General features: G+C 44.6%; 66 protein-coding genes, 1 tRNA gene and 1 pseudogene (2 of these 68 running past the window's edge). 53 read left to right on the forward strand and 15 right to left on the reverse strand.

Going from position 1 to position 55,191, the window contains the following annotated elements; all coding sequences use genetic code 11:
* Positions 1-901 carry the 3' portion of a cyclase family protein gene (locus A9236_RS10090; protein ID WP_071465183.1) on the forward strand. The gene continues 65 nt to the left of window position 1, outside the view, so only the last 901 of its 966 coding nucleotides appear in the window; the start codon falls outside the window, past its left edge; it ends in the stop codon at positions 899-901.
* A 44-nt stretch (positions 902-945) separates the two neighbouring features.
* Positions 946-1,941 (forward strand): tripartite tricarboxylate transporter substrate binding protein, encoded by a 996-nt coding sequence (locus A9236_RS10095; protein ID WP_071465332.1) that lies wholly within the window; start codon positions 946-948, stop codon positions 1,939-1,941.
* Here the strand turns inward: A9236_RS10095 and A9236_RS10100 are convergent.
* On the reverse strand, positions 1,928-2,587 hold the full coding sequence (locus A9236_RS10100) for a TetR/AcrR family transcriptional regulator (RefSeq protein WP_071465184.1): 660 nt from the start codon (positions 2,585-2,587) through the stop codon (positions 1,928-1,930). The two genes, A9236_RS10095 and A9236_RS10100, sit on opposite strands and share 14 nt — an antisense overlap.
* 45 nt (positions 2,588-2,632) lie before the next feature.
* Here A9236_RS10100 and A9236_RS10105 point away from each other — a divergent pair, with 45 nt between their 5' ends.
* The 7 genes from A9236_RS10105 (at position 2,633) to A9236_RS10135 (ending at position 8,731) form a co-directional block, all read left to right on the forward strand.
* The gene (locus tag A9236_RS10105; RefSeq protein WP_071465185.1) at positions 2,633-3,517 is read left to right on the forward strand and encodes a 3-keto-5-aminohexanoate cleavage protein; all 885 of its coding nucleotides are present in this window, start codon (positions 2,633-2,635) and stop codon (positions 3,515-3,517) included.
* Between the two features lie 8 nt (positions 3,518-3,525).
* Positions 3,526-4,098 carry a cupin domain-containing protein gene (locus tag A9236_RS10110; protein WP_071465186.1) on the forward strand — a complete coding sequence of 191 codons (573 nt, stop codon included), beginning with the start codon at positions 3,526-3,528 and terminating at the stop codon, positions 4,096-4,098.
* Positions 4,099-4,106: 8 nt separating this feature from the next.
* Positions 4,107-5,081 carry a tripartite tricarboxylate transporter substrate binding protein gene (locus tag A9236_RS10115; protein WP_071465187.1) on the forward strand — a complete coding sequence of 325 codons (975 nt, stop codon included), beginning with the start codon at positions 4,107-4,109 and terminating at the stop codon, positions 5,079-5,081.
* Between the two features lie 17 nt (positions 5,082-5,098).
* Complete coding sequence (locus A9236_RS10120) at positions 5,099-6,262, forward strand: enolase C-terminal domain-like protein (RefSeq protein ID WP_071465188.1); 1,164 nt, start codon at positions 5,099-5,101, stop codon at positions 6,260-6,262.
* 24 nt (positions 6,263-6,286) lie between these two features.
* A complete protein-coding gene (locus tag A9236_RS10125) occupies positions 6,287-7,048 on the forward strand; it encodes an SDR family NAD(P)-dependent oxidoreductase (protein WP_071465189.1) in 762 nt (253 codons plus the stop codon).
* Between the two features lie 44 nt (positions 7,049-7,092).
* A complete protein-coding gene (locus tag A9236_RS10130) occupies positions 7,093-7,962 on the forward strand; it encodes a fumarylacetoacetate hydrolase family protein (RefSeq protein ID WP_071465190.1) in 870 nt (289 codons plus the stop codon).
* Positions 7,963-8,077: 115 nt separating this feature from the next.
* Entirely contained in the window at positions 8,078-8,731 is a 654-nt protein-coding gene (locus A9236_RS10135; RefSeq protein ID WP_071465191.1) for a cupin domain-containing protein, read from the forward strand.
* Between the two features lie 13 nt (positions 8,732-8,744).
* Here the strand turns inward: A9236_RS10135 and A9236_RS10140 are convergent.
* A tRNA-Cys gene (locus A9236_RS10140) sits at positions 8,745-8,819 on the reverse strand.
* Positions 8,820-8,997: 178 nt separating this feature from the next.
* Between A9236_RS10140 and A9236_RS10145 the strand changes: the two genes are divergently transcribed.
* Positions 8,998-9,345, forward strand: a complete 348-nt coding sequence (locus A9236_RS10145; protein ID WP_143070634.1) for a hypothetical protein — start codon at positions 8,998-9,000, stop codon at positions 9,343-9,345.
* 26 nt (positions 9,346-9,371) lie between these two features.
* Here A9236_RS10145 and A9236_RS10150 read toward each other — a convergent pair whose 3' ends face one another.
* Positions 9,372-9,551 (reverse strand): hypothetical protein, encoded by a 180-nt coding sequence (locus tag A9236_RS10150; protein WP_071465193.1) that lies wholly within the window; start codon positions 9,549-9,551, stop codon positions 9,372-9,374.
* Between the two features lie 304 nt (positions 9,552-9,855).
* On the opposite strand from A9236_RS10150, the gene A9236_RS10155 reads away from it, so the two are divergent.
* The 3 genes from A9236_RS10155 (at position 9,856) to A9236_RS10165 (ending at position 12,211) form a co-directional block, all read left to right on the forward strand.
* On the forward strand, positions 9,856-10,098 hold the full coding sequence (locus A9236_RS10155; RefSeq protein ID WP_071465194.1) for a hypothetical protein: 243 nt from the start codon (positions 9,856-9,858) through the stop codon (positions 10,096-10,098).
* Positions 10,095-10,790 (forward strand): CDP-diacylglycerol diphosphatase, encoded by a 696-nt coding sequence (locus A9236_RS10160; protein WP_071465195.1) that lies wholly within the window; start codon positions 10,095-10,097, stop codon positions 10,788-10,790. The genes A9236_RS10155 and A9236_RS10160 overlap by 4 nt, the downstream gene beginning before the upstream one ends.
* Positions 10,791-10,897: 107 nt before the next feature.
* A complete protein-coding gene (locus A9236_RS10165; RefSeq protein ID WP_071465196.1) occupies positions 10,898-12,211 on the forward strand; it encodes an alpha/beta fold hydrolase in 1,314 nt (437 codons plus the stop codon).
* Between the two features lie 11 nt (positions 12,212-12,222).
* Here A9236_RS10165 and A9236_RS10170 read toward each other — a convergent pair whose 3' ends face one another.
* A complete protein-coding gene (locus tag A9236_RS10170) occupies positions 12,223-13,830 on the reverse strand; it encodes an MFS transporter (protein ID WP_071465197.1) in 1,608 nt (535 codons plus the stop codon).
* A gap of 186 nt (positions 13,831-14,016) precedes the next feature.
* Here A9236_RS10170 and A9236_RS10175 point away from each other — a divergent pair, with 186 nt between their 5' ends.
* The 5 genes from A9236_RS10175 to A9236_RS10195 all read left to right on the forward strand — a co-directional run bounded on the left by A9236_RS10175 (position 14,017) and on the right by A9236_RS10195 (position 19,503).
* On the forward strand, positions 14,017-15,120 hold the full coding sequence (locus tag A9236_RS10175; RefSeq protein WP_071465198.1) for a patatin-like phospholipase family protein: 1,104 nt from the start codon (positions 14,017-14,019) through the stop codon (positions 15,118-15,120).
* An 83-nt stretch (positions 15,121-15,203) separates the two neighbouring features.
* Positions 15,204-16,748, forward strand: a complete 1,545-nt coding sequence (locus tag A9236_RS10180; RefSeq protein ID WP_071465199.1) for a M20/M25/M40 family metallo-hydrolase — start codon at positions 15,204-15,206, stop codon at positions 16,746-16,748.
* 43 nt (positions 16,749-16,791) lie between these two features.
* On the forward strand, positions 16,792-17,862 hold the full coding sequence (locus A9236_RS10185) for an isocitrate/isopropylmalate dehydrogenase family protein (protein WP_071465200.1): 1,071 nt from the start codon (positions 16,792-16,794) through the stop codon (positions 17,860-17,862).
* A gap of 53 nt (positions 17,863-17,915) precedes the next feature.
* Positions 17,916-19,193 (forward strand): alpha-hydroxy acid oxidase, encoded by a 1,278-nt coding sequence (locus tag A9236_RS10190; RefSeq protein ID WP_071465201.1) that lies wholly within the window; start codon positions 17,916-17,918, stop codon positions 19,191-19,193.
* Between the two features lie 10 nt (positions 19,194-19,203).
* Positions 19,204-19,503: a hypothetical protein gene (locus A9236_RS10195; RefSeq protein ID WP_143070636.1), complete on the forward strand. Its 300-nt coding sequence runs from the start codon at positions 19,204-19,206 to the stop codon at positions 19,501-19,503.
* Here the strand turns inward: A9236_RS10195 and A9236_RS10200 are convergent.
* Positions 19,500-20,258, reverse strand: a complete 759-nt coding sequence (locus tag A9236_RS10200; protein WP_071465203.1) for an SDR family oxidoreductase — start codon at positions 20,256-20,258, stop codon at positions 19,500-19,502. The genes A9236_RS10195 and A9236_RS10200 overlap by 4 nt on opposite strands.
* 150 nt (positions 20,259-20,408) lie before the next feature.
* On the opposite strand from A9236_RS10200, the gene A9236_RS10205 reads away from it, so the two are divergent.
* The 3 genes from A9236_RS10205 to A9236_RS10925 are packed head-to-tail and all read left to right on the forward strand — an operon-like array spanning position 20,409 to position 22,374.
* Complete coding sequence (locus tag A9236_RS10205) at positions 20,409-20,678, forward strand: TIGR03643 family protein (protein WP_083393466.1); 270 nt, start codon at positions 20,409-20,411, stop codon at positions 20,676-20,678.
* Positions 20,675-22,210: a cryptochrome/photolyase family protein gene (locus A9236_RS10210; RefSeq protein WP_071465205.1), complete on the forward strand. Its 1,536-nt coding sequence runs from the start codon at positions 20,675-20,677 to the stop codon at positions 22,208-22,210. Before A9236_RS10205 ends, A9236_RS10210 begins: the two co-directional genes overlap by 4 nt.
* Positions 22,211-22,212: 2 nt before the next feature.
* Positions 22,213-22,374 carry a DUF2256 domain-containing protein gene (locus A9236_RS10925; protein WP_083393467.1) on the forward strand — a complete coding sequence of 54 codons (162 nt, stop codon included), beginning with the start codon at positions 22,213-22,215 and terminating at the stop codon, positions 22,372-22,374.
* 13 nt (positions 22,375-22,387) lie between these two features.
* On the opposite strand, the gene A9236_RS10215 is transcribed toward A9236_RS10925, so the two are convergent.
* Positions 22,388-23,083 carry an SDR family NAD(P)-dependent oxidoreductase gene (locus tag A9236_RS10215; protein ID WP_143070637.1) on the reverse strand — a complete coding sequence of 232 codons (696 nt, stop codon included), beginning with the start codon at positions 23,081-23,083 and terminating at the stop codon, positions 22,388-22,390.
* Positions 23,084-23,144: 61 nt separating this feature from the next.
* On the opposite strand from A9236_RS10215, the gene A9236_RS10220 reads away from it, so the two are divergent.
* The 6 genes from A9236_RS10220 to A9236_RS10245 all read left to right on the forward strand — a co-directional run bounded on the left by A9236_RS10220 (position 23,145) and on the right by A9236_RS10245 (position 28,549).
* On the forward strand, positions 23,145-23,558 hold the full coding sequence (locus A9236_RS10220) for a thiol-disulfide oxidoreductase DCC family protein (RefSeq protein ID WP_071465207.1): 414 nt from the start codon (positions 23,145-23,147) through the stop codon (positions 23,556-23,558).
* The gene (locus A9236_RS10225; protein WP_071465208.1) at positions 23,555-24,109 is read left to right on the forward strand and encodes a chalcone isomerase family protein; all 555 of its coding nucleotides are present in this window, start codon (positions 23,555-23,557) and stop codon (positions 24,107-24,109) included. The genes A9236_RS10220 and A9236_RS10225 overlap by 4 nt, the downstream gene beginning before the upstream one ends.
* Complete coding sequence (locus tag A9236_RS10230) at positions 24,109-24,657, forward strand: DUF3833 domain-containing protein (RefSeq protein WP_071465209.1); 549 nt, start codon at positions 24,109-24,111, stop codon at positions 24,655-24,657. The genes A9236_RS10225 and A9236_RS10230 overlap by 1 nt, the downstream gene beginning before the upstream one ends.
* Before the next feature lie 78 nt (positions 24,658-24,735).
* Positions 24,736-25,542 carry an SDR family NAD(P)-dependent oxidoreductase gene (locus A9236_RS10235; protein WP_071465210.1) on the forward strand — a complete coding sequence of 269 codons (807 nt, stop codon included), beginning with the start codon at positions 24,736-24,738 and terminating at the stop codon, positions 25,540-25,542.
* 125 nt (positions 25,543-25,667) lie between these two features.
* A complete protein-coding gene (locus tag A9236_RS10240) occupies positions 25,668-26,681 on the forward strand; it encodes a TRAP transporter substrate-binding protein (RefSeq protein ID WP_071465211.1) in 1,014 nt (337 codons plus the stop codon).
* A gap of 14 nt (positions 26,682-26,695) precedes the next feature.
* Complete coding sequence (locus A9236_RS10245; RefSeq protein ID WP_071465212.1) at positions 26,696-28,549, forward strand: TRAP transporter large permease subunit; 1,854 nt, start codon at positions 26,696-26,698, stop codon at positions 28,547-28,549.
* 87 nt (positions 28,550-28,636) lie between these two features.
* Here the strand turns inward: A9236_RS10245 and A9236_RS10250 are convergent.
* The 4 genes and pseudogenes from A9236_RS10250 to A9236_RS10265 all read right to left on the reverse strand — a co-directional run.
* Positions 28,637-29,242, reverse strand: a pseudogene (locus tag A9236_RS10250) (hypothetical protein); the annotation flags it as partial.
* Positions 29,243-29,386: 144 nt separating this feature from the next.
* Entirely contained in the window at positions 29,387-30,169 is a 783-nt protein-coding gene (locus A9236_RS10255) for a hybrid sensor histidine kinase/response regulator (RefSeq protein ID WP_071465214.1), read from the reverse strand.
* A gap of 57 nt (positions 30,170-30,226) precedes the next feature.
* On the reverse strand, positions 30,227-31,141 hold the full coding sequence (locus tag A9236_RS10260) for a HAMP domain-containing sensor histidine kinase (RefSeq protein ID WP_071465215.1): 915 nt from the start codon (positions 31,139-31,141) through the stop codon (positions 30,227-30,229).
* A gap of 3 nt (positions 31,142-31,144) precedes the next feature.
* Positions 31,145-31,738 carry a response regulator transcription factor gene (locus tag A9236_RS10265; RefSeq protein WP_161485625.1) on the reverse strand — a complete coding sequence of 198 codons (594 nt, stop codon included), beginning with the start codon at positions 31,736-31,738 and terminating at the stop codon, positions 31,145-31,147.
* Between the two features lie 404 nt (positions 31,739-32,142).
* Between A9236_RS10265 and A9236_RS11115 the strand changes: the two genes are divergently transcribed.
* Entirely contained in the window at positions 32,143-32,361 is a 219-nt protein-coding gene (locus tag A9236_RS11115; RefSeq protein ID WP_071465217.1) for a hypothetical protein, read from the forward strand.
* Positions 32,362-32,816: 455 nt separating this feature from the next.
* The gene (locus A9236_RS10275; RefSeq protein ID WP_143070639.1) at positions 32,817-33,305 is read left to right on the forward strand and encodes a cupin domain-containing protein; all 489 of its coding nucleotides are present in this window, start codon (positions 32,817-32,819) and stop codon (positions 33,303-33,305) included.
* A gap of 91 nt (positions 33,306-33,396) precedes the next feature.
* On the opposite strand, the gene ahpF is transcribed toward A9236_RS10275, so the two are convergent.
* Positions 33,397-34,977, reverse strand: a complete 1,581-nt coding sequence (gene ahpF, locus A9236_RS10280) for an alkyl hydroperoxide reductase subunit F (RefSeq protein ID WP_071465219.1) — start codon at positions 34,975-34,977, stop codon at positions 33,397-33,399.
* Positions 34,978-35,063: 86 nt separating this feature from the next.
* On the reverse strand, positions 35,064-35,627 hold the full coding sequence (ahpC, locus tag A9236_RS10285; RefSeq protein ID WP_071465220.1) for an alkyl hydroperoxide reductase subunit C: 564 nt from the start codon (positions 35,625-35,627) through the stop codon (positions 35,064-35,066).
* Positions 35,628-35,844: 217 nt separating this feature from the next.
* On the opposite strand from ahpC, the gene A9236_RS11370 reads away from it, so the two are divergent.
* The 3 genes from A9236_RS11370 to A9236_RS10295 all read left to right on the forward strand — a co-directional run bounded on the left by A9236_RS11370 (position 35,845) and on the right by A9236_RS10295 (position 37,170).
* Positions 35,845-36,267, forward strand: a complete 423-nt coding sequence (locus A9236_RS11370) for a hypothetical protein (protein ID WP_236638883.1) — start codon at positions 35,845-35,847, stop codon at positions 36,265-36,267.
* Entirely contained in the window at positions 36,264-36,494 is a 231-nt protein-coding gene (locus tag A9236_RS11375) for a hypothetical protein (RefSeq protein ID WP_236638886.1), read from the forward strand. Before A9236_RS11370 ends, A9236_RS11375 begins: the two co-directional genes overlap by 4 nt.
* Before the next feature lie 127 nt (positions 36,495-36,621).
* Complete coding sequence (locus A9236_RS10295; RefSeq protein ID WP_071465221.1) at positions 36,622-37,170, forward strand: phasin family protein; 549 nt, start codon at positions 36,622-36,624, stop codon at positions 37,168-37,170.
* A gap of 18 nt (positions 37,171-37,188) precedes the next feature.
* On the opposite strand, the gene A9236_RS10300 is transcribed toward A9236_RS10295, so the two are convergent.
* Both A9236_RS10300 and A9236_RS10305 read right to left on the reverse strand, forming a co-directional pair.
* Positions 37,189-38,088, reverse strand: a complete 900-nt coding sequence (locus A9236_RS10300; protein ID WP_071465222.1) for a histone deacetylase — start codon at positions 38,086-38,088, stop codon at positions 37,189-37,191.
* Positions 38,085-38,471, reverse strand: coding sequence for a DUF2237 family protein (locus A9236_RS10305; RefSeq protein WP_071465223.1), 387 nt, complete (start codon positions 38,469-38,471; stop codon positions 38,085-38,087). Before A9236_RS10305 ends, A9236_RS10300 begins: the two co-directional genes overlap by 4 nt.
* A gap of 147 nt (positions 38,472-38,618) precedes the next feature.
* Here A9236_RS10305 and A9236_RS10310 point away from each other — a divergent pair, with 147 nt between their 5' ends.
* The 21 genes from A9236_RS10310 to A9236_RS10410 all read left to right on the forward strand — a co-directional run bounded on the left by A9236_RS10310 (position 38,619) and on the right by A9236_RS10410 (position 54,521).
* Entirely contained in the window at positions 38,619-39,053 is a 435-nt protein-coding gene (locus A9236_RS10310) for a DUF2452 domain-containing protein (RefSeq protein WP_071465224.1), read from the forward strand.
* Between the two features lie 35 nt (positions 39,054-39,088).
* The gene (locus tag A9236_RS10315; protein WP_071465225.1) at positions 39,089-40,069 is read left to right on the forward strand and encodes a quinone oxidoreductase; all 981 of its coding nucleotides are present in this window, start codon (positions 39,089-39,091) and stop codon (positions 40,067-40,069) included.
* A gap of 79 nt (positions 40,070-40,148) precedes the next feature.
* Positions 40,149-40,559, forward strand: a complete 411-nt coding sequence (locus A9236_RS10320) for a carboxypeptidase-like regulatory domain-containing protein (RefSeq protein WP_071465226.1) — start codon at positions 40,149-40,151, stop codon at positions 40,557-40,559.
* Between the two features lie 129 nt (positions 40,560-40,688).
* Positions 40,689-41,546 (forward strand): metal-dependent hydrolase, encoded by an 858-nt coding sequence (locus A9236_RS10325; RefSeq protein ID WP_071465227.1) that lies wholly within the window; start codon positions 40,689-40,691, stop codon positions 41,544-41,546.
* 117 nt (positions 41,547-41,663) lie between these two features.
* On the forward strand, positions 41,664-42,077 hold the full coding sequence (locus tag A9236_RS10330) for a MarR family winged helix-turn-helix transcriptional regulator (protein ID WP_071465228.1): 414 nt from the start codon (positions 41,664-41,666) through the stop codon (positions 42,075-42,077).
* A 33-nt stretch (positions 42,078-42,110) separates the two neighbouring features.
* A complete protein-coding gene (locus A9236_RS10335) occupies positions 42,111-42,665 on the forward strand; it encodes a flavodoxin family protein (protein WP_071465229.1) in 555 nt (184 codons plus the stop codon).
* A complete protein-coding gene (locus A9236_RS10340) occupies positions 42,665-43,213 on the forward strand; it encodes a cytochrome b (protein WP_071465230.1) in 549 nt (182 codons plus the stop codon). Before A9236_RS10335 ends, A9236_RS10340 begins: the two co-directional genes overlap by 1 nt.
* Positions 43,203-43,778, forward strand: coding sequence for a YceI family protein (locus A9236_RS10345; protein ID WP_071465231.1), 576 nt, complete (start codon positions 43,203-43,205; stop codon positions 43,776-43,778). Before A9236_RS10340 ends, A9236_RS10345 begins: the two co-directional genes overlap by 11 nt.
* A 45-nt stretch (positions 43,779-43,823) precedes the next feature.
* Positions 43,824-44,399 carry a YceI family protein gene (locus tag A9236_RS10350; RefSeq protein ID WP_071465232.1) on the forward strand — a complete coding sequence of 192 codons (576 nt, stop codon included), beginning with the start codon at positions 43,824-43,826 and terminating at the stop codon, positions 44,397-44,399.
* Positions 44,400-44,595: 196 nt separating this feature from the next.
* A complete protein-coding gene (gene ccmA / locus A9236_RS10355; RefSeq protein WP_071465233.1) occupies positions 44,596-45,243 on the forward strand; it encodes a cytochrome c biogenesis heme-transporting ATPase CcmA in 648 nt (215 codons plus the stop codon).
* The gene (ccmB, locus tag A9236_RS10360) at positions 45,240-45,905 is read left to right on the forward strand and encodes a heme exporter protein CcmB (protein ID WP_071465234.1); all 666 of its coding nucleotides are present in this window, start codon (positions 45,240-45,242) and stop codon (positions 45,903-45,905) included. The genes ccmA and ccmB overlap by 4 nt, the downstream gene beginning before the upstream one ends.
* Positions 45,902-46,672: a heme ABC transporter permease CcmC gene (gene ccmC / locus A9236_RS10365; RefSeq protein ID WP_201721759.1), complete on the forward strand. Its 771-nt coding sequence runs from the start codon at positions 45,902-45,904 to the stop codon at positions 46,670-46,672. Before ccmB ends, ccmC begins: the two co-directional genes overlap by 4 nt.
* Complete coding sequence (ccmD, locus tag A9236_RS10370) at positions 46,672-46,860, forward strand: heme exporter protein CcmD (RefSeq protein WP_071465235.1); 189 nt, start codon at positions 46,672-46,674, stop codon at positions 46,858-46,860. Before ccmC ends, ccmD begins: the two co-directional genes overlap by 1 nt.
* Complete coding sequence (ccmE, locus tag A9236_RS10375; RefSeq protein ID WP_071465236.1) at positions 46,857-47,291, forward strand: cytochrome c maturation protein CcmE; 435 nt, start codon at positions 46,857-46,859, stop codon at positions 47,289-47,291. Before ccmD ends, ccmE begins: the two co-directional genes overlap by 4 nt.
* Entirely contained in the window at positions 47,288-49,207 is a 1,920-nt protein-coding gene (locus tag A9236_RS10380; protein ID WP_071465237.1) for a heme lyase CcmF/NrfE family subunit, read from the forward strand. The genes ccmE and A9236_RS10380 overlap by 4 nt, the downstream gene beginning before the upstream one ends.
* On the forward strand, positions 49,204-49,734 hold the full coding sequence (locus A9236_RS10385; protein ID WP_071465238.1) for a DsbE family thiol:disulfide interchange protein: 531 nt from the start codon (positions 49,204-49,206) through the stop codon (positions 49,732-49,734). The genes A9236_RS10380 and A9236_RS10385 overlap by 4 nt, the downstream gene beginning before the upstream one ends.
* Positions 49,731-50,210: a cytochrome c-type biogenesis protein gene (locus A9236_RS10390; RefSeq protein WP_083393468.1), complete on the forward strand. Its 480-nt coding sequence runs from the start codon at positions 49,731-49,733 to the stop codon at positions 50,208-50,210. The genes A9236_RS10385 and A9236_RS10390 overlap by 4 nt, the downstream gene beginning before the upstream one ends.
* A complete protein-coding gene (ccmI, locus tag A9236_RS10395; RefSeq protein ID WP_236638891.1) occupies positions 50,207-51,400 on the forward strand; it encodes a c-type cytochrome biogenesis protein CcmI in 1,194 nt (397 codons plus the stop codon). The genes A9236_RS10390 and ccmI overlap by 4 nt, the downstream gene beginning before the upstream one ends.
* A 48-nt stretch (positions 51,401-51,448) precedes the next feature.
* Entirely contained in the window at positions 51,449-52,753 is a 1,305-nt protein-coding gene (locus tag A9236_RS10400) for a TAXI family TRAP transporter solute-binding subunit (RefSeq protein ID WP_071465239.1), read from the forward strand.
* An 11-nt stretch (positions 52,754-52,764) separates the two neighbouring features.
* On the forward strand, positions 52,765-53,733 hold the full coding sequence (locus tag A9236_RS10405; protein ID WP_071465240.1) for a tripartite tricarboxylate transporter substrate binding protein: 969 nt from the start codon (positions 52,765-52,767) through the stop codon (positions 53,731-53,733).
* A gap of 32 nt (positions 53,734-53,765) precedes the next feature.
* Complete coding sequence (locus A9236_RS10410; RefSeq protein WP_071465241.1) at positions 53,766-54,521, forward strand: 2OG-Fe dioxygenase family protein; 756 nt, start codon at positions 53,766-53,768, stop codon at positions 54,519-54,521.
* Positions 54,522-54,529: 8 nt separating this feature from the next.
* On the opposite strand, the gene A9236_RS10415 is transcribed toward A9236_RS10410, so the two are convergent.
* Positions 54,530-55,191, reverse strand: the 3' portion of a protein-coding gene (locus tag A9236_RS10415; RefSeq protein WP_071465242.1) for a tripartite tricarboxylate transporter substrate binding protein. The gene runs 322 nt beyond the window's last position; the window shows 662 of its 984 coding nt (coding positions 323-984); the start codon falls outside the window, past its right edge — the gene reads right to left on this strand; it ends in the stop codon at positions 54,530-54,532.

The raw sequence follows: 55,191 nt of genomic DNA on the forward strand, positions 1-55,191 counted from the left end.
GGGTCCGGATGATGAGATCGGAACCCTCAACTTCACTAGTCCAGAAGACATTGTCTCGGCAGCACAACTTGTTCGTAAAGGCAAAGTGATTTCACTAGCTCTCAATTTTGATAGCAATGGTCCTCAGGGGGCTAAGACAAAATATCCTTCTATGGGTCGCATAAACCCTGTGCACACGATGCTTCGTACGGGTACAGATGCTTACGCAGGGGTATTGGATAAGCGTGGCATTCGCGCTGCTGACGACATGGTTGTGATGCCCCTTCAATGTGGTACACAGTGGGATGGCTTGGGGCATGTTTTCTATGAAAACTACATGTATAACGGCTACGATTGCCGTGAAGTGTCATCAGCTGGCGCAGCAAAATGCGGCATTGAAAAAACGAAAGCAAAGATGGTTGGCCGAGGCATCTTGCTTGATGTAGCAAGGGCTAAAGGCATGGATTGCTTGCCTGATGGTTATGGCATTACTTGCCAGGATCTAGATGACACTGCTAAAAAACAGGGAATCGAAATCAAGCGGGGCGATTACATTATTGTTCGCACTGGGCAAATGGAAGAAAAAATTAAATCTGGAAGCTGGGATGGATATCCTGGTGGCGATGCCCCAGGATTTGCTTTTGAAACTCTTGAGTGGATTCAGCGCACCGAGTTAGCAGCATTGGCCAGTGATACCTGGGGATGCGAAGTTCGTCCAAATGAATCTGAAGCCGGGATCAATCAACCTTGGCACTGGATCACTATTCCAATCATGGGTATGACAATGGGCGAAATTTTTTATTTGAAAGACATCGCTGATGACTGCTTAGCAGATGGCATTTATGAATTTATGTTTGTCGCTCCTGCCATTCCAATTACTGGGGCTGTTGGTTCGCCGACTAACCCGTTAGCAATTAAATAAGAGCCTTAGGCCAAAAAATTCCATACATGTGGATTGGAGACAAAATGCGTATTTCTGTTTGCGACGTATGCAGTGATTTCTATAAGGTACTGCGGCTCGGGCTGATTGGTGGTCTTAGCCTGTTGGCAATCAATGCTATGGGGGCTTATCCTGACAAACCTATCAAATTGGTTGTCGGATTTCCTCCTGGCGGGCCAACAGATATGACCGCTCGTATCATTGCGCCGAAGCTAGGTGAACTCCTGAAGCAGTCTGTTTTTATTGAAAATAAGGCAGGTGCAGGGGGCAACGTTGCCGCGCAGGTGGTAGCGAATTCTCCTCCCGACGGCTACACCTTTTTGGTGAACTCTGCAGCTTTTGCGGTAAATCCAGCGCTGTATGGCGCGGCAGCAGGTTATAGTCCGGAAAAGAATTTTGTGCCAGTAGTGTTCGTTTCCACTCAGGCCAATGTTATTAGTGTGAATGAATCTGTTCCAGTAAAAACATTGGCTGAACTTAAAGAGTATTCGGCTAAGAATAAATTATCGTATTCAAGCCCAGGTTATGGAACAACGCCACATTTAACTTGTGAAAATGTATTTCGCTTGCAATGGAAGCAAGATATTAATCACATTCCGTACAAAGGCGCTGGCCCTGCTTCAATGGCTGTAGTCGGTGGTGAGACTCCTATTGCTTGTACAGCAGTAGCTGGCGTGTACCAGTTTTCTAAACAAGGAAAAGTGCGCATCTTAGCAATCTCCAGTGAGAAGCGCTCTCCTAACTTGCCAGATGTCCCTACCTTAATTGAATTAGGGTATCCGCAAATTAAGGATTACACCTGGTCTGCAATGATGGCTCCAATCAAAACACCCAATGACATTGTTCTGAAGATGAATCAAGCGGTCAATACAGTTCTACAGATGCCTGATGTCAGGGAGCAGATGGATAGGGCTGGTTTAGTTGTGATGGGCGGAAATCTTCAGCAGACCAATGAATACATGGGTGAGGAAGTTACCCGCTGGTCGGCTATTGTTAAAGCGCTGGGGGCTAAGGTTGAGTAGGAGGAGCTAAGAAACCTTGTTCGCAAAAATCCAAAATTTCAGGGATGGCTTGCGTGAGGTTTCCTCCTTTACATCGACCTTTTGAGATCACTTCTATGCGACCAGTATTGGACGCTACATACAAATATAGACCCATGACAAAAATTAAGCGCCAGGAAATGGATTCTGCACTTAATTTAGGAAGAGTTGTTTTCAACTCCTCCATAAAGCGTAGGCTAGTTTTGTCATATAGCTTTGATCGCAAAGCGTTTTCAATACTTTTTGGTTCGTTATGAAGTCGCGCTTGCAGCTTTACAAAGCTTTTTCCGCCCTTATCTTCATTTGCCATCCGCAATGGGGGGTAGATAAATGCGTATATCAATTCGCGCAAAGGTATCGGTTTATTTTTGGCTCTTGTTTTAGCTTCGCTCAAGAGCGTATTGCGTTCTTCCAGAATAATGCTGGCGCGTCGCTCAAATACGGCGTTAAACAACCCCTTTTTATTTTGAAAATGGTAATTAATCAATGCCTGATTTACTTTTGCGCGGGTTGCAATATCGCGCACCGTAGTCATGGCATAGCCATGTTCAGAAAACAGGGCTTCTGCAATGTCGAGCAAACGCACGGCAGTGGTATTGCTTGAATGAGGACGTACTTTTTTAACCATTATTTTTTTAATTAATTTCAAATCACTTTAACAAAAGGAAATGCGATGAGCAAAACAATTTTGACATGTGCAGTAACAGGGAATTTAACAATACCGGAGATGACCCCTTATCTCCCTATAACACCGCAGCAAATTGCTGATTCTTGCTTGGGCGCGGCTGATGCAGGGGCTGCAGTAGTCCATATCCATGTACGCCACCCAGATACCGGCAAGCCATCCATGGAAGTGGATCATTATGCCGAGGTTATTCAGCTTATTCAAAAACACAATAAAGAGCTCATTATTAATTTAACAACAGGCCCTGGCGGTAGATATGTGCCAACCGAAGGTGATCCTAAGTTATTTGCGCCTGGCACTACCTTATGTGACCCGCTAAAGCGCGTAGAGCATATTGCAAAACTAAGGCCTGATATTTGCTCTTTAGACTTGAACACAATGAATTCTGGTCCAGACGTAGTGATGAATACGCCCTCTAACGTCCGTAAGATGGCAAAAGTAATCAGAGATGCAGGCGTAATGCCTGAGTTGGAGATTTTTGATACCGGGGATTTGAATTTAGCAAAAGATTTATTTAAAGATGGCACGCTTGAGGGTCCGGGTTTGTATACCTTTGTCATGGGTGTGAAATACGGTCTCAATACCGATCCCGCAACTCTGCTTTATATGCGAGATCAATTGCCTGTAGGTGCTCAATGGGCGGCATTTGGTATTAGTCGTGCTGAATTTCCGATCGTTGCACAAGCATGGCTCTATGGCGGACATGTTCGAGTTGGCATGGAAGACAATATTTACCTTGAAAAAGGTGTGCTCTGCGAAAGTAATGCTCAGTTAGTTGAGCGTGCTCATCGTATTCTGAGGGATATGGGCGGTGAATTAGCTTCATCCAACGAGGCGCGCGCGATGCTGGGTCTCAAGAAAACCAATTCATAGAGGCAACAATGGAGCACCCAAAAGGCTACGTTCGTCGCATTGTTACAGGTCATGATGCTGAGGGGAATGCCATCGTTACACACGATGGTGCGGCCCCCTCAGTCCATTCCAATCCCCTAAGAGTTGGATTTTATTTAACGAATTTGTGGCATACCGACGCAATGCCAGCTCCAATTGATAATTCACCGGATACTACTTCACGCCCATTGCAATTAGAGCCCCCAAAAAATGGCACTGTTGTAAGAATTATCGAATTCGGTCCTGAGGGCGAGTGGCTTCATAAATTGGCTCAAAATGAAGCGAAAAGTGTCTTTGGCTCCATGGGTACCAATAAGGCCTCTACCTATGAAGCTGGCGCCCATCCTCTCATGCATCGCACTGAAACGGTAGATTATGCGGTGGTGCTTGAGGGTGAAATTTATCTTGTATTAGATAAAGAGGAGCGTCTCATGAAGCAAGGTGACTTCTTGGTAGAAAGAGGGACAAATCATGCTTGGAGTAATCGCTCCGGTAAGCCTTGCAAAATGCTTTTTGTGTTGATTGATGGCAAGTTTGATCCTGAGATTCAGAAACGCTTTTAAGGTAAATCATGAAGGCTTTATTGCGCTCATTAGCTTGTATTTGTGCTCTGTTTTTTCTGGGATCTACGCACTTTGTGAGCGCCCAAAGCTATCCAGATAAATCAATCCGCTTGATGGTGGGTTATGCACCCGGTGGCCTGACTGATGGAGTTGCGCGTACTTTGTCCCCGCAATTATCTGAAATACTGAGCAAGCAAGTAGTTGTTGAAAATCGTGGCGGCGGCGGGAGTTCAATTGCAACTGATGTAGTCGCTAAAGCACAGCCTGATGGCTATACGCTGCTCATGGCAGATCAGGCATTAATTAGTAATCCCAGCTTATTTCCAGCATTGCCCTACGATACCTTCAAAGACCTTCAGCCAGTAGCTCTTGTTGGAACAGCGGCTTCGGTGATTGTCGTAAATTCATCGGTGCCGGTTCGAGATTTAAAAGCCCTGATTGCTTTGGCTAAGAGTAAGCCAGGTACTTTGAACTATGCATCGGGCGGAAATGGAACGATGACGCATTTGGCTGGTGAGTTATTTAAACAAGTCGCTCGTGTTGATATTGTGCATATTCCTTATAAAGGTACTGGCCCTGCAGTTGTTGATTTACTGGGGGGTCAGGTGCCAATGATGTTCAGTAGTATTGGGCCAGTAGCGCAATACATCAAGTCAGGGCAACTAATTGCCTTGGCAGTTACAGGAGAAAACCGCTCACCTGCGTTGCCTAATGTGCCAACCCTCTCTGAATTGGGTCTTGCGCAAGCAACGGTAATTGGTTATTGGGGAGTAATGGCACCCGCGGGGATGTCTAATGAAATTACCGAAAAACTTGCAAAGGCTATAAATGAAGCGGTTAAGCGTCCCGATATGAATCAGCGACTTGTCAATCTAGGGATTGATCCGTCTTTTGCATCAGGACCCCGTTATGAAAAGATCTTAAGCACCGAGATTCCTAAATGGAGTCAGGTAATTAAGAATGCCAATATCCGAATTGACTAAGCTTTAGAAAGGCGCCAGTGAGAATCGTAGACATTAGAGAAGTTGCGATACCCTTGAATTCAAGTATCCGCAATGCGGTATTTGATTTTAGTGAGATGACTACATCTGTAGTAGCGGTGATAACGGATGTGATTCGCGATGGTAAGCCCGTAGTTGGATTTGCCTTTAACTCCACAGGGCGCTATGCCTGTGGTGCGCAAATGCGGGACCGTTTGATTCCACGCATTATGAAAGCTAATCCCGAATCCCTATTAAATGATGCAGGCAATAATTTAGATCCTGAAAAAATACTAAGCTGCATGATGCAGCGAGAAAAACCAGGTGGACATACGGAGAGATCTGTAGCTGTTGGAACTATTGAGGTTGCCATTTGGGATGCGGTTGCAAAGATTGAAGGCCTGCCATTGCATGTCACCTTGGCAAACCAGTTTTCTGGCGGAAAAGTGCGCAAAGAAATTCCTTGCTATGTAGGCGGTGGGTGGTACGCACCCAATAAAGGAATTCCTCAGCTATTGGAGGAGATTCAGAGTCGACTTGATCAGGGCTACACCACCATGAAAATCAAGGTTGGTGGTGCCCCTATAGCGGAGGATATTGCCCGAGTAGAGGCTTCCTTGAAGATTGTTGGGGGAGGGCAAAATTTGGCAGTAGATGCTAATGCGGGGCTGAGTCCAGAGCGTGCACTTGCTTACGCTAAAGCACTACAACCTTACCAACTGCGTTGGTTTGAGGAGCCTACCGATCCGCTAGATTTTGCCTTACTTGCAGAAATTGTTGACATCTATTCAGCGCCGATAGGAACTGGAGAAAATCTATTTTCAACGCAAGACATCCGTAATCTCGTTCAGTTCGGTGGCTTACGTAAGGAGACTGACATTATTCAAATTGACATTCCACAGTCCTATGGAATCGTTCAATTTAGTAGAACATTGAAAATGCTGGAGGATCGTGGCTGGGGAAGGCATTCCATTTTCCCTCATGGAGGTAATCAAATGACATTGGCAATTGTTGCTGGCTTTGGTTTGGGTGGATGTGAAGCATATCCAGGAACATTCGGAGTCTTTGCGGGATTTGCAGACGATTCTCAGGTTGCTAATGGAAAAATCAATTTATCCGAGCGGCCTGGCATTGGTTTTGAAGGACAAAATGCCCTTTATGAAATCATGCGCAATATTGTTTAGTGTTAGCTATCACCCGGGAGAGCAATGAGTTCCTTTCAATCAGTAGATGAATTAAATGGCAAGGTTGCGGTAATTATTGGCGGCAATGGCGCCGTCGGATTTGCTACGGCCAAACGATTGGCTAAATTAGGTGCAACTTGTGTATTGATTGGGCGACATTCTCTTGAAAAAGAGGTCGAGCAGATCAAGCAATTGCCTCCTGGCAAACATTTTTGCTTGAATGCTTCAATTACAGATTCGGCCACTTTAATTGCCGCAGCAAAAGAAGTCGAAAGACGTGTGGGTAGATGCGATATCTTGGTGAACTCAGCAGGCTTTACAAAACCAGTCCCAGCTGCAGATTTGGATGCATTAACAGATGACTTAATTGATGAGGTATTGAAGGCCAATTTTCGAGGGGTTTTTGCTTCGATTAGGGCATTTCAGCAGTTGCTTAAGGCAAATGGCGATGGATTAGTTGTGAATGTCTCTTCAATTGCTGGCTTCACTGGTGTTGGCAGTAATCTTGCTTATGTCGCTGCTAAGGCGAGTCTTGATATTGTGAGTGAGTCTTTAGCAAAAGTTTTAGCGCCGGAGATACGCGTCTTATGCGTGTCTCCAGGTGTAGTGGATTCTGGTTTTGTACCGGGACGCGGAGCCGACTTCAATGATAAAACTGCAGCAACAACCCCATTAAAGCGTATTGGTACCCCTGATGATGTTGCGGCTGCGATTGAAGCTTGCGCAACACGGTTAAGATTTTCAACAGGAACCCGAATAGTGGTTGATGGTGGTCGACACCTCTAATTCGAAGGAGGAGACCGGACTCAAAAATAATATAGAAAGAGACTATGAGATTATTTAGCTTTATTCAAAACGGTAAAAAAAGTATCGGCGTTCTTTGCAAGAAAGATTCGAATGAATTTGTAGATTTATGTGCTACGAACTCAAGTATTCCAGCAGATTTGTACGGTCTGATTGCGATAGACCCTCAGTTTACAAAAGCAAAAGAAGCACTTTCTAATCCGAATGCTGTCATCAAAAATATTGCTGATATTCAGTTTGATATTTTGATTGATCGCCCTGGAAAGATAGTCTGCATGGGTCTGAACTATGCTGACCATGCTAAAGAGGGCGGCAATGCTCGGCCAGACTACCCAAGCTTTTTTCTACGGGGCCCTAGTTCGCTTACCTCACATCAGGCTAGCATCATTAGGCCTAAGGTATCCGATAAGTTGGATTATGAAGCGGAGTTGGCCTTTGTTGTTGGTAAAAAGGCACGTAATTTAACCAGAGAAAACGCGCTGGATTGTATAGCCGGCTACAGTATCTTTAATGATGCTAGCTTAAGAGATTACCAGCGCAAAACAACCCAATGGACTATAGGTAAAAACTTTGATCAGACCGGAGGATTTGGTCCATGGCTGGTAACGCCAGATGAATTGCCGCTGGGCGCACATGGCCTACAAATTCAGTCAAGATTAAATGGCGCAGTAATGCAGAATGCAAATACCAAGGATTTCTTATGGGATGTCGTAGAAACCATTATCTTGATAACAGAATGCATGACCTTGGAGCCTGGTGATGTAGTGATTACAGGAACGCCTGCAGGAGTAGGCTATGCTAGAACTCCACCAGTATTCATGAAGCCTGGCGACATCTGCGAAATTGAAATCGAAAATATTGGTGTATTGCGTAATTCGATAGAGGATCAGACGTAATAATCTTCAGAACAATAGGGACTCTCACTGGAAATAGTGGGGGCTTTGACTTCAAGCGCATATTCAATAGGCTTGCTATCCTTAGCCTTGTTTTCCTATATTTGAATTGCAATCAATGAATATCCATGCCGATTACAGTAAGCGAGTTGTCATTAATCACCATGACTTACCTTGGGTGCCTAGTCCTGAATTCGGGATTGAAAGACGCATGCTCGATCGGATGGGTGATGAGGTAGCAAAAGCAACCTCAATTGTTCGCTACCAGCCCGGCTCCAAATTTCAAACACATACCCACGAGTTTGGTGAAGAGATTCTTGTTTTAGAGGGTGTCTTCAGTGACGAAACTGGTGACTATCAAGCTGGTACCTACATCATGAATCCGCCGGGTTCATCGCATGCACCCTATAGCCAATCTGGCTGTACGCTGTTTGTTAAGCTCAGACACCTTGGCCCAGAACAGGTCGAGCGAGAAATTATTGACACCACAAAAGCACCTTGGTATCAGGGCATGGTTCCTGGCCTTACAGTCATGCCGCTGATGCAGCAGGGAAACGGATCGACTTTAGTGCGCTGGGCTCCTCAAACCTATTTCAATCCACACAAACATTATGGCGGCGAAGAAATCTTTGTTGTTGATGGCGTATTTGAAGATGAGCATGGCCGCTACCCTGCAGGTTCATGGATTAGAAGCCCTCATATGAGTCTGCATCAGCCTTTCAGTAAAGAAGGCTGCACTATCTTTGTAAAGACGGGGCATTTGCTGTCATAAGCCCAGATGAGATTGGAGGCGGAAGCCTAGAATCGAACCAGGGTAATGAGATTTGCAATCTCATGCATAACCACTCTGCCATTCCGCCACAGTTGCCTTTATAACTGAAAAATATTTTTTCCGCTGGATGGATGATCTGGTGCTGAACTCTATTCAGTAACAGTATGTACTAACTTGTCATGAAATCTTCATCAAATTGACTTATCTCCCTCTTACATTGATTGAACAGAAATTTATTTCTAAATTATATGAAGGGTAAAGAAAAGATGAAAACGCTTATTAAAAATTTCATAGGGCGTAGACCTCATTTCTGTTTCATCATGATTGCTGCAAGTTGCTTGGGAATTGGCTTGGCCGTAACTCAGGTTCAAACAAATATTCCGGATGCTTCAACAGAATCGAATAATCCGCACCATCTCCCAAATGAATTCAATCCAAAGTTACAAACCTTGGATGAAAAGATTCAAATAGCTACCCTTGAGGCAAAGAAGGTTCTTGGCATGACACAAGAAGGGGTTTCACAGGAGCTTGAGACTATCCACAGTATTGCCTTCAAAGGAGTGACTGTCAGCTCTAAGCCAGTTTTTGATTACACCACTGGTACATCAAACTAATTCTGTAGGGGGCTAGGTATTAAAGCCTAGTCCTCTAAATCCTCGCTGCTGTCATCGATTCGATATTCCACTTTGATTTTCTTCAGTATCGGATGCAGCAGTGCATCCCTGCTTTTTGAAGTGGGTTCAGTTAAATAGCAATAGCCATAAAAAGGAATCGGTTCTTTTTCAGCCAGCTCGCGATCTTCAGTAGTAAAGGTAGTCATGGTGCTCTCCCTAAATCAATCAGATGGTTACCTATGGGCTGTTGGAACAAACGAATCGCAACCAGTAGCAATCCGAATTGATCCACATCTCCCATAAGTAGATTGCATTCTTAGCGTTTTAGTGTGACTTGTCTATCGCTTCCAAAATTATTTTTTGATAAATTTTAAGAGGTGAAATTGTCATATTTGAGCCCTTTATCTCAAGCTTAAATATGACAAAAAGTGATGAAAAAATTCATAAAGATGTCACATGAAAGGTAGAGCATTTCAGTCGAGTTCAATACAAAATTGGAGGAGCATCAACATGACAGATCAACACTTAAATGACAAGGTCATTAACTTTAGAAGAATGGCCGCGGAGTATTTTCAAAAAGCGGCCTGGAATCAGTTATTAGCCTTAGATAATTACAGGGAAAACAACTTTGAAGTGGCGGAGCGATTTGCCCAACTTTCTTTCGAGGATCAAATGAATGCGGTAGAGTATGCAGAGTTGGCAGATGCCGAATCAGAGCTCTTGCTTGATTTGGAGTTATTGGAGGAAAGTTGATCGTTAAGAGTGGCCGAGTGGCTATCAAGGTTTTAGTTGCCTTATTCCTGGCAATTGGAATTTCATATCAAGCTGCTTCAGCTACTGTTGCTAGAAGCGATATTCTTTTGCACATTGCCACTCAGTGTGTTGATCCATCCAAAACTAATTATTGCTCTAACTGTATGCTGCCAAGAGCGGATGCAGGCTGTGGAATTACTTCAGAGTGTAAGAAAACCAACGAAGTTTGGGCGCTCAATAAAAAATATACCGCAATCAGAGATATTAAGATGTGCGGTTGTCCGGCTAGCTTTGTTCATGGGCTGGCGATACCTAGAGATGTCGTCACTGGTATTGAGGATCCAAATCGAGAAGAGGATATATGGCAATTTGCTTGGGTCATCGGCCTGGAGCGTATCGAGCCAGAATCACTGGCATTGGTAGTCAATCCCAAATCAGAACGATCACAGAATCAACTGCATGTGCATATTCTCAGGTTAGATAAAAATGCACGCGCAACATTTTCTGGCTATTCCCATGCGTATATTCAAAATCTCGATCAGGTTTGGGGTATCGCTCAAAAGATTGCTAATTCTCAAGGCTTAAGTGATTATGGGGTCTTGGTTGCCCAAGAGTCTTCTGGTCGATATATCGTGCTTGTTAGTCCCCAGAGCCCTGAGGCTGCTTTTACGGTATGGAATTGCAATCATTAGCTACCCAACCAGCATCAATTCAATAGCAAGCTTTATTGAATGTGCATTTTCGGTTTGGGTATAGTAGAACTCATCAGCAGACTATCTCAATAACTTACTTGCAAGCCATGAAAAAACTACTTTCCATTTTGATTCTGGGCATCTTTGTAGGAGCAAATTCTTCTACTGTTTTTGCTAATCCTCCGGTTGCTCCGTTTTATGCATCCCTCCAGAACATGACCCCAAGCGGTCAATTGGGTCAGGTAATCAAGAAAGAGCCTGTTCAAACCTCGGTAAAGGGTGCTCAGGCATGGAGGATTGCGTACATTTCTTCGGATTTTGGTGGCAAGAAAACAATTGTGACTGGCCTAGTAGTTGCCCCAAAAGGAGTACCGCCTAAAGAGGGTAGGCCCATCATGACTTGGGCGCATGGCACGACGGGTGCTGCTCAAAATTGCGGCCCATCACAGGTTCTGGACCCTGTAGTCCCGCTCAATGAATATTTTTTAATTGGCGGAAACTCTTGGACGGATTATGGAATCCCTGCTGTTGAAGAATTTATTCAAGAAGGCTATGTAGTCGTTGCAACTGACTATCAAGGTCAGGGTGGTGGGGGAAGGCATCAATACGCTCTCGCTTCCACAAACTCTATGGATACGATTGATGCTGCTAGAGCGGCCAGCTCCATGAAAGAAACTGGCGCCGGTAAGAAAACCATTGTCTATGGTTGGTCTCAAGGCGGTGGCGTAGCAGTGGCAGCAGCGAGCATGCCAGAGTATTTCTCGAAAAAGGGTACAGCTGCTGACAATCTTGAATTAGTTGGTTCGGTGGCTCTGGCTCCTGACGATATTGCCATCATGTTGCCTGGAGCTACGGTCGATCAGGCTAGTGCGCAAAAGTCTCTGAGTGGATTGATTCAGATGTTTACTAGTAATGTCTTTGATTTTTCTCACATGGCAATGAGCATGTGGGGAGTGCAGGCCGCTAATTCGAAATTAAAGTTAACGGACATCTTTACCGATGACGGCGCTAAAGTTCTGGATGAGGTTATTAGCAATAAGTGTATGCATGCTTTTGCAGACACGCTAAATTTCAACTTTGGTACCCAGTACAAAACACTCTTGAAACCGCAAATCAATAATCCCCTAGAGTGGACCAAGACCATGGTTAATGGTAGCGTCAATCCTATCAAGCCTATTGCACCAGTAGTCATTTATTGGGGAAATAAAGATACGACTAATCCTCCAATAATGGGCAAGCTCTACCAAGAGCAGATGTGCAAAATGGGCGGTAATGTGAATCGGGTTGAATTGCCAGGCAATCAATCGCATTTCACTACACCTGGGGCCTCAAAGCCTTTTTATCTGCCATGGATTAAGGATCGCTTGGCTGGTAAACCCGCCACCAATAATTGTGATCAGGCCGCGCAACTCCCAAGTTAAGCGCTTGGGGCCTATTGCTTCAATTGGGTAGCAATACGCCTAGTCAGTTTGGGTGGGCTTGAATCAATGTGAAAGCGATGACGCTCTTCTTGCATGAGTAAGTCATCAGCCGTGAATCGATCAAAACGTCTTAAGTAGTCTGCCCAGGTTTCAAATACGAAATATTCTAAAAATTTTCCTGCATGCTCAGCATCTTCAAAGAGACTCCAAGATAGCGCCCCTTGCTTTAGACGTGAACGTCTAGTCTTTGCCATCAATTTTCTGAAATGCTCCACCTGTTCTTTGTGGATATGGTATTCGACTGAGATCATGACTGGACCCTCGTCCAGATCAATATCTCTGGAGGGGTGCGGGCGCTCTATTGGACATACTGGTGTGAGATCTTCTACCTCATGACCATGAATGCGGTGTTTGCGTATTAATAATAGGGCGATGATGCCAAAAATGGCGCTTGCTACTATGCCCGTTGTTACATCAGTTGAATTAGTAATTTTTCCCCATACAACTGCACCAAGTGCACTTCCACCCATCAGACTCATTTGGTAGAAAGACATGCCACGAGCCCTAATCCAATTTGGTAGGGAGAGTTGAGAGGTAGTGCTTAAGGTATTACCAACACTAAACCAAGACATACCGCTCACAATCATGATGGGTGCTGCATACCAAAGATTGGGTGCGAGCACTACTCCGGCTGAGCTAATAGAGAGAAAAATGATTCCGTAGCTTGCCATTTGCTGCGGTGTAAATTTCTCCCGTAAGTACTGTAGTTGAGAGCCAACAATGATGGCACCAAAACCAAGGCAAGAGAGTAGCAAGGTAAAAGTGTTGGCATCTCCACCAAAGTGGGATTTTGCGATCACTGGTAATAGCGCTAGCAGGCTAGACGACTGCATATAAAACAAAAATGATCGAATCAAAATCGATCTCATAGGTTTAGATTGGCGAATATATTGGGCGCCAACTCGCATCGCGCCAAAGAACCGCTCTCCTGGCAAGGTGGAGATATAACTCTGATTTTTCCAACGCAAGACAATCGCAGTCATGGCTAATGACAGAATCATATTTAAGGCAAATACATATTCAGTACCTACTGATGCAATGATGAGGCCGGCAACTAGTGGGCCAAGAATACGTGAGGCATTCATGGCGATGGAATTAAGTCCAAGTGCTAGATGCAACGTGTCGCGAGGGACTAAATCTGGAACGATGGCTGCATATACAGGCCAGCGCATTGCCAAGCCAATACCATTAATAAAAGTGAGCAATAGCAAGAATATTGGATCTAGGAGATTAAATACGGCAGATAGAAAAAGTAAGGTTGCATTAATTGCAAGCCATAGCTGAGTAAATACTAAGAAGTGTTTTCTATTGAGGATGTCTGCCAGCGCTCCGCTAGGAAGGCCAAACATTAATACCGGTAAGTTAGCGGCAGTTTGAACTAGAGCAATCAGAGTTGCAGACGTGGTTAGGGACGTCATCATCCAGGCTGCCGCTACATCATTAGTGTACATACATATATTAGCCACCAGCCAGGTCGACCATAGTGCTCGGAAGACGGGAATCTTTAAGGGCTCAAGCCATACGGGAAGCTTGGTGGGTAGCAGGGAATCAGCGCTCATAGCATCATTATTCCCTAAACTCTAAAGTTGTGATCGATACTATTCAATCTATCTATAGAAAGGAAGCCATATCAGCCTTAGCCGTACTGCTGCTTCTGTCCTTTATGGCGAGGGTTTTGTCTTATTGGGCCAGGCATAGTTCGCTTGTAAAGTAATGGAAAACAAAGCTCATTAAGAAAGGCAGTCATGACTCACCAACCACGCCGTCATTTTCTGAAAACTACAGTCGCAGGTACCGCAGCAGCAGTTGGCGGTTCGGGATTCAGTATTCAAACAGCTCAGGCTCACACCAACTCTGAGGCTAAGCTAGAAGCCAAGGCAAATCAAATCTCCCAAAAGCTGTTTGCTCAGGATGGTATGGCGGTGCCTATTGCAACTCAGCCTACAGTTTCAACATTGGCAAAAGGTCTTGATCGGACCATGGTCCTTGGTGGAGGGGGTGAGTACTATATTGCTTGGTATTGTGGATTCTTTCATGGCCTTTATGAGGCAGGATTGGATATGGCCAATATTCCTGAGATGGTTGTAGGAACATCGGCAGGCTCTTATATGGGCTCCTCACTGTTGTCGGGAGAGTTCGGCCGCCTTCGTGCTGAGTTTGATTTCTTTGGCAAGTTCCCGCAAATCTTTGCAAAGATGGCGCCATTAGCAAACCCTAATCTTAGTCAGCAACGTGCTGATCAAATCAATATGAGCGCAAGTGATGGCAGCATTAAAACGCGCCAGATTATTGGGGCTGCAGCTTTAGCAGCTGACAACACACTCAACAGTGACCATATTGAAAAATTAGCGGCACTTTTGACGGGCGATAGTAAAAAAGATTGGCCTACCGCTCGGATGTTTACAACTGGGATTGATTGTTATTCAGGTGAGCGTTTAATTATTGGTCAAGCCGTTGCTAGGAAAAATAATATTCCATTGGCACACGGTGCTGCAGCCAGCAGTTCGTTGCCCGGTATTGGGGGTCCAACACTATTAGGTCAACGTTATGTCATGGATGGCGGTATCTGCTCCAATCCTGCGCATGTGGATATTGTGGCTGGATCCAAAAGGGCGTTAGTGATTACTTTGACCGATGGTGTTACTGGTGCGGTATTGACGAGCATTCCGCATCCGATTGCACAAAACATTAAAGACGTTCAAGCAACAGGTACAAAAGTACATTGGATTGTTGCTGGAACTCCTCCTGGAGTTAATCTTCTAGATCCAAGACAGATTGAAGGCGCTCTAAGAGTGGGGTACGAACGAGCAAAGGTAGAGGCGCCAAAAATTAAGACCTTTTGGGCTTAGATTGAGGAGGACTCATCGACCTATCAGCACATTAAGAATGGTGTAGAGTTTCTGCAAAAGACTGCAAAATAGTGGGAGACAAAATGTATAAATTGAAGGCAATAGTACTTTTCTTATTCCAGTGTTTTTGGATTGCACATGCACAGGCAGAGCTGCCAGCTGGAATAAATGATCAAGCTATCCGGGCTGCCGCACTACAAAGCTTTCCAGAGTATTTAAATTTATTGACTCTACCTAACGATTCCATTGCTAGCGCAAAGGATATCCAAGTTAACGCCGATCAGATTGAGAAACTTTTTCAAAAGAGGGGGTTCTCAACTAAGCAGTTTGCAAACAATGGAAAGCCGCTCGTATTAGCCGAATTCCCCGCAGATCCTGGCAAAAAAACTATCTTGTTCTATATTCACTTTGATGGCCAACCTGTCATCCCTTCTCAATGGAGTCAAGCGAGTCCATGGCAACCCGTATTGAAGAAAAAAGGTGCGGATGGAAAGTGGCAGATAGTGGATATGCAGGAATTGATGAGGCCAGATTTTGATCCTGAGTTACGGGTCTTTGGTAGATCCTCCGCGGATGATAAGGGTCCGATCATGATGTTCTTGGCTTCAATGGATCTCATGAAATCAAAAGGCCTAAAGCCTGCTATGAACATCAAAGTCATCTTGGATAGCGAGGAAGAAGTAAATTCTCCTGGCATTCCTCAGGCAGTTATTCAGAATAAAGAATTCTTAAAGGCAGATGCGCTAGTGATATTTGATATGGCTAGTCATCCTAGTGGCAGGCCTACGGCTATCTTTGGTAATCGCGGGGTGCAGTGGATTAACTTAACAGTCTATGGACCTAAAGCTCCACTTCATAGCGGCCACTACGGTAACTATGTTCCCAATCCCGCTTTTAATCTGGCAAGATTATTAGCCTCGATGAAGAATGAGAAGGGGCAAGTTCTCATCCCTGGGTATTACTCAACAACTAAGCTAAGCCCAGAAGATTTAAAAGTGCTTGATGCAGTTGGTGATGATGAGGTAGCTCTAAAAAAACGTGTAGGTATTGCGAGCTCAGATCAGGTTGCCTCGAACTACCAGCGTTCGCTGCAGTACCCTTCTCTCAATATTCGGGGATTATCTGCAGCAGGTGTTGGACAAGAAGCCGCCAATATCATTCCAAAAGAAGCGATTGCTGATATTGATATCAGAACAACAACTGAAGCCAATGCTCAATACTTAACTGCTTTGATTAAAAAGCATATAGAGAAGCAAGGCTTTCACATCATTGATCATGATCCAACTGATGCTGAGCGGGCTCAATATCCTTTATTAGTAAAAATTACCGAAGGTTTACCGGCCGAAGCCGCACGTCAACCAATTGATACTCCCGTAAGGAGATGGGTTGAGTCGGCTGAGTTGAGCGCCTATAGTGATGTGGGGGGTATTAAGCCAGTCGTCATTCGGGCATCTGGTGCCACAGTACCAACCCATGAAATTGTTGGCCCATTAGATTTACCCTTTGTTATTGTGCCAACCGTTAATACTGATAACAATCAACATGCATACGATGAGAATCTCCGTATGGGAAATTATTTATCGGGTATGCGCACCATGTTGGGGTTGATGAATACGCCTTATAAATAAAGATCTATCATATGCTAACGATCAATAAACAGAAAAGTAAGTAATGTCAAAAAAATTACGTGTAGGTATTTTAGAAGGCGATGATATTGGCCATGAGATTGTGCCTGTCGCAGTCGAGGTTGCAAAGGCTGCAGCCAAGCTTCATCAGGTCGATATTGAGTGGGTGCCTTTACCCATCGGTCGGCGTGCGCTTGATACTCATGGACACACTCTGCCACCAGAGACTCTAGAAACATTGCACACTCTGGATGGATGGATCTTAGGCCCCATTGGACATCGCGCATATCCAAAGCAAGCTAATGCGATCAATCCACATCCTATTTTGCGCAAGCAATTTAATCTATTTGCCAATGTAAGGCCCACCCGCTCATATCCAGACATCGGGTGTTTGCGCGATGATATTGATTTGGTCATTGTGCGAGAAAATAATGAAGGCTTTCAGCCAGACCGAAATATGTTGGTAGGTAATGCAGAGTTTCGTCCAAGTGACGAGATGACTTTATCTATGCGCGTCATCACTAGAACCGGTAGTCGTCGGGTAGCGCAGGCTGCCTTTGAATTGGCACGTCAACGCAAAAAACACTTGACCTATGTGCATAAAGATACGGTCTTCAAGCTGGGTTGCGGTATGTTCGTTGAAGAGTGCAAAAAGCTTGCATCTGAGTACCCAGATGTTTTAGTAGATGACGTCATTGTGGACACCATGGCCATGCGCCTTGTGCGAGACCCTCAGAATTTTGACGTGGTTGTTACTACTAATATGTTTGGCGACATCCTATCGGATGAGGCGGCGGGTCTTGTAGGTGGCTTGGGCATGGCGCCAGGTTTGTGCATTGGCGATGGCGATGTGGTGATGGCGCAAGCAACCCATGGCTCCGCTCCTGATATCGCCGGCAAAGGCGTTGCTAATCCATATTCCATGATTGAATCGACTCGTATGTTATTTGATTGGCTTGGACATAGCCGTAATATCCCTGAGGCAGTCGCAATGGCAAAGGCAATGTCTGCTGCTACTACATTAGCTTTAGCAAATCCCAATGCTAGAACAGGAGACATTAATGGCAAGGGTAATACTGCTTCAATGGCTAAAGCGGTATTGGAGGCTTTGAAGTAATGTATTAGAGTTGGTTTAATTCATGGGCATAAAAATATCAAAATGGAGATGACATGAGCAACAGCGCGGATCGAGATGAACAACGTAGACAATTGCTAACGTGGCTTGCAGCAAGCCCACTATTTGCACTGGGTGCTAATCAAGATCTCTTTGCACAAGAGGCAAAAGACCCTAAGGAATTAATTCGAAACTTTACAAAGCGCCCTGATCCGATGGTCTGGGCACCAAATACGCCTTTAGACTTGATCTCTAGCCCAAAGGATGCCATTAATGTTTTTGATTTTGAACCAGTGGCTTTTACTAAAGTGCCACCAGCTCACTTTGGCTATATGGCCTCAGGTATTGATGATGAAGTCACTCTAAGGGCAAACCGCACTTCATTTCTGAAATATCAATTGCGTCCAAGACGTTTGCGAGATGTAAGCCAAGTTGATAGCTCTATTACGCTCTTTGGAACCAAGTGGAAATCACCCATCATTATTGCCCCCACCGGTGGGAATAAGGCTTACGACCCCGAGGGAGAGGTAGCGGTCGCAAGGGCAGCTAGGGCGGGTGGCTTCTTAAACATCCTATCCAATGCCGGAGCCTCAACTATTGAGGAGGTAATTGCCGCTCGCCAAGGTGAGGTTTGGTTTCAGCTATATGCAACCTCAAGCCCCGAGGTGGCTAAGCAAGTCATTCGACGAGTAGAAAAGGCGGGTGCACCTGTATTGGAAATTACGGTTGATCGTAATGGCGGTAGAAATCAAGAAACTTTTGCAAGACTGAAAAAACTTGATCCTAGAAATTGTGCGGGCTGTCATGTCCATGGTTTTGGTACTGCTCAAGAAAGGCCTAATTACGATGGCATCGACATGACTGGTGTGAAGATGTCTTCATCAAACATGACTTGGGATTTTATTAAGCAGGTTCGCGATACTACTAAGATGAAAATTATCGTTAAGGGAATTCTGACTGAGGAAGATGCAAAGCTTTGCCTTAAATATGGGGTAGATGGTATCCACGTCTCGAATCATGGTGGCAGGAGTGAGGATGGTGGGCGTGGCTCAATTGAATGCTTGCCAGAAGTGGTAAAGGTAGCCAAAGGCAAGGTACCTATTCTGTTTGATAGTGGCGTGCGTCGCGGTAGTGATGTATTTAAGGCTATGGCCTTGGGTGCGAATGCGGTCTGTGTAGGCCGTCCTTATTTATGGGGCTTAGGTGCATTTGGTCAGCCGGGAGTGGAGCGCGTCATGGAAATTCTGCAAACTGAGTTTCAGTCTACGATGCAGCAGATGGGCACCGCCAATATAGCTGCTATTCAATCTTCAATGGTCATTAAAGAAGGTTAATACAGCGCTTGTGTTTAGCATTCAAACGACAAAATCAGTCCTCTTCATTATTGCGGTAATGTATTCATTCTTGTCGTATGGGGATGAGTCACAGGCAGAAATTGATAAGGCGCGAGTATTTCCCGTACAGAAAAACCCAATCGTAGAACATAGCCAGAAAGCCAATCAGTCAGTAGGCACTGCGGGGGAGGTGGATAAGAAAAAGCCAGACCCTAAAGATACAAAATTCAATCTGGATGGGAATGGCGGTTCTACAAATCGATCGGCGGGTGGGAAGGCAATGCTAAAGCAGCGCATCCCATTTGATTAGCCTCGACCAACAAAAGGCATTTTTGTTGCCATGATGGTCATATTAAGAATATTGCTCTCGAGAGGTAGTTGGGCCATATGTAGTACGGCTTGACCAACATGGTCTACATCCATGCGAGGCTCAACCTTAATGGACTGATCGGCCTGCATAATGCCTGCGGCCATACGTTCTGTCATTTCAGTTGCAGCATTGCCAATATCGATTTGACCGCAAGCAATATTGAATGGACGCCCATCTAAAGCGATGGTTTTAGTGAGACCACTAATAGCATGTTTCGTTGCCGTATACGGTGCAGACATCGGTCTTGGTGCGTGAGCAGAAATCGAGCCATTGTTGATAATTCTGCCGCCTTGCGGAGATTGCGCTTTCATCATTCGAATGGCTTCTTGTGAGCATAAGAATGCACCGCAGAGATTGGCATTGACTACATCCATCCACTGTTCGTAGGTGAGATCTTCCATGGGAATTGCGGGAGCGCCAATACCGGCATTATTAAAAAGTACATCAATACGACCAAACTTTTCTTTAATGGCAGCGAACAGTTTTTTGACTTGATCTGGTTTACCAACATCACAGGCAACGGCTAAGCAATTATCAGCGGTACCGCCAATGTCATTCATTGCTTTTTGCAGCTTATCTAAATTGCGACCAGTCAGGACGACTTGATAGCCACCCTGTAACAGGGCTTTAGCAGCTGCTCTACCGATACCAACGCCAGCTCCAGTAATGAGGGCGACTTTATTGTTTTGGCTCATTTGCTTCTTTCAAATTTTTGTCTCACTGCTATTTTATAGGGTTCTGAATGGCCCATTCAAGACTAGCTTAAATGAGCTTTGTAATATCTATTTTTCGCATATTTTCCTGATCAATCTGCGAGTTTAGTAAATAAGTCTTAAACTTGCGTAGTGCCAAAGTCCTCATCTCAATTACTCTCGGAATCGAATATTTCTCGCCTCATTGAAATGGCGTGGGAAGATAGAACCCCATTTGATGCAATTGAAAAATCATTTGGGCTATCTGAGTCCCAGGTGATTCAATTGATGCGCCAAGAGCTCAAGCGAAATTCCTTTGAGCTATGGCGAAAAAGGGTCACTGGAAGGGCAACAAAGCATGTTGCGCTTCGAAGTAAGTTGGTCGATCGCGCCTATTGTCCAACGCAGTATAAAAATAAATGATCTCCTCCAAAAGACTTATCCTGATTCTGGGGGATCAGTTGGATTTACAGGGTGCCGCCCTACGAAATTTTAATTTCCAGACTGATGAAATCATCATGATTGAGTCGGCAGCCGAAGCTCAGTATGTATGGACACATAAGGCAAAGATTGCAGTATTTTTATCGGCTATGCGCCACTTTGCGCAAACCTTAAGAAACCTCAAGTATCCCCTTGCCTATATTAAAAATTCATCTCTGCCCATCGTAGAGGTCTTAAAAGAAAAGCTGATTAAAGATGGCATTACCCACCTCATTTGTGTGGAGCCTGGAGAGTGGCGCTTAAAGCAGCAAATTGAAGAAATGGCTGCAACACTCAAGATCAAGCTTGAGATGCGTGAAGACGACCATTTCTTTTGCTCTCATCAAGAGTTTATTGCTTGGGTTGCTGATAAAAAGGAGCTGAGGTTGGAGTACTTTTATCGCCTTATGCGCAAGACTCACAATATATTGCTTGATGCAGATGGGAATCCAGAAGGCGGCCAATGGAATTTTGATCAAGATAATCGTAAGCCATACCCCAAGAAGGGTCCTGGAATTATTGAGGCACCAGTCTTATTTGCACCGGATGCAATGACACAAGAAGTGATTGAATTTGTAAATCAAGCTTATGCAAAGCACCCTGGATCTTTAGAAGCCTTTTCTTGGCCAGTGAATCGTGAGCAGGCATTAGAAGCCTTAGATTATTTCATTGAGTATCGCCTGCGAAACTTTGGAATCTATCAAGATGCCATGTGGACTGATACTCCTTTTGGTTGGCATTCTATTCTCTCTAGCTCACTGAATTTAAAGCTATTAAATCCCCGCGAGGTGATTGCTGCAGTTCTTGTCGCTTGGAAAAAGTATTCTTTGGATCTTTCTACAGTTGAAGGTTTTATCCGGCAAATCTTGGGATGGCGTGAGTTTATCCGCGGTATGTACTACCTAGATATGCCGCAGATGGCGCAAGATAACTATTACAAGCATCAGAGGTCTTTGCCAAAATGGTATTGGACTGGTAATACAAAAATGTCTTGTATGAGAGACGCAGTCGGTCAGACTCTGCAATATGGCTATGCGCATCACATTCAGCGCCTTATGGTGACTGGTAACTTTGCCCTCTTAGCGGAGATTCTTCCAAAAGAAGTGTCCGATTGGTACTTGGCAATTTATGTTGATGCGATTGAATGGGTAGAGCTCCCAAATACTGCTGGCATGGCTTTGTTTGCTAACGGCGGGCGCTTTACTAGTAAGCCCTACATTGCCAGCGGTGCCTATATCAAGCGTATGAGTAATTATTGCGATTCTTGCAAATATAAACCCGATGTCCGGTTTGGAGAAACGGCTTGCCCTGTTACTACCCTGTATTGGAATTTTTTAATTAAGCATCGTGCTCAGTTTGAGTCAAGCCCACGTACCAGACTCATGACGGCAAATCTGAAGCGCATTAGTGATGACGATCAGCAAGCGATTGTTCTCCATGCAGAGCATGTGTTGAATCACTTGGATGATCTCTAAAGATGAGCACCTCTTTTAAAGGAAATAAAAGTTTCTTACCAAGCAAGATTTGCATTGTCTGTAAAAAAGAAATGACCTGGAGAAAGTCTTGGGAAAAAAATTGGGAGTCAGTTAAATACTGCTCGGATGCATGTCGAAAGAAGGCTCCCAAGAGTAAGGCTTAGATCAATATAGCCTCTACCAAGGTAATTTTTCACCTGAGTAAGACAGGAAGCTTCCGGAATCCTCTTTCTGAATATTTTCAATCACTCGAAACATATCAGCTACGGCCTCATTTGCAGGTCTACCAATCTGTTGTCCTCTAAAAGGTTTAGAGAGTCTGGAGTTAACCGTCCCAGGATGCAGAGCAATTAATGCCGTGTTAGGTTTAGTGCGAGTGAGCTCTATTGCCGCAGTCTTAATGAGCATATTGAGCGCTGCTTTAGAGGCTCGGTAGCTGTACCATCCGCCAAGACGGTTGTCCTCTATGCTACCGACCTTGGCTGATAGAGTGACCATGATGCTATTTTGTGGATCTAACAGCTTGGAAAAGTGACGAATAGTCAGGGCTGGTCCAATAGCATTAATTTTCATTAAATCCATTAATTGATTTGCATTGAGATCATCCAGTCTTTTTTCAGGCATCCAGTGTTCGCTGTGCAATACCCCTATCGTATTAATAATGAGTTGATAGGGTGCTTCTGCCGCAAGCCCTGCAGCGCAGGACTCGATTGAATCGGGATTGAGGTAATCAAGGGGGTATTCGGAGTGTCGATGCACGCCTGTAAGCTTAGAGCAGGCAGGGTGATTTGTGAGAAGTTCCACAAAAGCATCTCCAATGGTGCCAGAGGCTCCAATGACAAGTGCGTGAAAGGGGGTTGGAAGTAGTTTCAAGAGGATTTCTGAATTAGTGGTGCTATCAGCCAGTTTATTGAATAAGTCTTAAACTTGCACAATGGCCTCTGACTTACAAAAACTGACCCTGTTTTACGATGGCGCGTGCCCTTTATGCCAGGCAGAAATTTTATTTCTTGGGGGGCGTAATCAAGCCGGCCTGCTCGATTTTGTAGACATTAACTCAGATCGGTTCAACCCAGCAGCCGTAGGAGTATCGTGCGAACAAGCTTTGGCGGCGATGTATGGTCAATACGCCGATGGCGTTTTAATTAGCGGTGTCGCTGTTTTCCCTGAAGCCTATCGCAGGGCTGGGCTGCCTTTTATGGCTTGGTTATTTTCTCGTAAAGTCCTGCAACCTTTTTTGCGCTTTGGGTATCGCTTCTTTGCAAAAAATCGTCATGCGATTTCACAAATATTGGGACCGGGTGCACTACGCCTAGTCAAGGCCAATACGAAGCGGGGTACTTCATGACAGCAAAAATCATGTTACTTCGTTTTTGCATCTTGGCTTGCCTATTTACCTCTTCCGCCTTTGCTGGTGATGTATCTCATATCGATCAAGTATTAAATCCAGCTAAGCTACAAGGTAGTGGAAAATTAACTTGGTGGGGTCTGCACGTTTATGATGCGTCCTTTTATCGAGGTGCCAGTCTCAACTCTTCAGAATTTGCCCTTGATCTACGGTATCAAAAATCTTTTTCTGGTAACGCTATCGCCAATCGAACGATTGAGGAGATGAAAAAACTCGGAGTACCAGAAGCCCAGGCACAGAGCTGGGGAAAGCAGTTGGCAACCTTCTTACCGAATGTAGAGTCTGGCCAAAATATCACCGCTATTTATGCTCCCAAGCAGGGGACTACCTTTTATTTTGAAGGTAAGCCTTTGGCTCAAATTGCAGGAGCAGAGTTTCCTAAAGCCTTTTTTGGTATTTGGCTTGATCCAAAAACAAGTGCACCCAAGTTACGCGAGCAATTGCTAGGACAAAGTTGTCCTCCACCCCTTTTTCAAGAGAGTTGTAATTAATGAAACATCACTTTATTAAATTCACGATCACTTTGTTTGTTGCCGTATTTTTATTTGGCTGCTCTGGACCTCAGGTCTCTCAGTATGCTAAAGAAAAACCAACGCTGGATTTAAGCGAGTACTTTTCTGGAAACATTGATGCTTATGGCATCTTCACTGATCGAAGTGGCGCTGTTGTAAAGCGCTTCACCGTCTTGATTCAAGCTAACTGGAAAGTAGTTGACGGTAAGAAGATTGGTACTCTAGATGAAAGCTTTGAATATTCGGATGGCTCTAAGCAAAAACGTATTTGGACGTTGACCGAAGTCGCGCCAGGTAAATACATTGGAAAGGCAGACGACGTAGTGGGTGAGGCAAATGGTTCATCTGCAGGTAATGCCCTCAATTGGGCTTATACATTGGCTTTACCTGTGGATGGCACCGTCTATCATGTTCAATTCGATGACTGGATGTACTTGGTGACACCTAAAGTAATGATTAATAAAGCCCAGATGAGTAAGTTTGGCATTAATTTAGGTGAGGTCACACTCAGTTTCTATAAGCGTTAAGGTCATTTAATTCTGCTTGCTAATCTATTAGAATTGTTTGGAGATTAATTGCCCCAAAATAATGAATAAAAATAGTCAATGAATACAAAACACTTAACTCAAGCTCGCGTCGCAGTTGTTACTGGGGGTGCTCGCGGTATTGGCTTAGCAATTGGCCAATGGTTTCTAAACCATGGCTATCAAGTTGCTCTTCTGGATGTTGATAAAGCCACGCTCGATGCAACTATGAAATCGTTTGGTGGATCTGCGGATGTACTCGGCATTCATTGCGATGTATCTAAACCTCAAGAGGTAGAGCGTGCTGCTGAGAAAGTCATTTCCGTGTTTGGTCATGTCAATGCCTTAGTCAATAATGCTGGAGTGGCTGTATTTAAGCCGGTATTAGAAACATCTTTTGAAGAATGGCGCACCGTCCTCGGCACTAATTTAGATGGTGCTTTTATTTGCTCCCAAGTATTCGGTCGATTGATTGTTGAGCAAGGCGGCGGTGCGATTGTGAATATTGCTTCTATTTCTGGTTTGAGGGCTAGTACTTTGCGGGTTGCCTATGGCACTAGTAAGGCCGCCCTCATTCAATTGACCAAGCAATATGCAGTTGAGCTAGGCAACTCTAATGTGCGCGTGAATGTGATTGCACCAGGTCCGGTCGATACAGAAATGGCAAAGTTAGTTCATAGTGTGGCGATTCGGTCAGACTACTACGACACCATCCCGCTGGGTCGTTACGGCACCCCAGAAGAGATGGCCAATACTGTTGGGTTCTTGTGTAGTGATGAGGCAGCTTTTATAAATGGCCAAGTGCTGGCCGTAGATGGTGGTTTTGAGGCGACCGGCGTCGGTTTGCCAACCCTACGTCGCAATACTGAGCCTCCCAAAGCTAGCTAGACTGCTGGTTTTCCCTTGATTTACGGGGCTTTATTAAAATCTAGCGGTATATTAAGCACCAGAATAAAAGGCCTGATTGATGGGCTGTTGCTAAAAAGAATTGAAATTCATCCAATGGAGACAGTATGACGTTTACAAGACGAGACTTTATTAAGCATGCTGGTATTGCAGCGCTACCTTTAGTGGCAGGTAATACCTTTGCGCAGAGTGCAGAATTTAATATGAAGTTTGGTAGCAATTTGCCAGCCACTCATCCGCTCAATATTCATGCTTATAAGATGGCATCGAAAATTAAGTTAGAAACTAAAGGACGCGTTGATATTCAAGTGTTCCCATATAACCAATTGGGTAATGACACTGATATGTTGTCACAATTACGTTCGGGTGCTTTGGACTTTATGACTTTGTCACCATTGATCTTGGGCTCATTGGTTCCCCAGGCGCAAATTAACGGCGTTGGTTTTGCTTTTAAAGACTACAAACAAGTCTGGGCTGCTATGGATGGTGACTTAGGGGCTTATGTTCGCCGTCAAATTGCTAATACAGGCACTATTTTTGCTTTCGATAAAATTTGGGATAACGGTTACCGTGAAGTCACCAACAGCGTCCGCCCCATCTACAAGCCAGATGATTTAAAGGGAATTAAGTTGCGTACGCCTCCTGGTCCAATGTGGGTGTCTTTATTTAAAGCCTTGGGTGCGGCACCAACCCCATTGAACTTTGCTGAAGTGTATTCAGCATTGCAATCTAAAGTGGTTGATGGTCAAGAAAATCCTTTGGCAATTATCTATACAGCAAAGCTGTATGAGGTTCAAAAATACTGTTCTATGACTAACCATATGTGGGACGGTTACTGGTTCATGGGCAATAAGAAGTTGTTTGAACAGTTGCCGCCGGATTTGCAAGCTATCGTGACTCGTAACGTTGCTGAATCGGCAATCTTGCAAAGAGCTGACGTACGCAAGATGAATGATGGCTTACAGGCTGACCTGAAGGCAAAAGGAATGGCAGTCAATGACACTAACCCAGATCCTTTCCGTGAGAAATTAAGACAGGCTGGCTTCTACTCTGAGTGGAAAACTAAGTTTGGTGATGAGGCTTGGTCCTTGCTTGAGAAATATACGGGCAAGCTAGCGTGAGTTCACCAGCTTTAATGAACGAGGCCCCTTTCAAGGGGCCTTTCGGTAAATACGCTTCATGGCTTGAAACAATCGTTGCCACCATCGTTGAGTGGGTAGCGGCGTGCTTAGTCTTAGCTTGTATCGGAATACTATTTTCTGGAGTGGTGGGTAGATATGTTCTGAACTCACCACTCGTTTGGTCTGATGAGCTAGCTTCCATTCTGTTTCTCTGGCTTGCCATGATTGGATCGGTGATCGCCTTAAAGCGTGGTGAGCACATGCGTATGACGGCTTGGATTAGTAAGCTGAGTGATCAAAAGCAAATGTACTTCGAGTCGATTGGATTATTAGCTTGTCTACTCTACTTGGCAATCATCCTGCGACCTGCATATCACTTTGCAATCGATGAATTGATTGTGACTACGCCTTCCTTGGAGATTTCCAATTTATGGCGTGCTGCCGCGCTGCCAAGCGGCGTGATTCTGATGATGTTCTTCTGTTTATTTCGGCTTGCCAGAATCGCGACACTTAAGGTGATGCTTTTAAGCATTGCGTCCCTGTCAGTGGCTTTTACTATTTTCTATATCTGCTCTCCAGCATTTCTTGGTCTAGGCAAATACAACCTACTAATCTTTTTTGTGGGAGTTGCAGGTTTTAGTATTTTTGCGGGAGTGCCCATTGCCTTTGCATTTGGGCTAGGTACTGTGGCGTATTTAGGTTTGAGCACGCATATGCCAATATCCGTTGTCATTGGTCGTATGGACGAGGCCATGTCTCATATGGTCTTATTGGCGGTGCCGCTCTTTGTATTCCTTGGGCTTTTAATGGAAATGACTGGCATGGCAAGAGCCATGATTGCCTTTCTTGCATCATTACTTGGACATGTTCGCGGCGGTCTTTCTTATGTATTAGTGGGCGCTATGTATTTAGTCTCTGGTATTTCCGGATCAAAGGCCGCAGATATGGCGGCGATTGCGCCGGCTCTATTCCCGGAAATGAAAAAGACCACACCTCCAGGTGAGTTAGTGGCTTTGTTAGCTGCTACGGGCGCGCAAACAGAAACAATTCCCCCAAGCTTGGTGCTCATTACGATTGGTTCAGTTACTGGTGTTTCTATTGCAGCCCTATTTACGGGTGGCATGTTGCCCGCACTAATATTGGCATTCATATTGTGTATCTTGGTATGGTGGCGTAATCGTCACGTACAGATTGCGCAGGTAGCCCGTCCAAAACCTGCCGAAGTATTCAAGCTTTGTTTGGTCGCATTCCCTGCACTGGCACTACCGTTTGTGATTCGTGCAGCAGTAGTGGAGGGTGTTGCGACTGCAACTGAGGTATCAACCATTGGTATCGTCTATGGCGTGATTTGCGGCGTCTTGATCTATCGTCAATTCGATATTAAGCGTATCGCACCCATGTTGATTGATACGGCATCTTTATCTGGCGCTATCTTGTTGATCATTGGTGCTGCTACTGGAATGGCTTGGGGTCTGACTCAGTCCGGCTTCTCGCAGGTGGTGGCTCAGATCATGACCGACCTAAATGGGGGTCCTCATACATTCCTGTTCATTTCAATTATTGTATTTGTGATACTTGGATCGGTACTTGAAGGTATTCCAGCGATTGTTTTATTCGGACCCCTTTTATTTCCGGTAGCCCGCCAGCTTGGCATTAATGAAGTGCATTACTCCATGGTAGTAATTCTATCGATGGGTATTGGACTCTTTGCACCACCTCTGGGAGTTGGCTATTACGCAGCCTGTGCAATCGGCAAGGTCAACCCTGATGAAGGCGTTAAGCCAATCATTGGATATCTAGTTGCTTTAGTTATTGGAACTTTGATTGTTGCATTTGTACCCTGGATTTCAACTGGGTTTCTGTCTTGAATTAGATGGGTGGAGCAGATATAAAAATACCAACCCTTGGGTTGGTATTTTTATATCTGCCACTTCTCTAGAAGACTTAATGCCACATTAGAAACGATAGCCAATACCAAAGAGCACATCGTAACCTGATGCGTTAGCCGTTGAATTAATAATCAAGCCATCAGTTGTTGTAATAGTAACTGGCTTTGCCTTATTGATTGCATAGTTAGCTTCAGCAAAACCATAAATGGATCCAGAGATTATTTGTTTATAGCCTAGACCATAGACAGTGCCGTTTGTTTGTGTTTTTTGCTCAGCAAAGTTTCCTGCAGCATTGCCTGAAGCGCTAGAGTAAGTGGTTGCCCCTGTGTAACCAATTTTTGCGTATACCAGTTTTTCTTGGTCGATCGCATAGGAGGGGCTTAAATAGATGCTAAAGACATTTCTTACGTTATACGTTCCATAAACAGTACCTAGAGCATTTGTTGCACTTGTTGAGGCAGTTGTGGAATGTCCAGGATAAAGTGATGCGCCAATACCCAATAAATAGTTTTCATTTAATGAAAAGTTATATCCTGCAGCAATACTTCCAGCAGGTCCATTAGAGTGATTTGCAGTAGCAAAGGTTGGTAATGTGGCAACAGACGGTATTGTTGTAGTGCCATTGGCAGCAACTGGGATGTAGCTTTCATAGCCTATTCCAATTTGGGCATAAGGCCCGGACCAAGCGCTTGCATTTGTTTGCGCACTGGCAATGCTTGAACTGATTGCTGCAATGATTAGCCCTGCAATTTTGATGTAATGATATTTCATGTCTCTCTCTTCATTTTTTAATGTATTCAAGTTTAATGAATTGGCTTAAGAAATTAATTTCTTGATTGCCTCAACGATTTGCGTATACCCAATTGGCTTATATAAGACCTTGATATTGAGATCATTGAATAATTGAATATGTTTTGGGGAGGTATCGGCAGTAATAATGATTGCTGGAATATCAACGCCGAAACTATCCCTTAATTGCTGAATGATGAGATCGCCAGTCGTGCTTTTGAGCCTATAGTCACTCAGAATGCAATCAATGTGATTCACATTTGACAGTTGATTAGCCAGCTCGGCACTATTTTCAGAGAGTGAGATGACATGAAAACCGTTTTGTGCCAATGCCTTTTCATAAGCGCTAAAAATCGAGGGATCATCTTCGAATATGGCAATAGACTTTGTTGCGAAGAGAAGTTCTTGACGTCCAGAATTTGAGTGCAAAAGGTCTTTATCACTCATTTTTTCATTTTCAGGAAGTAATCTTGCGCTGTACTTGGTTTGGATATTGAAAATAGTGCCCTTACCAACTTCTGACTCTACGGATAACTCAATGTCTGACAGCTTACAAAGCCTTTTGACGATTGAGAGGCCTAAGCCTAGGCCATCGTGCATATTACGAGTGCTATCCACTCTAAAAAATTCATCAAAGATTTTTTCTAGAGATAAATTATCAATTCCACATCCAGTATCTTCAATATGAATGTGTAGACAATCTTGTTTTATAGAAAATTCTGCCAAGATTGAGCCTGTTGTGGTGTACTGGATTGCATTTGACATGAGATTGCCAAGCAATTGCTGAAGAACAACAATATCTCCGTTCACTTCAATATTAGAAAATTCAAAATAAAGAACTAGGTTCTTGCTTGAAGCAATGGGGGTTTAGGTCCTTGAGAGGCTGCCTACTAGCTCAATCAGTTCAAATGGTTTTTGTATTTGATCTGCTGATCCAGCATCTAATTTACTGAGATCAAGCAGAGAATTGAACATCGAGTTAAGCGATTGAATACTTTTTCTGATTTGGAAGAAGTTGATTCGATCTTTAGGATTTAGCGTTTGCGGCTCAAATAGATCTAGGTAAATATTGACGGCATGTAAGGGTTGCCTGAGGTCATGGCTGGCAGTGGCGATAAATTTAGACTTAGCAGTATTGGCCGAGATTGCAGCATTTCGCTCTATCTCCAAATCCCGGTTGAGCATTTGGTTCTGAATCTGGAGGCTTACTGTTCGAATCCAAGAGTCTGAAAAGTAAGAGGCCATCTTGATGGTATAGACAGAGAATGCAAACTCCCCAAGCAAAATGGGCCAAGGAAAGATTAACGGGGGGATCAGCGAAATAGTAAATTGGCAGATAAAGATGGGTAATGCAAAACAGAGGAATATAGGTCGATGGATGGAGTAGCCGTATAGACCAACAAAAACAGCAGTACAGCTCATTAAGAGGTAGAGGCATTGGAGATTGAATGGTATGGTTGGAACCACAATCAGCCAACCAAGCCCCCAGCACATCGTTACTGAAAATACTCCAATAGTTAAGTTGAAAATTTTCTTTTGGGTCGATAAGCCGGGTTCTTTGTTTTTTACAAAAACTATGTATGCCCTAAATGACACGCAGATAGCCATTGTGCCAAGCCAAATGAGTAGAGCAGTTAACTGCGCCTCCTGAAAGATCAATATTCCAGTAAGCAGTGGACCAATGATCGTGCCTGCAGTATTGGTTTTGGATGCAGTTTGAAGAAATGTATATTTCTCTTCAAGTGGCAATGGGTTGTCAGCCTTTAAGGGAAATGTTGTCATAGCTTAGACCCAGCCATTTTCCTTGGCCTTAATGACGGCCTGGGTTCGATTGAAAACTTTTATTTTTTTGAAGATCTCACCAAGATGTACCTTGACCGTTTGCTCACTAATATTGAGCGAATAGGCAATCATTTTGTTTGAGTGGCCGTTAGCAATTTGCGACAGAATTTCTTTTTGTCTATCGGTGAGCTGATTGATTAGGGCCTCTTGAGGTTCTAATCCCATTAATGTACATAGACTTCCATAAATATGGGCGCTATCACTATTTTTGGATATAAAGATATTGCAGCCAGCATCAATGCATTGCTTTTCAACTAGTTCTTTTTCTACGCCTGAAATAGCGGCAATGGCGATCACATTGGACAGTTTTTTAAATTCGACAATTCCAGAGAATTGATCTTCACAGTCTGGTACCAGTAGATCCAAAAGAACTACCCAATTAGTTTGTTGGCTTTGGGCAATTTTTAAGCCCTCACCTAAAGAGTCCGCCGAGAAGACTGGAACATTGTTAGCAAGAAATTTTCTAGTGAGGAATTGGTGAAGGGCATCCCTATAGACTGGATGATCATCGACGACTAAAACTGACGCGGATTGCATGGCTCTGCCCTTGGTATTCATCAAGCCCTTTTGGGAGCCTGGCTTCAGTGAATGTTATCACATTCATATTAAACACCTGACTAATACTTTAGCTCTAGAGATAGCGTCAATTAAGTTGACCAAGATCAATTATTCAGACGGGGGGGTGCTTTCTTGTCCTTTAGGTATAGCCTTATTTGCGGTTTAAGATCTACTATTTTTCGATACCGATTGATGACAGTTTGATGACTAGAGCTAAAGTACTATATCTAAATAAGGGTGATCTTTCTAGGATAGGTGCATTCATTCTTTTAGGGAGTCATCATGGGCCAATTCATCAGTCGCCATTCTCGTTTTAGCTTTTTGTTCTCCTTATTCCTGGTGGGTCTCTTGATGGCTTTAATTGGCTCCCGGGCCCAGGCAAAATGGATCCTCAGGGCGTAGTGGAGATCAATAATCCCCATCGTATTCCCAATGAATTTAATCCTCGGTTTCACCGTCCAGAGGATGAAATTATCGCCATCAAGCACGAGCCAAACGAGGAAGTGGTGGAGCCTACCGAATCAATTCATGAGCTTGCTTTTAAAAATCAACATCTCTCCGCTCAGTCAACTTATGACTACACAACAGGTACATCAAACTAACTCTCTGACACCCTTTGCGCTAAAGGGTTCATCAGGCTTCCTTCATGGGGAAGTAGAGTCGCTTCGTTACTGTGAGGTATTTGAGGCGCTTGGACATGAAACCAGGCTACGAGTATTTGATTTTATCTACTGGGCCGGTGAAAAGGGCGCCCGGCCAAAGGATATTATTAATTGCTATGGCGTTGATTCTGGAACTTTGGATTTCCATTTAAAAAGACTCATGGCTGTTGGATTGGTTGTCCTTAAGTCGGGATGTCTTAGAGGTACTTATTCCGTTAGTCCCAATCTCCCTTTAGGATTAACGTTAATGTTTGACTCTAGACAGGCCCAAAGTCATCCATCTTATTTAGCTAGCGCCTAATTTTCTCGGGTTATCCCTGAGAACTGATGTGAGTTCTCCATGTTAGATTGCATCAAGAAGATGTGATTAAAAATATAACAATGTGGAGACTAAATTGAGAGTACTTTCTTTAGCTAAAAAATACTTTGCTGTTGCAATTCTGGGGTTTGCATCTGCGCACGCATATGCCCAAGCCACTGCCAAAGATTTTGTGATCGTCAAGCCTGACCAAGTGGTGTGGACCGATGCTAGTGCTGGAGTTAAAACTGCTTTTCTGTATGGCGATCCGAATAAGCCGGGAATGTATGTCGTGCGCAATATTTTTCCAGAGGGCATTATGAGTTCTCCACACTTCCATACCCAAGATCGTTTTGTGACAGTTATCAAAGGAACTTGGTATGCGGGTACTGATGCAAGCTGGGATCCTGCTACGACTGTTGGTTTGCCTGCTGGCAGCATGATGTTTCATCCTGCTGGCGTAGTTCATTTTGATGGCGCTATGAAAGGCCCAACAGAAATTCAGATTAGCGGCATGGGGCCAGTGAGCACCACCCCAGTTTATCCAGATGCTCCTCGCTTTGGTAATCCGCGTAAACTCAATTAATACCTTTCTTCACCCAGAAAGACAAAACCCCAGAGATTCCTCTGGGGTTTTTATTTACCAAGGTAATTCTGGCAAACGCTGGGATCAAATATCAGGCAGCAATCTTGCTTGGTTCTTCTTGGCTCACAGAGTGGCGAATGAGGTAGTCAAAGGAGCCAAGTGATGCTTTTGCACCTTCACCCATGGCGATAATGATTTGCTTATAAGGGACTGTGGTGCAGTCACCTGCGGCAAATACACCCGGTAACGATGTCTCGCCTTTGGCATCCACAATAATCTCGCCACGTGGAGAGAGGTCAACGGTGCCTTTGAGCCATTCGGTATTTGGGAGTAAGCCGATCTGCACAAAGATGCCCTCTAACTCCAAGGTGTGATCTGCTTTAGAGGTGCGATCCTCATAGCGCAAGCCATTCACTTTGCTGCCATCACCCAATACTTCTTTGGTTAATGCGCTTGTAATAACTTGAACGTTAGGAAGGCTGAATAATTTCTTTTGCAATACAGCATCTGCACGCAATTGGCTATCAAACTCAATTAAAGTGACATGGCTCACAACGCCAGCCAAATCAATTGCAGCTTCAACCCCTGAATTACCACCACCAATTACAGCAACACGCTTACCTTTAAATAAGGGGCCATCGCAATGCGGGCAGTAGGCAACCCCTTTGTTGCGATACTCCTGTTCGCCAGGCACATTCATTTCTCTCCAGCGCGCACCAGTGCTGATGATGACTGATTTGCTATTGAGTACTGCACCGTTCGCCATCTCCACTTCAATGCCTTTGCTGGTTTTTCGTAGTGCATTGGCACGCTGCAAGTTCATGATGTCAACTTCATAATCTTTCACGTGTTGCTCTAAGGCTTGTACCAGTTTTGGTCCCTCAGTATGTGAGACTGAAATGAAGTTTTCTATTCCGAGGGTGTCCATGACTTGGCCGCCAAAGCGCTCAGCAACAATACCGGTGCGAATACCTTTGCGGGCCGCATAAATTGCAGCTGCAGAACCAGCGGGGCCACCACCGATAACTAGAACATCAAAATCGTCTTTAGCATTGAGTTTGGCAGCCTCTTCTTCAGCGCTGCCGGTATCGAGTTTGGCAATAATTTCTTCAACGCCCATACGACCTTGACCAAATACTTCGCCGTTCAGAATGACGGTTGGAACAGCCATGATCTGATATTGATCAACTAGATTCTGGTAAAGAGCGCCATCAATCATTTCATGCTGTACCTGAGGATTGAGTGCAGCCATTAAGTTCAAGGCTTGCACAACGTCAGGGCAGTTATGGCATGACAAAGAAATAAATGTCTGAAAGCGAAACGTACCTTCGAGTTTGCGAATGCGAGCAATGATGTCTTCTTCTACTTTGGGTGGGTAACCACTGGCTTGCAAGATCGCCAAGATAAATGAAGTCATCTCATGACCCATTGGTAAGCCAGCGAATGTAATGCGGGCTTCTTCATCAAGTTTACTTACGGTAAAGCTTGGAGAATTCTGAGCTTGGCCGTTAGTCTTAACCGTAATCTTGTCAGATTGTTCTGCAACTTCATTCAAGAGCTCAAGCATCTGAGATGACGCTGGGCTTTGATCAAGAGTCGCTGTCAGAACGATTGGCGCGACGATCCTTTCAAAGTAGGCTTTTAATTGGGTCTTGATATTGTTATCTAACATGGTAAATCCTTAATCTTTAATTTCAGTGAGTCTATTGGGCAGGACCTGATCCTCTCCAATAGACTCTCCGGAGAGAGTCTGATCTATTAGATCTTGCCTACAAGGTCTAAAGATGGAGTCAAAGTAGCTGCACCTTCTTTCCATTTCGCTGGGCAAACTTCACCTGGGTGAGCAGCTGTGTATTGAGCAGCTTTGAGCTTGCGCAATGTTTCAGATACGTCACGTGCGATTTCATTGGAGTGAATTTCTGCAGTCTTGATAACACCTTCTGGATTGATGATGAATGTGCCGCGCAAAGCTAAGCCAGCTTCAGGAATGTGTACGCCAAACGCATTTGTTAAAGTGTGTGTTGGATCACCAACGAGCGGGAACTTTGCTTTACCAACAGCTGGTGAAGTTTCGTGCCAAACTTTGTGTGAGAAATGGGTATCAGTTGTTACGATATACACTTCAGCACCTAACTTTTGAAACTCAGCATAGTTCTCGGCTGCATCTTCAATTTCTGTTGGGCAGTTAAATGTAAAAGCTGCTGGCATGAAAATCAAAACTGACCAATGGCCCTTGAGGCTTTCATCAGAAATGGTGACAAACTTACCGTTATGGAAAGCTTCGGTTTTAAATGGCTGAACTGCGGTGTTGATAATAGACATGGTGCTCCTTTTGTTAAATGAATTGGGTTAATCAATCATGGAATGCTTTGACAACGGAGTCCATTCTAGGCACTATTTTATTATTTGTATAATGAATAATTTAGATGTTAATGATCGAAATTATTGATAATTAAATAAGGCATTGCTTAAAGCGGGGATAATGAGGTCTTAAAGCTCTAAACAGCCCCTACCAGTCTTTTTGAGAGTCGTTATCGATATGCCAATTCAGTTCAAACATTTGATCCGATCTATTTCCTTCCTTGCCTTGGGCTTGTTTTTGCTTTCAGGCTGTCAATCTACGGGTAAAGATGGCAAGCCGCTCACACAAGCAGAAATTGTTCAGAAGCGCCAAGCAACAATCGAGATGGCTAAAACGGGTCTCGATGCCTTAATCAAACAAAATCCAAAGATTAGGGAAGATATTGAAAAGGCTCCTGGTTATGCAGTGTTTAGCACTACCAATGTTAATGTGGTCCTAATCGTAGTCGCGCGCGGTGAGGGTGTGTTGTATGACAAGCGTCGTAAGGAGCCTGTGTTTATGCAGGCACTCAAGACAGGTGAAGGTCTGGGCGCTGGATATCAAAACCAATATCAAATTGTGATTTTCAAAACCACTTCTGCAATTGATCAATTTTATTGACTTCAATCGATGGACAAAAAGGTGGCATTGACGTAGACGCTAATTTTTCTGCAGGCTCAGGCGGAACAATTCGCTCCTTTAATCCCGAGATTACTTTTTATACCGTTGGTTTGTCTGGCTATGATTTGCAGGCCAACTATGGTGGCACGCTCTACCTGGTGGATCAGCAGCTGAATGATGCGGCCACACTGAATAGTCTTCCCAAAAAGGCTCCTGCAGCTAAGTAATCATTCGGAACCCACATTGGCTGGGTTCTACTGGTATTTCTCTATAGAAACGCTCTTAAACGAGAGTAGATTGGTATCTGTATTCGTATAGATATCAATCGTATATCTCTCACCTAAAGGGGTTGTTATGAGCAAAGATTCATTGAGTGCCGCTGCAGCTAAAAGTCAACAAAAGGCAGTTGATGCTAGTAAAGCCGTTGGTCGAGTTGCCATGGAAAGTGCGCAAGCTATTGCCCAGATTAATCAACAGGCTGCACAAGAATTTGCAGAGCGTATTCAGAAGCGAGTTTCCGAGCTCATGAAAACCCAAGACCCGAAATCGGCTTTTGACTATGTGCACGCAGAAGTATTGCAAGATGCCTCAAAAGAAGTGGCGCATTACCACCAGCAATTACTCAATGTTTTAAGAAGTGGGAATAAAGAGCTAGCTGACATTGCAGAAGTAATGATTCAGGACTCAAAGGCCGACCTCATTCATTTTGTTAATGATGCCACTGACAATGCGCCTCCCGGCAGTGAAGCCTATGTGTCGGTCTTTAAAACTTCGTTTAATAATGCCCTGCAGAACTTTGAATTAGTGCGCGCAGCAATGGCAGATTCTTTTGCTAACTTTGAGAAAAGCGTGGAAAGTGTTGGCAATCTCACTGCCACAAAGGGCCCTTCTAAAAAGAAATAGTGTAATTTTTATAGAGAGTCAATAGCGCTCTTGAAACTGTAGAGCAGTTTGGATCGTCTGAACATGGATCTCAATAGTGGAGCCAATTTCTTTACCGTAACCGCCTGCCATTGAGAAGGCGACTGGGATTTGTCTGCTTAAGGCATATTCAAATACCGCCTCATCTCGCTGAAGCATTCCCGCTTTGCTGATCTTGAGTCTGCCGAGTCGATCGCCCTCGTGGGGATCTGCTCCGGCAAGATAAATAACAAAGTCTGGCTTGAATCGAGCATCCAGTTGATCTAGGCATTGAGCTAGTGCATCGAGATAGGTATGGTCATCGCAACCATCTGCTAATCCAAAATCTAGATCACTCACTTCCTTTTTAAATGGGAAGTTATTCTCCCCATGAATTGAAAGCGTGAAGATAGAAGCATCATGTTGAAGAATGGATGCTGTGCCATTGCCTTGATGTACATCTAAATCAATGATGGCCACCTTTAGATTTGAACTTACTTCTTTCTGAAGGGCGCGTGCAGCAATTGCGGAATCATTAAATACACAAAAACCACTCTCCAAATTGCGATAAGCATGATGTGTGCCGCCAGCTAGATTCCCAGAGATTCCCTCCTTGATGGCGGTTTTGGCAGCAGCTATTGTTGCTCCTGCAGAGCGTCTAGAGCGCTCCACCATTTTTTCGCTCCACGGAAAACCAATTTCTTTTTGCTCCTCAGGACTAAGTTTCCCCTCTATGACTTTGAGTAGGTAACTAGCATCATGAGCATAGAGAATTTGGGTATCCGTCGCGGCTGGTGCTTCTATCAGTTCTAAATTGGCAAGAGTGCTTACTAAGTCGCGGACTCGAGAATACTTTTCCATGGGAAAACGATGACCTGCCGGAAGTGGCAAGACAAAGTGATCGGAATAAAAAGCCTTCAAACAGAACTTCCTACATCGCTCGCATATTGTTCAAGTAAATCAAGGGAGACTGTTTCTAGTGCTTTGATATGAGTGCTCTCTAATTTAATCAGGGGCGCACAATTCGCGTCAACAGCCTCGACCCAGCGATTGATACAAAGGCACCATTGATCTCCTGCGACAAGACCTGGAAATCGATATGCTGGCCTAGGCGTCATGAGATCGTTACCTTTGGCTAGGCTAAATTGTAAAAATTCATCGGTAACAATGGCGCAGACTAGATGGCTACCCACATCTTCCTCGTTAGTTTTGCAGCAGCCATCCCTAAAGAATCCAGTTAAAGGATCAAAAGAGCAGGGAACCAAGGGTTGCCCTAAAACGTTGAGGGCGACATCATTACGCATCAAATTATTCCTTAATCGTGGTTAAAGCAGGTGCATGCATGGGGCGGTGTGCTGCTCGGCAAAAATCCCCTTTTTGTGTCACACTTTCTTCGTAAATACGGGCTGTACGGCTAATTTTGCAGTAAAACATGAATTCACGGGCAAGCAATGAGAATTGAAGACACTGATCCAGCAAGACATGCGGGTATTGAATATCCCATGGAAGTTGGCGCTCCAGTTTTTGCACCCATCAAAGTGGTTGAGGAAAAAGATAAAGCGGTAAACGTTGCACGCCAAAATGCCAAGCAAGAATACGAGCGCATTATGGAGCAAGCTGGGGTGCTGATGAAACAAGCAAGAGCACTACAGGCAAGATTGGATGCCACTGAAATGGTCCATAGTGCTAAGTTTGGTTTTAATCCCATTCATGGAAAAATTTACCATCTGTATTACGACAGCAGAAACTCGACCAATGTGCTTATTCAAAATGGGCCTAAAGAGTGGAGCTGTGGAATTCCGGATGGATGGACTTATGCTATGGCAGTGAAGAAGCTGGGCGATAGCACCTGGGCGGTGGTGGAAGAAAACGCTCTTGCAGTATGATATTTTTTCTTATAACAAATATAAATAGGTGACATGTGACAAAAGCACGAGTAGTTAGCCTGGACAAATTAGGCAGCGCAGACGTAATCAAGCTCATTGATAAAGAATTGCCTCCTCCCGCCAAAGGTGAGGTACAAATTCGTCAAACTGCGATTGGTTTTAATTTCATCGACGTGTATCAGCGCTCAGGTGTTTATCCCCTCGAGCTCCCTACAGGCCTTGGTCATGAGGCAGTCGGTGTTGTGGAATCTTTGGGTGAGGGTGTGACAGGCCTAAAGATTGGCGATCGTGTGATGTATATGAATGCCGGTATTGGTGCTTATGCTAGCGCACGTAATGTTGCTGCAGATAAATTAGTGCCAGTACCAAATGATGTTTCAGACGAAGTTGCTGCTGCAGTGTTCTTCAAAGCAATGACTGCGCAATATCTTGTGCAAAAAACATATAAAGTAAAAGCCGGTGACGTCGTATTAGTTCACGCTGCTGCTGGTGGAGTTGGGCAAATTTTGGCTGGTTGGGCAAAAGCCTTGGGTGCTTTTGTAGTGGGCACTGTTGGTTCGCAAGCTAAAGTGGCGGTAGCTAAAGAAGCTGGATGTGATGCGGTGGTGGATTACTCACAGCCAAATTGGGTTGAAGAAGTATTAAAAGCAACTGGCGGTAAAAAAGCCAACGTGGTGTATGACTCTGTCGCTAAAGATACCTTCCTAGGTTCACTAGAATGCACTGCACCTTTTGGTACGGTTGCACTCTTTGGTGCCGCCTCAGGCCCTGCACCAGAAATTCAGCCAGAGATACTGAATAAGAAAGGCTGCTTATTCTTAACTAGGCCTTCTGTATTTCCGCACAACGCGACACATGCTTTATTGCAAGAGAATGCTAAAGCCGTCTTTGATGCTATTGCCAAGGGTTATGTCAAAGTGCAGCTTGGTGCAAAGTTTTCGCTGGAGCAAGCTGCTGATGCACACCGTGCTGCCGAGGGCAGAAAAGTCTCCGGCGCTATTGTGATGATTCCTTAAGCAGTATTAAGGCTACTAAACCAAAAGCCCCGCCCATGCGGGGCTTTTTCTTAAGCTATTAGAGTTGTAATATAGAAGCATGAACATCCTTGCCAGATCCTTTTTTGCTATTTGTATATTTCTTGGGGCTACCGTTGCCTTGGCACAAATTCCACCAACGCAACATTCGAATGAGATCTCCTATATTTCCGGTGGCGTGGGTGAAGAGGAGACGGCTGCCATATTGGCCGAAGCTAAACAATGGCCGCTGCTATTGGAGTTATCTCAAATAGAAAATGGTAGAGGGGTTTGGATCTTTGGTGCCAAGATCAAAATCAGCAATGCCAAGAAGCAAGTGATTTTTGATGCTCAAGCAGATGGTCCGTATATGTTGATCAATCTTTCGCCAGGTGACTATGTCCTCCAGGCGAGTTATCAAGGTGTTGAGCAAAGTAGGGCCCTGAGTGTGAAAGCAGGTTCACCGCAAAAGATTAATCTTTTCTGGAAATAGTATTTCAGCGAACTTGAGGCTGCAAAATTGGTGCAGCGCCATATAGCTTTATAAAGAGAGTTCAGCCTCTGTTTCTAATTTCGGATATAGTTTTCCCATCCGAATAAATAGATCACGGGAGACAGGGTAATGAGAAATACTTCACTTAAGAAATGGATTGCAAAAGCATTGGTGCTGCCAGTGCTACTTACTGCGAGTACATTCGCATTGGCGCAGACATCTGCAGGCACTAACGCACAAAACAAAACTGAGCTTTTGTGGTTTGGTCAAGCAGGCTTTAGGATTAAGTCTCCTGAGGGTAAGATGATCTTAATTGATCCATGGATCACTGGTGGACCAAAGACTCCCCCGCAATACAAAAATGATTTGGCTGCCATTGGCCCAATTGATCTGCTGTTGGTTACTCATGCTCACGTTGACCATCTGGGTGACGCACCTGCAGTAGCTAAGGCCAATAACATTAAGCTATATGGTCCCGCTGATATGGTGACCCCGCTGACGACATTAGGCATCATTCCTGCTGAGCTTGGCTGGCGGTTTAATAAAACCGGCAGTGTGACTCCATTGCCCGGTATCAAGGTAACTGCAGTGCAGGCTGAGCATTCTTCATTATTGGTTTGGAAGAATCCAGCCACCGATAAGCTCGAGTCACATCCAGCTGGTGAACCTGTTGGTTACATCATTGAGTTAGAGAACGGTTTCAAAATTTGGCATATGGGTGATACAGGCTTGTTTAGTGATATGAAATTTATTAGCGAGCACTACAAACCCGATTTAGTCTTGATTCCAATTGGCGGCAATTTCACAATGGCGCCGGAAGATGCAGCCTATGCATTAAAAACTTGGGTTAAGCCAAAAATGGTGATTCCGATGCATTACGGGTCTAATCCAATGACCAAAGGCACCTTGGCTGAGTTTCAGGCGGCCATGAAGGGAAGTAGCATCAAGATCATCCCAATGACAGAAGGTGAAACAGTCCAGTTTTAAGACTTTCTTCGCTGGTCTCTAAACCCCGCATTCATTGTGGGGTTTTTTATTTCTAGTTGCTTGCATTTAGTTCGTATTAGTACTAATATAGTACTAACTAGTACTTAATTACCTCAAATGAACTTTTTACCCACCCTTCGAAGCTTAGTTTCTGCCTATCAAGCGTTTGAGCACTACTCTGCGCCAGATTTAAAGGGCCTGGGCCTCACAATGACTCAATTCGATGTCATTGCTACCTTGGGCAATCAGCCACCAATGACTTGCAAGGAGTTGGGAGAAAAAACCTTGGTGACCAAGGGGACCTTAACGGGTGTGTTGGAACGTCTGCAGACAAAAGGCATTTTAGAGAGGAAGATGAATCCAGAGGATGCTCGTAGCCAAATGATTGGTTTAACAGATGCGGGTCAAAAGTTATTTGAAAGAGTATTTCCTGCGCACTTACAGTATTTGGAAAAGGCATTTGAGAAGCTGTCTCCAAAGCAATTAAAGGAAGTGCAGGAGTCATTGAATTTACTTAAAGATATTTTTTAATCTACGATCAAACTGAGTTAATAGGAGAAGAGCATGAGTAAAGTAGCCGTAGTTTTTCATAGTGGATATGGGCATACCGTAAAACAAGCTGAAGCTGTAGCAAAAGGCGCTAATGGAACATTGGTCGCAATTGATGCAGAAGGTAATATTTCGGATGCTCAGTGGGCTGCATTAAACGATGCGGATGCCATCGTATTTGGCTCGCCAACCTATATGGGTACTGTGAGCTGGCAGTTCAAGAAGTTTGCTGATGCAAGTTCTAAACAGTGGTTTTCACAGCAGTGGAAAGACAAAGTATTTGGCGGGTTTACCAATTCAGCAACGATGAATGGCGATAAACATTCCACTTTGCATTACTTCTTTACTTTAGCAATGCAGCACTCTGGTGTATGGGTTGGTACTGGCTTGATGCCATCAAACGCCAAGTCAGCTAAGCGTGATGATGTGAACTATGTTGGCTCATCTGCAGGTGCAATGATGACAACACCATCCGATGCAAGCGCTGATGAAGTAAATGCTGGCGACTTAGAGACTGCACGTTTATATGGCGAGCGCATAGCTAAGATTACACAGAAGTTGCGTGGCTAATGAATCACTCTCGATACACCGGCTTCGCCATTCTCTTTCACTGGGTGATGGCGCTTCTAATTTTAGTTACTTGGTCTATTGCCATTGTGGTGAGTGATATGCCCTTGAGTCCCACTAGGATTGCAGGGTACAGCTGGCATAAATGGCTTGGGATAACTGTATTCTTCTTGGTGGTAGTCCGCTTGCTATGGCGTAGCGCCCATCCTGCTCCTGAGCTGAATTTGAAGATGCCTGCTTGGCAAGAGAGGGTGATGAAGTTGACCCATGTAGCCCTGTACTTATTAATGGTTGCCATTCCGGTAGTAGGTTGGCTCATGAGTTCTGCCAAAGGCTATACCGTTAACTACTTTGGGCTCTTTGAATTACCGGATTTAGTCGAAAAAGATAAAGCCCTAGGCCATACTCTAAAAGAGGTTCATGAATGGCTCGCTAATGGTTTAATGGCTTTGGTAGGTCTGCACATCTTAGCCGCCCTTAAACATCAATTGATTGATAAAGATGGCTTATTAAGTCGCATGTCTTTTAGGAGCGCTCGCAATGAGAAATAATGTTTCTTTCTTTAGAAAAGGTTTGGTCGCAATTCTGGCAATGACTCTATCAGCATCCCTGTATGCGGTTGAGTATTCATCAATTGATGTTGCTAAAAGCAAAATTACTTTTACAACGAAGTTGATGGGCTCCAAACTGGCAGGTGGTTTTGGGAAGTTTTCTGGAAAAGTTTCTTTTAATCCCGATGAGCCTGAAAAAGCTAAAGCCTCTTTGATGATTGATATTGCTAGCTTTAATGCGGGCGGCGAAGAGTTGCAAGAAGAGGCTAAAGGGAAGGATTGGTTCAGTACCAAACTCTATCCTAACGCCATATTTACCTCTGATGCAGTGAAGGTCACTGGCCCCAATAGTCTGGAGATTCATGGCTCTTTGGCTATCAAAGGGAAGTCGTTACCAGTAGTTATAGCGGCAAAGTATCAGACGCAGGGCAAGCAAATCATATTTGATGCCAGCTTTCAGTTGTTGAGGTTGGACTACGGTTTAGGTGCTGGTAATTGGGCTGACACATCAGCCATATCCAATGAAGTGCCCGTTAAGGTCAATTTAGTGTTGAACCAAAAGTAGTATTGAGATATTTTTTTAATTAGATTTTTTATCACGGAGAATTACATGAAATCCAAGTTATTGTTTACATTGTTAGCAACCATTGGTTTGGCTACAGCAGCTATTGCAGCGCCATCTACCTATTCGACAGATGCGAATCACACCTTCGCTCAGTTTGAATACAACCATTTGGGTTTTTCAAAACAAACGAGTCGCTTTAATACTGTTACTGGTACAGTGACGATTGATCAAGCAGCAAAAAAAGGTAGCGCAGATATCATTATTGATACCAAGTCAGTAGATACTGGCTCAACCTTATTTAATGGTCATATTCAAAGCGAAGATTTTTTATCTACCACACAGTTCCCAACAGCAACATTTCAGTCAAATGACATGATTTTCAAGGGCGATAAGCCAGTTGAATTGAAAGGCATTCTGACGTTAAAGGGTGTCAGTAAGCCAGTGACCTTGGCTATCACACATTTCGAGTGCAAAAAGCATCCGATGTCTGGTGTTGATTACTGCGGTGCCAATGCTGAAACTAAGGTAAAGCGTACTGAGTTCAATATGGGTAAATATGCTCCTAACGTTGGCGATGACGTCACCATCATGATTGCGATTGAAGCAGCGAAAAAAGAGTGATTTTGATCGAGAGGCTTCAGTTTTTCCAAAAGACCACCTTCGGGTGGTTTTTTATTTCCCCTAAGAGTAGGTTTATAATTCCGTAAATACTTGAATTAAAAGAGATTATTCTGAAAAATCCCTTTCTGTGCGTTTGACAGCCTGTAGGGGCTCTTGGACAATGCGTTTGGCGGTTTGATTCAAGCCATCACCTCTAATGACAGCCTATATTTCCACAATCTCTAGTCAATCCAGCTTAGCGCTTGAAGCACGTGCTTTAGGTTGTGTACGTGGTGATAAAACCTTATTTTCTGGTTTAAGTTTTCAGATTGCAGCTGGAGATTGTCTCCATGTCCGTGGCGAGAATGGCGTAGGTAAAACTACTTTATTGCGAATTTTGACTGGACTGTCTCAGCCTGAATCTGGTGCAGTGTTATGGAATCAACAAGCACTTAATTCACAGTCCAGCGCTTATCATCGGGATCTATTATTTCTGGGTCATCGCGATGCTCTGAAGGAGGAGCTTACTGCTCTCGAAAATTTGCAAATGTACGCGGCAATTGATGATGTCCAGCTATTGCTAGAAGATGCTATGGCAGCATTGCGGCGTTTTGGCTTGCGTGGTCGCGAAAATTTACCGATTCATTGTTTGTCTGCAGGTCAAAAGCGACGGGTGTTAATGGCTCGTATGCTGACCCGTCAAGCGCGCTTGTGGATTTTGGATGAGCCTTTTAATGCCTTGGATGCTAAGGCTGTTGTTGAACTTGAGGGCTTAATTGCAGAGCATCTCTCTGCCGGTGGCTTATTGGTATTAACTAGCCATCAGGCGGTCAACATTGCCAATGTGAAGGTCTTAGAGCTATGAGCGCATTGCTAGCAATGATTCGTCGGGACTTGCTCTTAGTGATGCGTCGCAAGAGTGAAGTGCTGACGGCATTATTTTTCTTTGTTGTCGTGACCAGCTTGTTTCCTCTGGGCATCGGTGCTGATACAGCCCTTCTGAGAAAAATTGCTCCTGGAGTGATCTGGGTTGCTGCCCTGTTATCTACTTTGCTTGGCTTGCAGCGCATGTTTGCGGCCGACTATGCTGATGGCGCTTTGGAGCAAATTGCTTTATCGCCTCAACCCATGGTTTTGTTGGTCGCTGGAAAAATGATTGCGCACTGGATGGTGTGTGGACTACCGCTGGTGATCTTAGCGCCGATCATTGGGATTCAGTTTGATCTGGACACGAGTTCTCTATATATATTGATGGGAACTTTATTATTGGGTACTCCCGTACTGTCTCTCTTGGGCTCTATTGGTGCTGCGCTCACGCTGGGAGTGCGTGGCGGCAGCATACTCATGAGTTTATTGGTCTTGCCCTTATATATTCCGGTCCTCATTTTCGGTGCCGGTGCGGTATACGCCAACAGCGTGGGGCTGGATACTTCAGGACATTTTTCGCTGTTAGGCGCCTTATTGATTTTGGCTTTAGCATTTGTACCTTGGGTTACTGCTGCAGCTGTAAAGATTGCGATTGAATGACTGATACAAATAATTTTGACAAGAATCGCTTGGTTAACTGGTTTAAGTTATCAAGCCCAAGTACCTTTTATCCGGTAGCGGGCAAACTCATTCCCCTTTTCTGGGTATTAACAGCCATCTTTGGTCTGGCCGGTCTTTGGGTGAGTTTCTTTGTTGCTCCAGTAGATGCTGTGCAAGGTCAAGGCTATCGCATCATTTTTATTCATGTGCCGTCATCCTGGATGTCCATGTTTATTTATTTAGTGATGGCTGCGTGGGCAGGATTGGGCTTAATTTTTAACACGCGTTTATCAGCCATGATGGCGCAAGCGCTTGCACCCATTGGCGCATGGATGGCCTTTCTGTCTTTGTGGACGGGGGCATTCTGGGGTAAGCCAATGTGGGGTGCGTGGTGGGTGTGGGATGCACGCCTGACTTCAGAGTTGATTTTGCTCTTCCTATATTTGGGTTTCATCGCCTTACAGGCTTCAATTGATAATCCACGCAGGGCTGATAAGGCGGGTGCAATTTTGGCCTTGGTTGGCGTAGTGAACGTGCCAATCATTTATTTTTCCGTGAAGTGGTGGAACACGTTGCATCAAGGCGCTTCCGTGTCCCTAACTAAAGCACCGGCTATGGCGCAAACTATGTTGCTGGGTATGTTGTTAATGGCTCTGTGCTTCTGGATGTACACCATTGCTGTGGGCTTGATGCGAGTACGCGCCATTATTTTGGAGCGTGAAGCCCATACAGATTGGGTGAGACAATTAGATGAGGTGAAAGTCTAATGTGGAATAGTCCAGCAGAGTTTTTTGCGATGGGTGGCTATGCACTTTATGTGTGGTGCAGCTTTGGAGTGTGTCTAGCCGTTTTATTGTTTGAGCCTCTTAGTATTCGTGCTCGTAATAAAGCCATTATTCGTAGACTGAAGCAAGAGCAGTTAGCCGAGCAGTTTGATAAAGAAGGTAGTCAGTGAAGCCTAGACATAAGCGCGCATTAATGATTGTTGCTGCCCTAGCAGTTATCGGGGTAGCTGCGCTTCTGATTTTGAATGCACTGAATAGCAATATTGCACTTTATGTCACCCCAAGTGAGGTCGCTGCAGGTAAAGCCCCTCAGGGCCAAGCTTTTAGAATTGGTGGAATGGTCAAAGATGGCTCCTTGAAACGTGATGGTTTGACTGTGCATTTCGTGATCACCGATTTAGTGAAGGATATCCCCGTTGCCTATACAGGCATCCTGCCTGACCTATTTAAAGAAGGTAAGGGTGCCGTGATTCAGGGACGCATGAATGCTAATGGGGAATTTATAGCGAGCGAAGTCTTGGCAAAACATGATGAAAACTATATGCCGCCTGAAGCGAAACATGCTTTAGAGCAAGCGCAAAAAAATGGAACTAGTAAATGATTCCAGAGTTCGGGCACTACGCACTAACCTTAGCTTTATGTGTTGCTTTAATCCAGGGGGTTCTGCCTTTAGTGGGGGCACATTACGGACGTCGTGAGCTATTGGTATTGGCCAGGCCAGCTGCGCAAACGGTATTCCTGCTGCTTGCTATTGCCTTTGGAATTTTGGCATGGAGTTTTTATGCGAATGACTTCTCCGTTCTCTATGTTGCGGAGCATTCCAACTCACAGTTACCAGTGGTATACCGTTTTGGTGCAGTGTGGGGTGGTCATGAAGGTTCATTGTTATTGTGGATTTTTCTATTAAGCACTTGGACAATCTTGGTGTCGCAGCTTTCTAAAGCTTTGGATGAGTTTATGGTTGCTAGAGTGATTGGCGTGCTCGGTCTCATTACTAGCGGCTTACTGCTCTTTGTGCTGACTACTTCCAATCCCTTTGAGCGTTTACTGCCAGCGGCTCAAGATGGCAGATCATTAAATCCACTTCTACAAGATCCAGGCTTAGTCTTTCATCCGCCAATGTTGTATATGGGTTACGTTGGCTTCTCTGTAGCATTTGCATTTGCAATTGCCTCCTTGTTATCCGGAAGGTTAGACGGTGCTTGGGCGCGTTGGTCGCGTCCATGGACCACGGCTGCATGGGTGTTTCTAACGCTCGGCATTGCATTAGGCTCTTGGTGGGCATATTACGAACTCGGTTGGGGCGGTTGGTGGTTTTGGGATCCTGTTGAAAACGCATCCTTTATTCCTTGGCTAGTAGGCACTGCTCTATTGCATTCTTTAGCGGTGACAGAGAAGCGCGGTGGCTTCAAGAGCTGGACTGTGTTGTTGGCAATCACTGCATTCTCACTTTCACTCTTGGGTACATTCTTAGTGCGTTCTGGTGTCCTAACATCAGTACACGCTTTTGCAACCGACCCAAGACGCGGTATTTTTATTCTCATATTCTTATCGCTAGTCGTCGGTTCTTCATTGGTCCTATATGCATGGCGTGCTCCAAAAAATACTCTGGGCGGAAAATTTAGTTTGAGCTCAAGAGAAACATTTATTTTGTTGGGTAATGTGTTCTTGGTAGTTTCTGCCGGCTCGGTTTTGCTAGGCACACTCTATCCTTTGTTGATTGACGCGCTTCACTTAGGAAAAATCTCTGTAGGCCCTCCTTACTTTAATAGCGTCTTTGTACCAATCATGATTCCATTATTGGTATTGATGGGCATTGGTCCGTGGACTAGCTGGAAAAATACTGATCTGCTTACTGTAATTAAGCGTTTATGGTTGGCTGGCTTGATTGCCGTCTTTGCCGGAATTGCAATTCCGCTCATCATGGGTCAATTTACTTGGCTGGCAGGCCTAGGATTTTTATTGGCCTTTTGGCTCATCGCTTCTGGATGTTTGCAAGTGATTCGTCAAATGAAGATTGGTAAACCCACGCGCTCCTTTATTGGAATGCAAGTTGCCCATTTGGGCATTGCCATTTTCGTGATTGGGGTCACCATGGTTGGCGCCTATCAAGAGGAGAAGGATGTACGTATGTTCACTGGTGAGACAGTGACTGTAGGCGGCTATCAAATTCAGTTGATGGGTATAGAAGTGGTGCCGGGCCCAAATTATCAAGCCATACGCGGTACTTTTTCACTGACAAAAAATGGCAATTCTCAAGCATTTCTTCATCCAGAAAAACGTAGCTATTTTTCTTCTACGATGCCAATGACTGAGGCTGCGATTAATACCTCTCTCACTCGTGATATTTATGTTTCTCTCGGTGAGGAGTTGGGTGATAAGGCTTGGGCTGTTCGGGTTTATTACAAACCCTTTGTAGACTGGATCTGGGGTGGATGTTTATTCATGGCTTTAGGTGGCGTTCTGGCGATGTCGGATAAGCGCTACCGTCTGAAATTAAAAAGAGTAGCAGCATGAAAGCAAAATTTTTAATCCCTTTGCTACTCTTTGTTGTGCTGGTAGGATTTTTGGCTGTTGGCTTAAATCTTGACCCTCATGAAGTGCCATCGCCCCTTATTAATAAACCCGCACCTGCTTTTGAAGTCCCACAATTAGGGCAAGCTAATAAAACGTTTTCACCTGCGAGCATGAAAGGTCAAGTTTGGGTTCTCAATGTGTGGGCCTCATGGTGTGTGGCTTGTCGTGAGGAGCACCCCGTTCTGGTTGAGATTGCTAAATCAGGATTGGTTCCACTAATTGGCCTTGATTACAAAGACAAGCGTGAAGATGCTCTCGCCATGCTAGAAAAACAAGGCAATCCTTACCTACTTTCCGCATTTGATGCGAATGGCAGAGTTGGAATTGATTATGGAGTGTATGGCGTACCTGAAACGTATGTAATAGATCGGGCGGGGGTTATTCGCCTAAAGCACATTGGTCCGATTACACCTGAAATTCTGAAGCAGAAGATATACCCATTAGTCAGTGAGCTCCAAAAGTCATGAAGCCACTCTTTCTAACATTCGCCTCTATCCTCTTTCTGCAGTTTGCATTTGCCAATGATGCTGCGCCTCTAGCAGATGATCCAGTGACCGAGCAACGCTTAATTAGCATCTCTGAAGAAATGCGTTGTTTAGTTTGTCAAAATGAATCACTGGCAGGATCTCGCTCTGATTTAGCAAATGATCTGCGTAGAGAAATTCGCACCTTGATTAAAGAGGGTAAGAGCGATGATCAAATTAGAACTTTTATGGTTGAGCGCTATGGCGATTTTGTTTTGTATCGTCCACCAGTAAAGCCAATCACCTGGTTGCTGTGGATTGGCCCCTTTGTGATTTTGGTAATTGGCATTGCGGTATTGCTCGGCTATTTGCGTAGGCGTAATGCAGTCGCCCCAAGTAAAGCCCTAAGCGCTGAAGATAATCAAAAAATGGATGCTTTGTTAGCTGGATTGGGAAAAGATGAACGGGATGAAAAATGATGACTAGCTTTTTCATCGCCGCTTTTTTATTGCTTGCGCTAGTGTTGTTCTTGCTGCTTCGCCCATTTATCTTCTCAGGTATGGGCGAAGAAACCTCTCGTCGCCAAATGAATGCTGCTATTTATCGCGAAGAGCTAGATAAGCTGGTCGCAGAACATGCGGCCGGCCTCATTAATGCAGATGAGTATGAGATGAGTCATGCAGAAATGCGTCAAAGACTTTTTCAGGACACCAGTGAAGAGGATGACCGCTCGGTGATGGGCTCCTCCAAGAAAGTAGTCATTGGCCTCTGTGTATTTATTGTGTTGCTTTCTTCTGCTATGTATTTTTCATTGGGTGATGTGATTCGTATTGCTCAATATAATGAGCAAAGACCAACCACTCAGGCTGGTGTTGAGAAGATGGTTGCTGAGTTTGCTCTGAAGATGGAAAAAGATCCAGGCAATCTAAAGGGCTGGGCAATGTTGGCGCGCTCGTATCGAATTTTAGGGCGCAATCAGGATGCTGCTAATGCATATGCTCGTGCAGGTAGTTTTATTAATGACGATCCTGAACTCTTGGCTGAATATGCCGATACATTAGCATCCGTTTCCAATGGAAATTTCTCTGGTAAACCATTGGCACTGATTAACCAAGCGCTAAAAATTGACCCTAATAATCTATTGGCCTTATGGTTATCAGGATCCGCCTCTTTTGCAGCGCAAAATTACAAGGCTGCTGTACAAGCTTGGGAAAGGCTTGCAAATCAATTGCCTCCTGGGTCTGAAGAGGCGCGTGCAATTCAGGGATCCATCGCCGAGGCCCGTTCTAAGGGTGGCCTAACGAGCACTATCGCTTCTGTAGGTGGCTCAAAAGGGATCAGTGGCAAGATTGAATTGTCGGCTGAGTTGAAGTCTCAGGTTAAGCCTAGTGATACCGTATTAGTGATTGCACGCCAACCTGGCGAGCGGATGCCAGTAGCTGTATTGAAAGTGGCCGTAGGTGATTTTCCAATGAATTTTGTTTTAACAGATGCATTGGCCATGAATCCAAATATGCCGATTTCTAAATTATCCGAAGTGGCTATTGAGGTGAGAATTTCTAAGACAGGAATGGCTAAACCTGAGGCGGGGGATTTGATGTCCTCGGTACAAACTGTTAAGGTTGGCTCGAATCAAGTAAAACTATTGATTAATCAAGTACGGCAGTAATCTGATCGCCTGACTTTGCTGAGCATGAGAAAAAACAATAGAGGCCTTATGAACTCCCTAAAAAGACAAATCTATAACCCTTTTGCGATTGCCATTGGTTTTTGTGTTCTGCTTATTTCTATTTTTGCTGTCTTATGGATACTGGTGCCACCCCCATCAAAAGTCATTGAGATGGCTACAGGCTTTCCAACAGGGCTTTACTACCAGTTTGGTGAGCGCTTAAAGGAGCAGATTGCTTCAGATGGTGTCACATTGAATGTGAAGGCTACAGGCGGCACGATTGATAACTTGGCCCTATTAAGGGACCCTAAGTCTGGCGTCAATTTTGCAATGGTCCAAGGTGGTGTTGCAGATGTTAGTAAGTATCCCAATTTAGTTTCTATTGCAGGCATGTTCTATGAGCCCATTTGGGTTTGGTATCGTGAGCCAGCATTTAAATCCGATGGTGGCCGGTTGCAAGTTTTAGGTCAGCTCAAAGGTAAGCGTGTGGCCATTGGTAATGAAGGCAGTGGAACCTTGGCCTTAAGCACTACTTTGCTCAATATTAGCGGCATTTCTGAAAATGAAATCCACGCTGAGAAACTGAAACCAGATCAGGCCTTAGCAAAACTTAGCAGTGGTGAGTTGGACGCGGTATTTATTGTTGCTGCAGCCGAAGCTCCAGTTCTGAAAAAGTTTTATGAGATTCCAGGTATTCGTTTAATGAGTTTTGATCAGGCTGATGCATATACCCGCAATCTGCCTTATTTATCCAAGGTCAATGTCCCCAGAGGTCTTCTGAGTATTCAGCATGACTTGCCGCGTCAGGATATTCAGGTGATTGCGCCTACAGCTACTCTGGTGACGCAGGATCATGTTAGTCCAGCAATGATCTCTTTATTACTAAGCGCTTCCTATGATGTCTTGAAATCCTATTCCCGCCTACAAAAGCCAGGCGAGTTCCCTTCGAGCACTGGTATGGATTTTCCTTTGCATGCTGATGCAGAGATTTATCTTAAAGACGGCCCTTCCTTTTTACATCGCCACCTTCCTTTTTGGACGGCGGTTTGGGTAGGGCGCTTTGTCAAGATTGTGATTCCTTTGTTGGTGATTTTTATTCCGCTGTTTACTTATATCCCAACAGCTAAAAATTTCCTATTACGTCTGAAGCTTGCGCAAGTATATGCAGAGCTTAGAGATCTTGAGAAGAATGCCTTTAATCCAGACCTGAAGGAAAAGAACTTTAAAGATCTTGAGGTCATTGAGAGGCGGGTTAACAATATCAAAGTCTCCATGATGGACTCCAAAGAGCTATACGATCTTAAAGGGCATGTGGGCGATGTGCGTGCTCGCTTGAATCATCTGTATTCTTAAATAGAGACAATATGAATAAAAAATGGAGTAGGTTGCTAGGTGCCTTAATTGGAGTTTTAATTGCATCTTCAGCGCTCGCACAGGCTTATCCAAGCAAGCCAGTTGCATTGGTGGTTCCTCAAGCGGCTGGTGGAACCAATGACATTGTGGCGCGCTTGATTGCGCCTGCCTTTGGTGAGGCGCTCAATACTTCGATAGTGGTTGAGAATAGGCCTGGTGCAGGCGGCAATATCGGCACCCAAAGTGTGGCGCGTTCTGCAAAGGATGGTTATACCTTGCTGCTAACGATTAATAGCGCACAAGCTATTAATCCTGCCTTGTATAAAAACCCAGGCTTTGATCCGATCAATGACTTTGTTCCTCTGTATTACATTGGGGCAACACCCTATGTATTGGTTTCGCCTCCAGGATCCGCTTATAAAACGCTCGCGGAAGTAGTTGCTGCTGCTAAGAAGAGACCGGGTGAGCTCTCTTACGCCTCTGCTGGTAATGGCACCATCAGTCATTTGTTAGGTGCGATGTTAAATACCAGTGCTGGTATAGATATGCAGCATATTCCGTATAAAGGAGTTGCGCCTGCAATTAATGATGTTTTAGGTGGCCAAGTGCCGCTCGCATTTGCAAGTCTGCCGTCAGCCTTAAATTACATTAAAGCGGGTAAGCTTCAAGCCATTGCCATCAGTTCAGCAAAGCGCTCTAGCGCTGCACCAGAAATTCCGACGATCGCTGAAACGTATCCCGATTGTGTGGGTGAGGTATGGGTAGCCATGTTTGCCCCGATTGGAACCCCACCAGAGGTGGTTAAGAAAATTCAAGCAGCATTAGATAAGATGATGGCAAGACCAGATATCCGCGAAAAGCTAATGGCCCAAGGTTTAGACTTAAGCCCTGTACCACCAGCAAAGCTGAGTGTCCTTCTAAAGGACGAACTGGCTAAGTGGATCAAGATTGTGAAAGCATCGGGCGCCCAGCTCGATTAAGTATTTCTGGTGGATTACCCTAAAATGAACGCATGAGTACAGCTAACCTATCCTCTGCTTTAACTTCGGCAAAAGACCTCCCTCGGGCCATGCGAGATGAGGGCTTTGCAGTCGCGTCAGCTGAAACTGTTGCAGAGATTTGTAAGGTTGATTTAACGGACTTGCAAAACCTGACTCAATATTGGGAGGGTTTGCCGCGGGACCCTTACCTCAAGGATGGCGGTCGTTATCGCGCTCGTCGACATGCTAGTTATGAGATTAAAAAGAATGCCTTAACTTTGGTGCCTCATCGCGCTCACTGGCAATCGGTTGACTACAACGCTTTGCATGGTGGTATCGAGCGCTGGTTTGAGCCTATTCAAGTAAATTTACAAAATGATCCTGCTTGGCAGGCTGTATTACTTGGTCTTGGAAATACCTTGAGCAGCTTAAAGCCAGTGACAACTTGGTTTGTAGAGGCCCATCAATTTCGGATTGATACTACGGATGGAATTGGTCGTCCAACTCCTGAGGGAGCTCATCGTGATGGCGTTGATTTTGTTGCTGTGTTTTTGCTAAATCGCGATGGTATTAAGGGCGGAGAGACGAGAATATTTGAGGCAAATGGCTCAGCAGGGTTGCGATTTACACTCACGCAGCCTTGGTCTTTATTGCTGATGAATGATGAGCGCATGATTCATGAATCTACTCCGATTCAGCCACTTGGCAACTACGGCTACCGAGATACTCTGGTGCTCACCTTTAGGTCTAATGGTTTTCAAGACTCTCCAAATCGCAGTCAACAGTAATAGATTATTTATTCTGGTTCCATCCCTGCTTCTTTAATTGCTTTGGCCCACTTAGCAGTTTCTAGTTTTATCTTTTGACCAAGCGCTTCAGGAGTGCCGGGCTGGGTTTCAAATCCCATGGTGGAAAGTCGCTCAACTAAATCTTTTGACTTGGCTGCATCATTAATTGCCTTATTGAGTTTGATGACCGCATCCTTTGGCATGCCCGCGGGACCAAACGCTGCAAAGAAGGCAATCAACTCATAGTTTTTAATCCCAAGTGCTTCATTTACAGTGGGTAATTCGGGGATAGCAGGCGAGCGCTTTAGCGACGTAACAGCTAGTCCACGGATTTTTCCAGCCTGCACCTGCGGCAGTGAAACACCGAAGTCTGAGGTGAACATATTGACCTGTCCTCCCATGAGGTCAGTCATGGCATTGGGCCCACTTTTATAGGAGACGCCAGTCATTTTGATATTGGCAGCGCTGGCCAGCATCTCAGACGATACCCGTTGCGAGGTGCTCGCATATGCAAAGGTCATTTTTCCAGGATCTGCTTTGGCGAGTGATACAAACCCATTAAGAGATTTTGCAGGAACGTCGTTGTTGATGGCAATAATGAGCGGGGCTGAGCCAAAGTAGCCAATGGGAGTGAATGCAGTCTCTTGGTTGTAGGGCAAATTTTTAACCA

It is taken from the genome of Polynucleobacter sp. QLW-P1DATA-2 (genome assembly GCF_001870365.1).
Lineage (GTDB): Bacteria > Pseudomonadota > Gammaproteobacteria > Burkholderiales > Burkholderiaceae > Polynucleobacter.

Bases quoted from the DNA above. Each gene is read 5' to 3' on its own strand.
- A9236_RS10095 (WP_071465332.1), top strand. From the start codon at position 946: ATGCGTATTTCTGTTTGCGACGTATGCAGTGATTTCTATAAGGTACTG.
- A9236_RS10100 (WP_071465184.1), bottom strand. From the start codon at position 2,587: ATGGTTAAAAAAGTACGTCCTCATTCAAGCAATACCACTGCCGTGCGT.
- A9236_RS10105 (WP_071465185.1), top strand. From the start codon at position 2,633: ATGAGCAAAACAATTTTGACATGTGCAGTAACAGGGAATTTAACAATA.
- A9236_RS10110 (WP_071465186.1), top strand. From the start codon at position 3,526: ATGGAGCACCCAAAAGGCTACGTTCGTCGCATTGTTACAGGTCATGAT.
- A9236_RS10115 (WP_071465187.1), top strand. From the start codon at position 4,107: ATGAAGGCTTTATTGCGCTCATTAGCTTGTATTTGTGCTCTGTTTTTT.
- A9236_RS10125 (WP_071465189.1), top strand. From the start codon at position 6,287: ATGAGTTCCTTTCAATCAGTAGATGAATTAAATGGCAAGGTTGCGGTA.
- A9236_RS10130 (WP_071465190.1), top strand. From the start codon at position 7,093: ATGAGATTATTTAGCTTTATTCAAAACGGTAAAAAAAGTATCGGCGTT.
- A9236_RS10135 (WP_071465191.1), top strand. From the start codon at position 8,078: ATGAATATCCATGCCGATTACAGTAAGCGAGTTGTCATTAATCACCAT.
- A9236_RS10145 (WP_143070634.1), top strand. From the start codon at position 8,998: ATGAAAACGCTTATTAAAAATTTCATAGGGCGTAGACCTCATTTCTGT.
- A9236_RS10150 (WP_071465193.1), bottom strand. From the start codon at position 9,551: ATGACTACCTTTACTACTGAAGATCGCGAGCTGGCTGAAAAAGAACCG.
- A9236_RS10155 (WP_071465194.1), top strand. From the start codon at position 9,856: ATGACAGATCAACACTTAAATGACAAGGTCATTAACTTTAGAAGAATG.
- A9236_RS10165 (WP_071465196.1), top strand. From the start codon at position 10,898: ATGAAAAAACTACTTTCCATTTTGATTCTGGGCATCTTTGTAGGAGCA.
- A9236_RS10170 (WP_071465197.1), bottom strand. From the start codon at position 13,830: ATGAGCGCTGATTCCCTGCTACCCACCAAGCTTCCCGTATGGCTTGAG.
- A9236_RS10175 (WP_071465198.1), top strand. From the start codon at position 14,017: ATGACTCACCAACCACGCCGTCATTTTCTGAAAACTACAGTCGCAGGT.
- A9236_RS10180 (WP_071465199.1), top strand. From the start codon at position 15,204: ATGTATAAATTGAAGGCAATAGTACTTTTCTTATTCCAGTGTTTTTGG.
- A9236_RS10185 (WP_071465200.1), top strand. From the start codon at position 16,792: ATGTCAAAAAAATTACGTGTAGGTATTTTAGAAGGCGATGATATTGGC.
- A9236_RS10190 (WP_071465201.1), top strand. From the start codon at position 17,916: ATGAGCAACAGCGCGGATCGAGATGAACAACGTAGACAATTGCTAACG.
- A9236_RS10200 (WP_071465203.1), bottom strand. From the start codon at position 20,258: ATGAGCCAAAACAATAAAGTCGCCCTCATTACTGGAGCTGGCGTTGGT.
- A9236_RS10210 (WP_071465205.1), top strand. From the start codon at position 20,675: ATGATCTCCTCCAAAAGACTTATCCTGATTCTGGGGGATCAGTTGGAT.
- A9236_RS10925 (WP_083393467.1), top strand. From the start codon at position 22,213: ATGAGCACCTCTTTTAAAGGAAATAAAAGTTTCTTACCAAGCAAGATT.
- A9236_RS10220 (WP_071465207.1), top strand. From the start codon at position 23,145: ATGGCCTCTGACTTACAAAAACTGACCCTGTTTTACGATGGCGCGTGC.
- A9236_RS10225 (WP_071465208.1), top strand. From the start codon at position 23,555: ATGACAGCAAAAATCATGTTACTTCGTTTTTGCATCTTGGCTTGCCTA.
- A9236_RS10230 (WP_071465209.1), top strand. From the start codon at position 24,109: ATGAAACATCACTTTATTAAATTCACGATCACTTTGTTTGTTGCCGTA.
- A9236_RS10235 (WP_071465210.1), top strand. From the start codon at position 24,736: ATGAATACAAAACACTTAACTCAAGCTCGCGTCGCAGTTGTTACTGGG.
- A9236_RS10240 (WP_071465211.1), top strand. From the start codon at position 25,668: ATGACGTTTACAAGACGAGACTTTATTAAGCATGCTGGTATTGCAGCG.
- A9236_RS10245 (WP_071465212.1), top strand. From the start codon at position 26,696: ATGAACGAGGCCCCTTTCAAGGGGCCTTTCGGTAAATACGCTTCATGG.
- A9236_RS10260 (WP_071465215.1), bottom strand. From the start codon at position 31,141: ATGACAACATTTCCCTTAAAGGCTGACAACCCATTGCCACTTGAAGAG.
- A9236_RS10265 (WP_161485625.1), bottom strand. From the start codon at position 31,738: ATGCAATCCGCGTCAGTTTTAGTCGTCGATGATCATCCAGTCTATAGG.
- A9236_RS11115 (WP_071465217.1), top strand. From the start codon at position 32,143: ATGGATCCTCAGGGCGTAGTGGAGATCAATAATCCCCATCGTATTCCC.
- ahpF (WP_071465219.1), bottom strand. From the start codon at position 34,977: ATGTTAGATAACAATATCAAGACCCAATTAAAAGCCTACTTTGAAAGG.
- ahpC (WP_071465220.1), bottom strand. From the start codon at position 35,627: ATGTCTATTATCAACACCGCAGTTCAGCCATTTAAAACCGAAGCTTTC.
- A9236_RS11370 (WP_236638883.1), top strand. From the start codon at position 35,845: ATGCCAATTCAGTTCAAACATTTGATCCGATCTATTTCCTTCCTTGCC.
- A9236_RS10295 (WP_071465221.1), top strand. From the start codon at position 36,622: ATGAGCAAAGATTCATTGAGTGCCGCTGCAGCTAAAAGTCAACAAAAG.
- A9236_RS10305 (WP_071465223.1), bottom strand. From the start codon at position 38,471: ATGCGTAATGATGTCGCCCTCAACGTTTTAGGGCAACCCTTGGTTCCC.
- A9236_RS10310 (WP_071465224.1), top strand. From the start codon at position 38,619: ATGAGAATTGAAGACACTGATCCAGCAAGACATGCGGGTATTGAATAT.
- A9236_RS10320 (WP_071465226.1), top strand. From the start codon at position 40,149: ATGAACATCCTTGCCAGATCCTTTTTTGCTATTTGTATATTTCTTGGG.
- A9236_RS10325 (WP_071465227.1), top strand. From the start codon at position 40,689: ATGAGAAATACTTCACTTAAGAAATGGATTGCAAAAGCATTGGTGCTG.
- A9236_RS10330 (WP_071465228.1), top strand. From the start codon at position 41,664: ATGAACTTTTTACCCACCCTTCGAAGCTTAGTTTCTGCCTATCAAGCG.
- A9236_RS10335 (WP_071465229.1), top strand. From the start codon at position 42,111: ATGAGTAAAGTAGCCGTAGTTTTTCATAGTGGATATGGGCATACCGTA.
- A9236_RS10340 (WP_071465230.1), top strand. From the start codon at position 42,665: ATGAATCACTCTCGATACACCGGCTTCGCCATTCTCTTTCACTGGGTG.
- A9236_RS10345 (WP_071465231.1), top strand. From the start codon at position 43,203: ATGAGAAATAATGTTTCTTTCTTTAGAAAAGGTTTGGTCGCAATTCTG.
- A9236_RS10350 (WP_071465232.1), top strand. From the start codon at position 43,824: ATGAAATCCAAGTTATTGTTTACATTGTTAGCAACCATTGGTTTGGCT.
- ccmA (WP_071465233.1), top strand. From the start codon at position 44,596: ATGACAGCCTATATTTCCACAATCTCTAGTCAATCCAGCTTAGCGCTT.
- ccmB (WP_071465234.1), top strand. From the start codon at position 45,240: ATGAGCGCATTGCTAGCAATGATTCGTCGGGACTTGCTCTTAGTGATG.
- ccmC (WP_201721759.1), top strand. From the start codon at position 45,902: ATGACTGATACAAATAATTTTGACAAGAATCGCTTGGTTAACTGGTTT.
- ccmD (WP_071465235.1), top strand. From the start codon at position 46,672: ATGTGGAATAGTCCAGCAGAGTTTTTTGCGATGGGTGGCTATGCACTT.
- A9236_RS10380 (WP_071465237.1), top strand. From the start codon at position 47,288: ATGATTCCAGAGTTCGGGCACTACGCACTAACCTTAGCTTTATGTGTT.
- A9236_RS10385 (WP_071465238.1), top strand. From the start codon at position 49,204: ATGAAAGCAAAATTTTTAATCCCTTTGCTACTCTTTGTTGTGCTGGTA.
- A9236_RS10390 (WP_083393468.1), top strand. From the start codon at position 49,731: ATGAAGCCACTCTTTCTAACATTCGCCTCTATCCTCTTTCTGCAGTTT.
- ccmI (WP_236638891.1), top strand. From the start codon at position 50,207: ATGATGACTAGCTTTTTCATCGCCGCTTTTTTATTGCTTGCGCTAGTG.
- A9236_RS10400 (WP_071465239.1), top strand. From the start codon at position 51,449: ATGAACTCCCTAAAAAGACAAATCTATAACCCTTTTGCGATTGCCATT.
- A9236_RS10405 (WP_071465240.1), top strand. From the start codon at position 52,765: ATGAATAAAAAATGGAGTAGGTTGCTAGGTGCCTTAATTGGAGTTTTA.
- A9236_RS10410 (WP_071465241.1), top strand. From the start codon at position 53,766: ATGAGTACAGCTAACCTATCCTCTGCTTTAACTTCGGCAAAAGACCTC.